Raw genomic sequence first — 57,671 nt, 5'->3', positions numbered from 1 at the left:
ACGGGACCCCGCCAGCCCGAGGCGGTTCGGCTCTACCTGACCAACGGGTGGACGCCGTTGTTCGATGTCACGCTGCCGCCGGAGCGCATCGGCATCCACGGGTTCGCGAAGTCGCTCACCTCGGAGCCACTCGACGTGCCGGAGGCGCAGCGGGTTCACGATGCTCAGCAGGCGGAGTTCCTCGCCGCCAATCCGATCTTCGTCGCCGCACTGGCGGCCGGCCTCCCGACCGGCCGGACGAGCTCGTGACCGCGCTCACGCAGCGGCCGACGGAGCCGCCGGCCCTCGCGTCCGTGCCCGCCGACGTCGATCTGCACCGGCTGGCCGAACGGAAGGTCGTGCCGCTGCGGCATCCGGTGCGCTGGGTGATCACGGCCCTCGTGCTCGTGGTGCTCCTGAACTTCATCCAGACACTGTTCACCAATCCCTCCTGGGAATGGGCCAAGGTCGGCCACTGGTTCTTCAGCCCGCCCGTCCTCAAAGGACTGCAGCTCACGCTGCTCGCCACCGCGATCAGCGCCGTCGTCAGCTTCTTCGGCGGCATCGTCGTGGCCCTCGCACGGCTCTCCGGGAACCCCGTCCTCAGCGGGGTGAGTTGGCTCTACATCTGGCTGTTCCGCTCGGTCCCGCTCATCCTCGTGCTCATCTTCCTGTTCAACCTGGGCAATCTCTATCCCGCGATCGGCATCGGCGTCCCGTTCGGGCCGCAACTGAGCGTTCCCACGTTCACGCTGTTGTCGCCGCTCGTGCTCGGCGTCATCGGGCTCAGCCTCTCGGAGATCGCCTACAGCGCAGAGGTCGTGCGATCCGGCCTGCTGGCCGTCGACCAGGGGCAGCATGAGGCCGCCAACGCGCTCGGCATTCCCCGGCGCCGCCAGTTCCTGCGGATCGTGCTGCCGCAAGCGCTCCGCTCGATCGTCCCCGCGTACGTCAATCAGATCATCGGCCTGCTGAAGGCGAGCTCGCTCCTCTACTACGTCTCGCTGCTCGACCTCTTCGGCGTTGTGCTCAATCTCGGAAGCACGTACCCGACCGACATCATCCCGTTGCTCGTCGTGGCCACGATCTGGTATCTCATCCTCACCAGCAGCATCTCCATCGTCCAGTACTACGTCGAGCGGTTCTATGCCCGCGGATCCGTGCGGGTGCTCCCGCCCACGCCCTGGCAGCGGGTGCGTGGAACCGTGGCGTCGCTCAGAGCGAAGGCGAGCGCATGACCATCGCGATCGAAGTCCACAACGCCACGAAGGCTTACGGCGACAAGCAGGTCCTCAAGGGCATCGACTTCAGCGTCGAAGCCGGAACCGTCACCGTCATCCTGGGCCCCTCCGGCTCCGGCAAGTCGACGCTCCTGCGTGCGATCAACCACCTGGAGAAACTCGATGAAGGATACGTCGCCCTGAACGGCGAGCTGATCGGCGTGCGGGTGAAAGGCGATCGGCTCAAGGAGCTGCGCGAGAAGGAGATCCTCCGCCAGCGCGCGAAGATCGGCTTCGTCTTCCAGAACTTCAACCTGTTCCCGCACCTCACCATCCTCGAGAACGTGAGCGAAGCGCCGATCTCCCACGGCGTGAAGCCGAAGGACGCACGCGATCACGCCAGCAGCCTGCTCGCCCGAGTCGGCCTCTCCGACAAGGAGGACGCGTATCCGCGCCAGCTCTCCGGCGGACAACAGCAGCGGGTCGCGATCGCTCGAGCACTCGCCCTGGAGCCGGAGGTCATCCTCTTCGACGAACCGACCTCGGCGCTCGACCCCGAACTCGTCGGCGAGGTGCTCACGGTCATCCGCACCCTCGCCGGCAGCGGCAAGACCCTCATCGTCGTGACCCACGAGATCGGCTTCGCGCGTGAAGTCGCCGACCGCGTGGTGTTCATGGACGACGGCGTCATCGTCGAAGAGGGCTCACCGGCCGAGGTGCTGTCGAACCCCAAGCACACCAGAACCCAAGACTTCCTGAGCAAAGTGCTCGCCTGAGCGCTCGTTCGGGTTGCGTGCGAGACGTCGCATGCGGCCGCTTCCTGCGGCACCTTTCATCCACTGCATCCACACAGCGAGGAACACTCATGACGACACTCACCACCACACGCCTTCGAGCGATCGGAGCGCTCGCCACCGCGGCGCTCCTGACCGCGGGGCTGGCAGCCTGCTCCAGCGGGCCGGCCGCCGCCGACGCAGCATCCGCCTCGCCCGGAACCGTGACCGTCGGCGCGTTCTCCAACGGGGCCGGCACCGAGACCGAGATCACGGTCTCCACCGTCGAGGAGATCCGCAAGACGCTGCCGAAGGCGATCCTGGACAGCGGCACACTCACGATCGGCATCGGCGCACTGCCCTCCGGCTTCCCGCCGCTCGCGTTCACCGGCGACGACAACGAGACCTTCACCGGCAGCGAGCCAGACCTCGGGCGTCTCGTCGCGGCCGTGCTGGGGCTCAAGCCGGAGGTGAAGAACTCCACGTGGGACAACCTGTTCGTGGGCATCGACACGGGCGCCACCGACGTCGGCCTCTCCAACATCACCGACACCGAGAAGCGCAAGGAGAAGTACGACTTCGCCTCCTACCGCGGAGACAACCTCGCCTTCCAGGTGAAGGCGTCGAGCACGTGGGAGTTCGATGACAACTATGAGAACCTCGCGGGGCTGAACGTCGCCACGAGCTCAGGCACGAACCAGGAGAAGATCCTGCTCGCGTGGAAGGACAAGCTCGAGGCGGAGGGCAAGACGCTCAATGTCGTGTACTTCCCCGACGCGAACTCGATCACCCTCGCCCTCAATTCCGGCAAGATCGATGCCCAGTTCAACCCGAACCCCGGCATCGCGTACCAGAACAAGCAGTCGAAGGACGGCGCGAACCCCACCCGCACGGCAGGGGTGTTCTCTGGTGCCGGAGAGACGCTCGACGGGCTGATCGCGGCCACCGTGAAGAAGGACTCCGGGCTGGCCCAGCCCATCGCGGACGCCATCAACTACCTGATCAAGAACGGCCAGTACGACCAGTTGCTCGATGCTTGGGGCTTGCAGGACGAGGCGGTCAAGGAGTCGCTCGTCAACCCGCCGGGACTGCCGCTCGACAACAGCTGACCGCGGGAGACCGAGCGCACTGCGCTCACCAGCGCACTGCGCTCACCTCCGAACACCGATGAACCCATCGGGGCATTCGCCTCCGATGGGTTCCTCGCGTTCCAGGGCCCTCCGATCCGTGTCCTGTTCACAACTCAGGAGCGATCCGGCGTGTCGGAGCCGACACACCGCCGCGGGCGCCCGACACGCCGAGCCCGTCCTGAGTTGTGAACACGAGGCGTCCGAGACCCGGCCCGCGAGGCTCAGCCCTTCAAGCCCGTCCCGGCGATCCCCTCGATGAACTGCTTCTGCGCGAGCAGGAAGACGATGAGGATCGGGATGACCGTGAGCGATGCGGCGCCGAGCTGCGTGGTCCACAACGGTTCGCCGTACGCGTCCTGGTAGCGCGTGATGCCGAGCGCCACCGTGAACTTCGCCGGAGTCGTGAGGAAGATGAGCGGTTCGAAGTACATGTTGAACGACCGCAGGAACGTGAGGATCGTGACCGCCGCGATCGCCGGACGAGCCAGCGGGAAGGCGATGCGGGTGAAGATGCCCACACGACCCAGCCCGTCGAGCCGCGCAGCTTCCTCGAGCTCCCCCGGCAGCGAGAGGAAGTACTGCCGGAAGATGAACACCGACACCACGGACGACGGCCCGAGCAGCGGCATGAGGATGAGCGGCCAGTGGGTGTCCGTGAGTCCCATCGCGTTCACCGCCGTGAAGATCGGGATGATCGTCACTTCGCTCGGCACCATCATGGACGCGAGCAGGATGACGAAGAGCGTGTTCCGGAACGGGAACCGCATCCGTGCGAACGCGTAACCCGCGAGCCCGGACACGATGAGCGATCCGACCGTCACGATGACCGCGATGTACAGCGAGTTGCCGTACTGCTGCAGGAACGGCTGGGCGGTGAAGATCTTCGCGAACCCGTCCACCGTCCAGTTCGTCGGCCAGAGCGTGGGCGGCTGGGCGAAGATCTCAGAGGTCGGTTTGAACGCGCTGAAGATCATCCACACCGTCGGATAGATGAATGGGATCGATGCGATGACGAGGATCGCGTAGAGCACACCCGTGTTGAGGCGGCTGCGGCGACGCGATGCCTGCGAATCCCGTGTGGCTGCGGGCGATCCCGGCAGCACCACCCGCACGGTGTCAACGGTCTCGACCTCGGGTTCTGGATACTCAGTTCTCATCATTGACCCACTTCTTCCGCGACATCCACTGCGCCATCGTCAGTCCGAGGATGATGATGAAGAGCACGACGCCGATGGCGCTGGCATACCCGAACTCCTGCTGCTGGAACGCGGTCTGGTAGAGGAAATACGGCAGGACGAGCGTGGAATCCGCCGGCCCGCCCTTGGTGAGCAGCTGGATCGGGGCGAAGACCTCGAGCGAACCGATGGTGGTGAGGATGCCGGCGAGCAGCACCGTCGGCGAGATCATCGGCAGGGTCACGGCGAAGAACAGCCGCACGGGCCCGGCCCCGTCCAATCGCGCGGCCTCCTTGATCTCCCCAGGCACGCCCTGCAGCGCGGCGAGGAACAGCACCATGTTCATGCCGACGCCCTTGAACACCTGGATGACGACGACGGACCCGAGGGCCGTCGACGGATCGGTCAGCCAGCCTGTGCCGTCGATGCCGAACATCGCGAGCGTCCCGTTGACCCCGCCTTCCGGAGCGAGGAGGAAGTTCCAGACGATCGACCAGGCGATGATCGACACCACGACGGGCGAGAAGAAGAACGCCCGGAACGTCGAGATGCCGCGCAGGCGATTGTTCAGGAGCAGCGCCAGGCAGAGTGCGAGGACGAGGTTGAGGACCACGATCCCGACACCGAAGAGAAAGCTCGATCGGAGCGAGTTGAAGAACCGCTGATCAGCGAAGAGCCGTGTGTAGTTGTCGATCCCGATGAAGTCGAAACCGCCCGTGAGCGGCGTCCACTCGTTGAGGCTGTACCAGATGACCGCGATGAACGGGATGACGCCGAGGGCCAGGACGCCGATGACCTGCGGAGCGACGAACGCCAGTCCGATCCAGCGGTCACCTCCATCGAGGCGCCGCCGGATCGGGCGGGTCGCCGCCCGCGTGCGGAGTGCGGACGACACGGGCGTCAGCGTCCGAGGACGGGCTGGGCGGCCTTGCAGACGGCGGCGGTCGCATCGCCGACGTCGCCACCGGTCCACACGGAGTCGAGCGAGGAGCTCACGAGGCTCGTGACCTTCGAGTAGACGGGGCTCGAGGACTTGACGATGGCGTCGGGCACGACGTCGAGGATCGCCGACTGGATCTGCGTCTCGCTGAGTTTCGGAGCAGCAGCGGAGAGTGTCGCGACGTTCATGAGCGACTCACGGGACGGCGGGAAGTAGGTCGCGAGCTTCTCGGAGTTCGCGGCGTTCGTGAAGTAGGCGAGGAAGTCGGTCGCCGCGTCCACGTGCTTGCTCTTCGCGACGACGCCGATGCCGGCCTGTCCGATGACGCCCTGCTCACCCTTGGGGCCTGAGGGCAGTGGCAGGAAGTCCCACGCGAAGCTGTCGTCGAGGGCGCCCGATGCGCTGAGCTGCGCCACGCTGAAGGCGACGTCACCGGTGGCGAACACCGGGTTCTGCGCCGCGGTCGTCACTGCGGACACCGCACCGCGAGCCGTCTGCGCCTGGAACCAGGTGAGGAAGTCGGTCATCTCGGGCTTCGTGAACGTGCAGGTCTTGCCGTCCTTCGTCCACGGCGATGCTCCCCACGACGCCCACAGGGGCGTGAGGTTGTCCCAGGTGGTCGGCGAGAACGACGGGACGACGAGACCGGTGTCCCCCGTGGAGGTCTTGACGGCCGCGGCGATGTCGGCGATCGCGTCCCACGTGTACCCGTCCGTGCCGACGAGCGCGGACACGTCCGGCTGACCGGCGGCCTGGAGGATGTCGCGGTTCACGTAGAGCGCGAACGGGCTGTTCGAGAACGGGAAGGCGTACAGATCGCCGTCCTTCTCCCACAGCGCGGTCGCGCTCGGCAGCAGGTCGTCGTAGTCGTAGCCGTCGGTGTCCTTGAACGTGTCGGTGAGGTCCGCGAGGACGCCGCTCTGGATGAACTCGGGGGCGTTCGCCTCGGGGATCCAGGCGAGGTCGGGGACGTTGCCGCCGGCGATGCGGGTCGTGAGGCCCGCGATGTAGTCCTGGTTGGTGATCGTCTCGAACGTGATCGACTTCACCTCGTCGTGCTTCGCGAGGTAGTCGTCGGCGATCGTGTCGAACAGGGCGAGGTGGTCCTCGTTCGCCGACCAGACGGCCATGGTCAGGTCGACGTCGCCGTCGGCGTCGGTCGAGTCGCCTGGCGAACTGCAGGCGACGAGGGAGGTCGCCGTGATGGCGAGGATGCTGAGGAGGGCGACTCTCCGGGTGCGCTGAGGCATGAGCAGGTACTCCTTTGTACGGGGTCGGGGTGACCTCGGCGCTTGCTGCTCACCGCTGTCGAGAATCATAGTATCGACGATTCCCGATAATGCAAGCAAATATTCTCGATACTTATCGAGACGTTGCCGCAGCGACGGAATCGCGGACCACGAGCGTCGTCGCCAACTCGGTGTGATGCGCCATCGGCTCCTCCCCTGCGAGCAGCTGCGTCGCGACCCGCACGGCCTGCTTGCCCATCTCCTCCGAGGGCTGGCGGACGCTCGTCAGCTGAGGAGCCGTCATCCGCGCGACGATCTGGTCGTCGAAACCGATCACACTGAGGTCCTCCGGCACGCGCACGTCGGAACGCCGCGCCGCCTCGAGCACGCCAGCGGCCTGGAAATCGCTCGCGGCGAAGATCGCCGTCGGCGGGACCGGGAGGCCGAGGAGCTCGAGCCCGTCTGCAAGACCGGACTCGTAGGAGAACTCGCCGTTCCGGATCAGCTCGGCGTCCACCGGGATTCCCCGCGCACCGAGCGCGGCGAGGTAGCCGTGCTGCCTCGCGAGGGACGACTGCGTGTCCGGAACGCCGGTGAGCATGCCGATCCGCACGTGACCCGCAGCGAGGAGGTGCTCCGTGGCTTCGAGGCCGCCGGCCCAGTTCGTGGCGCCGATGCTGTAGGACACGTCGTCGGGCGGCGTGTAGGGATCCACGACGATGAGCGGCATCCCGAGGAGGCGGAACCGCGCGCGCTGCGCCTCGTCGAGCGTCGGCCGCACGGCCACGACGGCCGTTCTCGCGTCGCCCACCAGGTCATCGATCCAGCGCAGATCCGTATCGTCCGGATGCACCGAGACGACGAGATCGACATCGTGCGCCTGCGCCTCCGCCGCCGCCCCGCGGAGCACGTCGAGCGTGAGGGGCGAGTTCATCGTGCGGGTGAGGAACGTGATGCGTTCGCGCGGTTCCGTCCGGCGTCGTTTCGGCGCGACGTAGCTGTGCTCCGTGAGGAGTTTCTCGACCCGCGATCGCGTGGTCGCCGCGACGTCCGGCTGACCGTTCGCGACTTTCGAGACGGTGGAGATCGAGACCCCCGCCTGCTCGGCGATATCGGAGAGGGACGCGGTCGTCCGCTTCCTTGCGCTCATGGCGTTCCTTCCTGTCCAGGTGGCTGCATCGAGTCTAGGGCTGGCCCTCAGACCTTGACGTGCCGCCGACCCGTGTGCAATTGTTCTCGGGAATTCAATCATAAGTTTGCGAAAACTATCGAGAGGCCACTGATGACCGAGCACGGCACCGAAATCCTGATCGTGGGCGGAGGCGTCGGCGGAGTGTCCGCCGCGCTTGCAGCCCTCGAACGCGGGAGGCGCGTCATCCTCACCGAGGAGACGGACTGGCTCGGTGGGCAGCTCACGACCCAGCTCGTCCCGAGCGACGAGCACATCCGCGTCGAGACCACCGGACGCAACGAGAGCTATGCGCGGTTCCGCGAACTGTTGCGCGATCACTACCGCTCCTTCACCCCGCTCACCGCTGAGGCGGCGGCGGACCCGCACCTGAACCCCGGCGCCGGCTGGGTCAGCCCGGTCTGCGTCGAACCGCGCGTGATCCTGTCGGTGATCGACTCGCTCCTCCGCCCCTTCATCTCGGCGGGGCAGCTGACGGTCCTGCTCGAGACGCGGCCCGTCTCCGTCGCCACCACCGGCGATCGCATCGATGCCGTCACCTTCCAAGCGGCGGACGGCTCCGACCTCGTCATCTCGGCGCAGATCATCCTCGATGCGACGGAACTCGGCGATCTGCTGGAGCTCGGCGGGGTCGAGCACGTCTCCGGGCGGGAATCCCGCGAGCAAACCGGGGAGCCGAGCGCCGCGGACACCGCCGACCCGCTCGACATGCAGGGGGTCACGTGGTGCTTCGCCATGGACCACCGCGAGGGCGAGGACCACACGATCGAGCGGCCTGCCCGCTACGAGCACTTCCGCGACTGGCGGCCCTCGCAACTGCACGGCGAGCGCATCCTCGGCTTCGAGCGGGCTCCCGAGCACCCCGGCGACCCCGCGAGGCGCTACGCCTTGACGCCGAACCCCGACGACGACCCGTTCGCGATCGATGTCGACCACCGCAACATGGGCGGTGCGCCTGAACTGTGGACCTACCGTCGGATCCTCGCCCGCCGGCAGTTCGAGCCGGGCTTCCTTGCGAGCGACGTCACGATCGTCAACTGGCCGATGAACGACTACATCGGCGGCCCCGTCTTCGGCGTCGCCGATGCCGCGCAGCACCGCGAGGCCGCCAAGGAGCTGAGCGCCTCGCTCCTCTACTGGCTCCAGACGGAGGCCCCTCGCCCCGATGGCGGGACCGGCTGGCCGGGACTGCGTCTCCGTCCGGACATCGCAGGCACCGACGACGGCTTCGCGAAGGTTCCGTACTACCGGGAGTCGCGGCGTCTCCTCGCCGAGCACACGATCGTCGAGCAGGAGATCTCCGTCGACGTCCTCGGCGACCGTCCCGCTGTGTCGCACGCTGATTCGATCGGCGTCGGCCATTACTTCTGGATCGACCGGCACCCGTCGACCGGCGGACACCCCGGCGGCGGCGGCCGACCCCAGCCGTTCGAGATCCCGCTCGGCGCGCTCATCCCCCGTCGCGTCGAGAACCTGCTCGCAGCGGCGAAGAACATCGGTACGACGCAGATCACGAACGGCAGCTACCGCTTGCAGCCGGTCGAGTGGTCAATCGGCGAGGCCGCTGGTGCGCTTGCGGCGTACGCGGTGACGGGCGCGACCACGCCCCGGGAGGTGCGGAACGACGCCCAGCAGCTCGCCGACTTCCAGGCCGATCTCGTGGCCCACGGTGCGCAGCTGCGGTGGGATCCGGCGCTTCGCTGGTGATGCTCCGAGCGTGAGTCTCGGAGCGTGAGTCTCGGGGCGTGAGCTTCGTGGGGCGCGAGCTTCGCGGCGTCATCCGGCGCTGCGATCGCATGAGAGAGAGGACTGTCGATGGCGACGTCTGAGGAAACACCGGGCGGAATGCTGCCCCTCATCACGAGACGAGGACTGGTGGTGGGAGGTTTCGCCGCTGCGACGCTCCTCGCCGTCTCCCCTGCCGGGCGGACGTCTTCAGCGGCGGCCGCTCCGCTCACCACGGGCGCGGCGGCCACCACGCTGGACGACGCGTTCCCCCTCGTCCCGGAACTCGCGTCGGCGCCGGATCGGACCGCCTTCGCACCGACGGAACAGGTGCTCGCCGACTACCTGGTGATCGTCGCGGCCATGGCCAACGACATCGTCACGGACGGCGGCGCGACGCACGGATGGATGTCCGGCGGGTGGTGGCGCACGCCGGCGGAACCGTTCAACGCGCGGGTGCAGGAGCACGTCGCCACGCTCGCGTGGTTCTACGCGAACGCACGCCCGTGGAATCCGTACGCCGGTGACGTGGCGCTGCTCACGAGGCTCGACGCGGCCATCGGCCACTATTTGTCTCTTCAGCACGATGACGGGTCCTGGTCCGAGTACTCGGCCGACGAGCACAGCCGGGCGGCCACCGGCTTCGGTCTCGTCTCGCTCACGGAGACGTATCAGCTCCTCGGGGCCGCGTCCGTCCTCCCGGAGCGACGAGCCGAGATCGCCGACGCGCTGCGCCTCGGAGCCGCGTGGTTCCTGGACTTCAGCGATGCGACGACCTGGGGCACGCCGACGGCCATCATCCGGTTCGCGAACCAGACGATGGCGGGCCTCGTCGGCTGCGCGCATGCGGCGGAAGCGCTCGGCGACGGTGCGCTCACAGCCTCGGTCACCGCCGGCATCGGCGTTTTCACCGCCCGCGCACAGGCGGCCGGTGGCTGGTTCTACGAGCCGACCGGGCTCGATCTGGCCTACAGCAATGAGGTGCAGCTGCCGGACATGGCTGATCTCTACCGCGTCACCGGTGACCAACGGCTCGTCGACATGGCGGACCGATGGCTCGGTATCCTTCGTCTCGTCACGGTTCGTGAGCCGGACGGGGCCGGATTCATCGGCATGGGCGCAGCATCGGCTCGTACCGACGGCAGACCTCCGATCGCCGACGCCTTCACCGATGCCAAGGACCGCACGGCCTTCACAGGCGAGTTCCTCCAGGCGGTGCCTGGTCTGGCCGCGTATCGTCCGAGCCTCGGCACGGTCGAGACGGCACGCGCCGACTGGGCCGCGTCGACCACTCCCGTGGTGGGTCGCGCGAAGCAGAACACCTCGCCGAGGCTGTGGATGCACGTGACCGCCGCCGCTCCGTTGGCGAGCTCCGCCGATCGTGCAGCCGCCATCGCAGCGCTCCCCACGATCGCGTCCTCGCGGTTCACGGATGGGCGCACCGGTGTGCTCGGGATGCAGTTCGTCTTCGTCCGGCGGCCTCGCTACTACCTCGCATCCGTGTTCGGTCAACGAGCGTCGACGAAGGTGCGCAACGGCTCGCAGCTCCTGTGGCATCCGGCCATGGGAACGGTGGCCGTCGGCTTCAACGATGCCGCTGTCGGCGACGACTTCTGGGGCACGGTGCTCGGCAGCGGTGCGGACGACGCGCGAGCCACGATGAACGCGACGTACCGGTCCGGCGGCTCGCCCGTCGCCATCGGTGCGCTCGGCGCGGTGACGGGCGACTTCACGATGACCTCGGCCGCCGCTGGGATCACCACCGTCACGAGTGTCGCGGATACGGGCTTCACCAGGTCCGTTACGGCTCCGTCGGCTGCTGTCGAGCAGGTTCCCTTGCTGCTTCGCCAGGGCGATGTGCTGCAGTGGTCTGGTGCCGGAGCCGGCGGCGGGACTGCGCCCGCGGGTCCAGTGTGGGGCCAGACCTCGGGCACGACCGCCACGGGCCTGAGCGTCACGCGCAATGGCGTCGCCATGCAGCTGAACTGGGGCGCCCCCGCTGCCGTGACGCTGACGGACACCGGCCGCACCGTCTTCGACGACGGCGACCGGCGGCAGCACGTCCTCCGTGTCCCGCACGGCGGCGCGCTCACCCTCGGGGTGGCGTTCTCCGCCTGACGGCCGCCTTGCCCTCAGTCTCCTGGCATCCGGCCGGGGACGTGAGCGAACACCGCTCGCGTCCCCGGCCGGTGCTCGATGGAGCGACATGCTCAGCCAATCGACCGAGATGCCGCCCTCGCGAGATGCCGCCCTCGCGCAGCATCCGCTACGCCTCGACGGTGACCGCCGAGATCGAACCGGATCCGTCGAATCGGACAGCCGGCCAGTAGCCCTCCGGCAGGTGCTCGCCGCACGAGTCATCGAAGTGCAGCACGACGTCTCCGCCCGGATACGCCTCGACGGTGGCGAGCACGAGGTCGGTCTCAGCCTCATCGAGTTCCGCCGGCTCCGGCTCGCCCTCACTGAACTGCGTGACGACGGCGTCCGTCGCGCGGCGATGCCACCCGGTCCGGTCGCCGAAGAACACCGCGAGCTGCGGCAACAGCTGTGCAGCTTCGGCGGCATCCGCAGAACGAAGCATGATCTCGGGTTCGGCGCCTGTCACGTACCAGTCGTGGACGAGCACCTCGCCATCGGTCAGGGTCGTCGCGCCTCGGGTGAACACACCCCACTCGGACGGGATGGTCGCGATGTCGTCGGTCACGCATCCACCGTACCGAGCGAGACGCACCCGTACCAGGATGGGCGCAGCCTCCCAGAGCGCGAGACGCCCATTGACGGTCAGTCGGACGCGGCACGCCGAACGCTGCCACCGACCGGGTAGTGACTCTGGATCGCGATGCGGTTCCAAGCGTTCATCAGGATCGCCAGCCAGGTCAGCGCGGAGCGTTCATCGGCAGTCAGGACGTCGTCGTAGAGCGCCTCCTGGGTGCGTCGAGGAAGTCCGGTGACGTCTTCCGCCAGCGCGAGACCCGCCTGTTCCTGGGGCGTGAAGTACTGGGACTCCCACCATGCCGCGACGACGGCGAGCCGGTCGGTGCTCTCACCGAGCGCAAGCGCATCGCGGGTGTGCATGCGAAGGCAGAACGCGCATCCGTTCAGTTGTGACACCCGAATCTTGACCAGCTCCACGAGTTTCGGGTCGAGCCCGGCCGTCGCGACCGCTCCCTGCACCGCCGCATCAAACTCGGTGATCTTCTCGTAGGCGGCGGGGTGCTGCTTGCCCAGGTTGACGTGCGTCATGGGTGCTCCTTCTGATGGTGAGTGATCCGTACACCAGATAGACGAGAGAGCAGTGCCCGATGTCAGGTCACCGGTGGCACGGGTTCGGCCATGATGGAGGACATGACGAATGAGACGCCGGTCGCGGGGCTCGACCGGGACCGTCTGGTCGGTTTGGCGTACAGGATGCTCGGCACGGTCGCGGATGCCGAGGACGCCGTGCAGGAAGCGTTCGTGCGGTGGCTCCGACTCGACGATGACGCCCGATCGGCGATCGTCAATCCGGTGGGATGGTTCGCGAAGACGACCAGCCGGATCTGTCTCGATGTGCTGGGGAGTGCGTCTCGGCGCCACGAGTTCTACGTCGGCCCATGGCTCCCGGAGCCGATCCCCGATGGCCGATACGTGACTGCGCTCGACGCATCTGCACTTGACCCGGCGGAACGTGCGATCGTCACGGAGTCGCTGAGCATGGCATTGCTGACGGTGATGGAGCGCATGACGCCGGCGGAGCGCGTCGCGTTCGTGCTGCGGGATGTGTTCGACTATCCGGTCGCGGACATCGCTGAGGTCCTCGACCGCTCTCCTGGGGCGGTCCGGCAACTCGCCTCCTCTGCGCGTGGGCGAGTCGCTGACCAGGTGGCTGGACGCGAGCCTGCGCACGGTCCCGAACACGCACGGCTGACGGCTGCTTTCCAACGGGCGGTATCCACCGGCGACATCGACTCGCTCGTGAAGCTCCTGCACCCCGAGGTGACGTTGCGCTCCGATGGCGGCGGTGTCGTCCGAGCAGCGCTGAACCCGATCCACGGGTCGGCGAAGGTCAGCCGGTTCCTCCTCGGCGTGCTCGTCCGTCAGGCTCCGACGACGGTGACCGTATGCGAAACGAGTTCGGGCACGGTCCTCACCTTCGACCGAGACGCCGTCGTCGGTGGCGTCCTGGAACTCGTGATGCATGAGGGTGCTGTCCACGAGGTCCTCATCCAATGGAATCCGCACAAGCTCGGGTTGTGGCGCGCGAGCTGACCCTCCCGCGCCAGGACGGTTTCCCCCGGCGGATGCCGCCGAGGGAAACGCTCTCGCTATGCCGCCGTGCCCAAACGTCGGCGACGGAGTCCCAGCAGTGCTGCGCCGGCGAGCAGAAGCCCGGCGATGGCGAGCAGTGGCGCTTCGACACCGGCTCCTGTCTCCGGAAGCGTCGCGGCCGCTGCCGTTCCAGGAACGACTGGAGGCTGCGCCGGCGCCACGGCCTGTACCTCGACGGAACCGATGTCCACGAGATCCCCGACGACGCGCGGCGCGTTTCGCTGGTCACGTTCGATCCCGGCGAGTGTCGCGAGGTTGCCCGCGTTGCGCGCGGGGCTCGTCGCTGAGGGAAGGTGCGTGAGGGTGCGTCCACCGTTGTCTGCGAGCGCACCGAGCTCGGCGTCCTGCTCGAACAAGGTCGAATCCTGGATCGACCAGGAGGCAGCGTCGAGCGACGCTTTCGGCTGCCCGATCAGGGAGAAGCCCAGGTTTCCGAGAATGTCGGAAGGGTCGGCCTCGTCGGCAGCAGCGTCCTCGTCGGCAGCAGCCTCGTCGGCGGCGGCGAGCGGAGCGATTCGCGCGTTGCTCGGAGCGCCGAACACGTCGGGCTCGGCCAGCGCTTCGGACAGCGCGGATTCCAGCGCGGATGCCTCGGACCGCAGGGAAGGCTGATTCGGGAGGCTGACGGAGAGATCGGGCACCGACGTCGACTGACCGGAGTTGACACTGATGATCGACGAATCGACGAGCAGAGGTGAGGCGACTGCGAAGACCGCGGAACCCTCAACCCCATCGGACACATTGCCAGTGATCGTCGAATGCGAGACCGACGTGGCTTCGGCGCCGAACGAGACGATCGCGCCGCCGGTGTCGCCAGAGGAGTTCCCGGAGAATGTGGATTGGGTGATGCTCACGGGCGCTGCGCCGAAAGCGAAGAGCGCTCCACCGATCAATTCGGCAGTATTGGCGGAGAATGTGGACCCGGTGATCTCGGTCGGGCCGTTGTAGCCCAGAACGATTCCACCGGCGAATGTTCCTCCGCGGTTGTTGTCGAATGTGCTGTCGGTGATGAGGACCCGACCGGCTTGGGAGAGCAGAGCCGCCGAATTGAGCACTCCCTCTTCAGTGGTCGCGTGATTCTTGATCGTCGAGTCGGCGATCAGCACGTCCGGATGAGCCGAATTGCCGAATACCACGATCCCGGGCTGGTCCCGCTGGTCACCGGTACCGTCGATCACGACATCGGACAACTGGAAACCATTCGTCCCGTCGGCATCCGCAGCGGTGAAGTCTCCGATCACACTCGCGCCTCCGGCGAGCGTCAGGCCGCTGATCCGCGCGGTCCCGGTCGATTCCGGCCGGTATGTGAACGCCGGGACGGCTTCGTCGCTCGGAGGCGCCTGAATCGTCAGCGCGTTCGTACCGGGACCCTCGATCGTGATCCCCTGCGTGGTGACGACCGGAAGCGGCGAGAGCAGCTGGATCGTGCCGGTGACGGCGAATCGAACGGTGGACACACCTCCCGCGTTCTCGACGTCCTCGAGAACGCTCCGAAGCGTTCCAGGGTCGAGGGTGTCATCGAGTGAGGTGACGACCGCGCTGCCGTCGCCGGCAAACGCGGGAGCCGCAAAGGCAACGCCCGAGCAGACAAGAGCCGCTGCCGCGGTGGTTGCGGCCCAACGAGTGGCCGTGTGTGATGTTCTCGACATTCGTGTCCCATTCAGGATGCGTGCGAAGCGGGTCTTCGCAGAGCGGGAGCGATCGGGTGGCGCGTCAGAGACGTGCGCATCGTTCACCAGGCGATCGGAAATGCCGACCTACCACCGAGGGCGACAACGTTCGCACCCCGGTTCTGCCGCTCAGCTTGCACGGCCGATTGAGGAATGTCCATCGAATCAAGTCTTCTGACCGGCTTCGGCTGCGAAGTTGAGTAATCGTCACCCATTCGGGGCCGAACAAGCTGCCAAGTGATGACGCTGGACCCCGACCGTGCGACGAGGTCGGTCGGGCCGGACGGGCGAACCAGAGGTCACGGACTGACTCTCGCCTTCAGCGGGCGCGGGGAGCATACTGGCCGGAGTGCGGCACCGCGAGCTACGTGGATCGCACGGGGGGAGGAACATCCCATGTGCACAGCGATCAGGTTCTCCGACGGAAGCGACCATATGTACTTGGCGCGTAACCTCGACTGGACGTCCGGATACGGTGAACGAGTCGTCATCACTCCCACCGGTTTTGCTACCACGTCGCCGTTCGGTGCCGTGGCCAGCATCCGCTACGCCGTCATCGGCATGGGCATCGTGGAGGAGGACACGCCCCTGTACTTCGACTGCGGCAACGAAGCCGGGCTCGCGGTCGCGGGGTTGAACTTCCCCGGATACGCGCAGTACGCGTCGGAGCCCGTCGACGGCGCGACGAACGTCGCCGCGTTCGAGTTCCCGCTCTGGGTCGCTTCGCAGTTCAGCAGCGTCGACGAGGCCGAAGCGGCGCTCAGCAATGTGGTGATCGTGGACCGGCCGATCAATGAGAAGTACCCGAGCTCACTGCTGCACTGGATCATCGGTGATGCGACGCGGGCAATCGTCGTGGAGTACACGGCTGACGGCCTGCAGGTCTTCGACGATGACGTCGACGTCCTGGCGAATCAACCAGGGTTCGCCTGGCACCACGAGAACCTGCGCAACTACCTCAACACTTCGCCCGAATTCCCCGAGGAGAGCGTGCTCGGCCGGGCGCACCTGACCCCGTTCGGCTCTGGGTCGCACATGCGCGGCATTCCCGGCGACTACTACTCGCCGTCACGGTTCGTGCGCGCTGCCTATGTCAACGCGCACTACCCCGACAAGGCAAGCGAAGCGGAGAACGTGAGCCGCGCATTCCACACCCTGCAGCAAGTGGCCATGGTGGAAGGCGCGGCGAAGATGGGCTCGGGCGACTTCGAGAAGACCATCTACACGGGGCTCTTCTCATCGCGCACGGCGAGCTACTACTGGAACGACTACGACGACCCCACGGTCCGTAGCGTGGCATTGTCCGACTACCAGTCCGACGGGACTGAGGTGGTCGTCGTTTGAAGGAACCCGCGCGGCCGGGTGGGTCTCAGCCGTGATCCTCGATCCCAGTGCGCCTCAGGCAAGCGTCGTGATGCATCCGCCGGATAGGGTTGGCGCATGGCAGTGACCGCTCGTGATGTGGCAGCACGTGCGAACACGTCTACGGCCGTCGTCAGCTACGTTCTGAACAATGGCCCCCGCCCGGTCGCGGCCGCTACACGGCTTCGAGTGCTGGAGGCGGTCAAGGAACTCGGATACCTCCCCAACGGCATCGCGAAGGCGCTCCGAACCTCCCGAACCGGTCTGGTCGGGGTGGCTTTCCCCGACGCCATGTCTCCGTACTTTTCTGCGCTTGCGAAAGACATCGAGTCAGAGCTGCAGAAGGCGGGGAAACTCACGCTCTTCTCCAACTCCGAGACGGAGAATTCCCGCGAGGAGGACGTCATTGCTGCGTTCCGATCGGTACAGGTCGACGGGATCATCTCCGTGTCGTCCGAATACATCACCGCGAGCGACGTCGACGTCGTCTACGTCTTCAACGCACCATTGGGCATTGACCCAACGGTGTCTGCAGATGACGACCTCGCCGTCCGCACCGCGTACGAACACCTCGTCTCACACGGTCATTCCGACATCGGGTTCATCGCCGGTCTTCGGGACACCGGGCCCGTCGGAGTTCGCACGGCAGCCTGGCGCGCCCTCCGCGGCGGTGACGTCGAGCCGTTCCGCAGCGCCTACTCCTTCGAATCGGCTTGGGCGCTCGCGAGCGAGTTGATGGCAGCCTCCTCCCTGCCGGGCGCCGTGATCGTCGCCACGGATGAGCAAGCCATCGGTGTGCTCGCCGCCGCACATGAGCGTGGCGTGCGAATCCCCGACGACTTGGCAGTCATCAGCATGGACGGCTCCCCCATCACCCGCTTCACCGCCCCGGCTCTCACAGTGATGGAACAGCCCACGCGACCCATGGCGCTAGCAGCAGTACAGTCACTCCTCGGCGATGCACACGCCGACGTGATCCCGGCACGCCTGGTCATTCGCCGCAGTTGCGGCTGCGCGTAGCTGGAACGAGGGGCGCCCGCTCAATCGTTGATGTGGTTTCAGTGCTGGATCTCTCGACATCTATTCGATTAGACTGCACACGCGAAGGCGGCGTCGCACTCACGCACACGCCTCATCGCGCACAACGAAGGAGTTGACCCCATGACCACCACCAGCACGCCGCACATCGACCCGCAAGGCGTTCCCATCGCGGAGACGATCCTGCTGCCGGGGGATCCGCTCCGGGCGAAGTTCATCGCCGACACATTCCTCGACGATGTGGTCTGCTTCAACGAGGTCCGCAACATGCTCGGGTACACGGGAACCTACCGCGGTCGTCCCGTATCGGTCATGGGAACCGGTATGGGCATTCCCTCGATATCGCTGTACAGCTACGAACTCATCCACTTCTTCGGAGTGAAGAACCTCATCCGAGTGGGGTCCTGCGGCGCACTTCAAGAGCACATCGAGCTCTTTGATCTCGTGATCGCTCAGGGGGCGTCGACGGACTCCAACTATCTCCAACAGTTCGGGGTCAACGGCACGTATGCTCCGCTCGCCGACTTCAACCTCGCCGTGCGAGCACAACAAGCAGCGAATGATCGAAATCAGCGAACCCACGTCGGCAACATCTTGTCCTCGGACCGCTTCTACAACGCAGATCCAGACGCGCTGGAACCATGGCGCAAGATGGGCATCCTCGCCGTCGAAATGGAATCTGCGGGCCTCTACGCCAACGCGGCTGCCGCAGGCGTCAGCGCCCTGGGGATGTTCGCCGTGAGCGACAACATCCTCACCCATGCCACCACCACTGCGCAGCAGCGCCAGTCGGCGTTCACGCAGATGATCGAGACGGCACTCGAACTCGTCTGAGGTTCCGGCCGGAGGTCGCTTCTTCGAGCCCCTCCCCGAACATCGCGGCCGCCACGAGCGAGCGTTGATGACGTGGGTGCCCGCTTGCGCTGCTCCTTGCACACCCGAGCATCCCTCACCGGTCTTGATGAAGCATCGCTGGCACCGTTGCGCGGAGAAGCCAGCCACTGGAGGTGGGCCCGAAACGTACAACATGGATGCCGCACAAATATTTTAGGGTTTTCATGTCTTGCGCCTAGACCTCAGCAGATCCTCGCGATACGGTGACGAGGTGAACGACGTGGCGAGAGCACTCGTCTTCGATGACGAGGCACTGGTTCGACTTTTGCGCCGTTCCAGTTACCCCTCCCACTGCGATCGTCTGCGCTGCCTGCATCGCGGGAATCGCAGCCGTTGGCGGCGCATCGATCACGGCAGTCATGGGCTGCTTCAACGGAAGGTGATCCACAATGAAGCGATCGGTTCCACGGTTCCTCCTCTTTTTCGGCCTGACTGCTGCCGCTGGCATCAGTCTCATCCTGATCATGCCTATGGCGACCGCTCCTCACTCCACGCTCCAGGGCTGGATACCGACAGCCATTGGAGCGTTCTTCGCGGCTAGCGCCTTCGTTGCATGGCAGGTTCGTCCCAAGCGGAATTCGGGCCAGTCGCGACCCAACGCAGAGATCGTGGCTCCGCCCTAGTGCCAGCCCCGCGCGCGTGAAACCGACGGGCACGCCGATGTCGGACATCGCGCTCCCGAAACGATCACCGTCGGAGTGCCGCGGAACGTCGGCACTGTTTCGAGACGCGATGCCCCGATAGAGTGCGAGCATGAGTGACACCGCGCGCACGACCCCCTCTCCGCCCAAGCCGGGTCGGCCCCGCAGCGCCGAAGCCCGAGAGGCTGTCTTGCACGCCGTCGACGACATGCTCGTCGAGGAGGGGTACGCGGCCATGACCATCAAGGGGATCGCCGAGCGCGCCGGCGTCGGCCGCCAGACCGTCTACCGATGGTGGTCGACGAAGGCCGAGATCCTGATGGAGGCCACAACGATCGACGCCGCCGAAGCGCTCCGGCTCGACCCCGCGGATGAGGCGCGTGATGCCCTCGATACCCGCGACGCCCTGCTCGGCTTCCTACGCCAGTGGCGGAGCTTCCTCTGCGACGCCCCTTCCGGGATCGCGTATCGTGCCCTCATCGGAGAGGCGCAGCACGACGCCTCGGTCAGGGAGCTCGTCCAGAACGCCGATGTCATCGGCATCGCGTCTCGACGGCTCCTCGACTCCGTCGCATCCGATCTCCCCGGCCTGCCGAGCCTCGACCTGGCGAGCGATCAACTGACCGGCCCGCTGCTCAGTCACGTGCTGACCCGTCCTTCTCCCCCGGACGACGACTTCCTCACGGAGCACGTCGAAACACTGCTTCGCGCCTGGGCATAACGAGGGCGCCCCACGCTCCACCTATTGCGAGACAGCGTGTCTCGCATTATGCTCCCGTATTACGAGGCGACGCGTCTCGTAATCGTGGCTCGATCGGGCCGCATCGCCGAGGAGCCCCATGACCGCATCGAACCCCACCCAGAACCGTCCACCACGGCCCGCCCGCTTCGTCGCGCTCCGCAACAAGCAGTCCCGCACCTATCTCATCGGCGGGGGCCTAGCGATGATGGGCGACAACATCGAGCACGTCATCACCTACTGGATCCTCTGGGAGACGTTCCACTCCCCCGCCCTCGTCGGTTTCCAGGTCATCAGCCACTGGCTTCCCTCATTGCTGTTCTCCGTGCAGTTCGGCGCCCTCGCCCAGCGATTCGACTGCCGTCGACTCATTCAGATCGCCCAGCTCACCTTCATCCTCGTCTCCGTGACCTGGGGCGTGCTCATCGCGACCGGCACACTCCAGATCTGGCTCGCCTGCATCCTGCTCCTCGCGCACGGATTCGCCGGCGCACTCTGGCGCCCGGCCGAGCAGATGATGCTGCACGACTTCGCCGACCGGGAAGACCTCCCCGGGACCGTTCGAATGAACGCGACCTTCCGCAGTCTCGGCGTCCTCTTCGGCCCCGTCGTCGGTTCCGCACTCCTGCTGGGTCTCGGTCCGGTCGCCGGCATCTTCACGAACGTGCTCTTCTACCTGCCGCTGAGCATCTTCCTGTTGCGCACGCCGTTCACCGGTCACGTCCGAGACGGCATGGTCGCCCGGGGCCGAATCTCCTTCCTCAACACACTGAGGGTTCTCAAGCGCCTCTGGTCGCACAAGCTCCTCGTCAGCATGATCCTGCTCGCCGGCGCGAGCGCCGTGTGCGTCGGCGGCTCGCTCCAGGCGTCGATGCCGCACTTCGCCGCGGTCCTCGGAACCGGCGACAGCGGCCTGTCCTACGGCGCACTGCTGTTCGCGAGTGGAGCAGGAGGCGTCCTCGGCGGCTTCCTGCTGGAAGCGACGGGAGCGATCAAGCCCAACGCCCGAGCCGCCTTCATCAGCACCGCAATATTCGGAGCGACCATCGTCGTCTTCGCGCTGACGCAGAACTACGTCATCGCACTCGTGGCACTGTTCCTCGGCGGCGTCGCGGACATGGCGTCCGCGTCGATCGCGCAGAGCGTCGTACAACTGGAGGCACCATCAGCAGAACGAGGGCACGTGCTCGGCGCGTACGGGATGGCCTCGAGCGGCCTCAGCACCGGCAACGGCATCACGCTCGCCGCGTTGGGAGCCGCGATCGGGATCTCCGCGACCGTCGCCTGGGGCGGAGCCGTCCTGATCCTCGCGACGATCGCTCTCGCGGTGTTCGCCAGGGTGCGCAGGGCGTGAATGCGAGTCGCAATGATGGGTACGCTCGTGAGGGCACGTTCTCGTTCACGTGCCACTCGGCGGGCGCTGTCCCGTCGCGCTCAGCTCGAAGAGTAAGGAACCACCGTGTCCGATCACGCAAGAATCGCAGGCCACACCGTGACCCGCACCGTGCACATCGAAGCCGCGCGCGCGACCGTCTGGGAGGCGCTCACCGACCCCGACGTGATGGTCAAGTGGTTCGGCGACGGTGCGGGGTTCACTGCGCTCGAGCCCGGTGCTACCGGCAGCATCGACTGGGATGACTACGGCAGCTTCCCGATCGAGATCACCGAAGTCGTTCCCGATAGCTCGTTCGGCTTCCGTTGGTCGGGAATCCCCGCCGAACAGCTCGACGAGTACTCGACGCATGTGCGATTCACTATCTCCGACGCCGGCACCGGGACGGATGTCACCGTGGTCGAATCGGGCTTCGACACGATCCCCGGCGGCACCCGCTACCGTCGCGATCGTCTTGAGCAGAACCGAGAGGGCTGGGACGTCGAACTCGACGAGCTCGCGATCCTCCTCGAGGGTGACGCTCAGTAGCTCACGTTCGCGGGGAGTCGCTCGCTGAGTTGGCCGCTCGCGGCGCTTGATGCCGTCCCGCCCACAGGGCGGGACGGCCCGAGTGCCCCGGCTACTTCCCGGTCGCGAGTTCTTCGCGAAGGAGCTCGGCACCAGCGCTGAGCGCACGCAGCTTGCCGCGCGCGACGTCACGAGGCAGCGGCGCCAGTCCGCAGTTCGTGCTCGGGATGAGCTTGTCCGCGTCGACGAAAGCGAGCGCCTTGCGCAGGGTGTCCGCGACCTCTTCGGGAGTCTCGATCGTTTCGCTGGCGACGTCGATGGCTCCGAGCATGACCTTCTTGCCCCGGATGAGCTCGACGAGGTCCAGAGGTACGTGGGAGTGGTGGCTCTCGAGCGAAATGGTGTCGATGCTTGATTGCTGCAGGAGCGGGAAGGACGTCTCGTACTGCCGCCACTCCGCCCCGAGCGTCGCCTTCCAGTCGGTGTTCGCCTTGATGCCGTAGCCGTAGCAGATGTGCACCACGGTCTCCGCGCGCAGCCCCTCGGCAGCCCGCTCAAGCGCTGCCACGCCCCAGTCCTTCACGTCGTCGAAGAACACGTTGAATGCCGGCTCGTCGAACTGGATGATGTCGACTCCCGCCGCCTCGAGTTCCCTGGCTTCCTGGTTGAGGATCGTCGCGAACTCCCAGGCCAGCTTCTCGCGGCTCTTGTAGTGGCGATCGGAGAGCGTGTCGATCATCGTCATCGGGCCGGGCAGGGCCCACTTGATCGGCCGATCGGTCTGCTGGCGAAGGAACTTCGCATCCTCGACGAACACGGGCTTCTCGCGGCTCACGGCGCCGACGACCGTCGGCACGCTGGCGTCATACCGGTCACGGATCCGGACGGTCTCCCGCTGGTCGAAGTCGACGCCGGACAGGTGCTCGATGAACGTCGTGACGAAGTGCTGGCGGCTCTGCTCGCCGTCGCTGATGATGTCGAGGCCCGCGTGGAGCTGCTCTTGGACGGTGAGGCGCAGCGCATCCTGCTTGCCTTCGATCAGAGCGTCGCCCTCCAGCTTCCACGGAGACCAGAGGGTCTCGGGCTGGGCGAGCCAGGACGGCTTCGGCAGGCTGCCGACGATCGACGTGGGAAGAAGCGTGTTCATGTTCGAGAGGTCTCCGGTGGTCATTCGACGGGGGCGGTGTAGGTGGCGGCCCACTGCTGAAGGAGGTCGCCGTGCGGCTGCATGAGGTGCTCGTCCGCGTACTTCCCCTGCTCGGTCGCGAGCCGGCTGCGCTCGTCGCGGTCGTAGGCGATCTTCGGCACCGAGTAGTCCTGCTGTTCGAGGCTCGGTTGATAGATGCTCGCGGCGGCCGAGTTCGCGTTGTAGATCTCCGGTCGGTAGATCTTCTGGAACGTCTCCATCGTGCTGATCGTGCCGATGAGTTGCAGGTTGGTGTAGTCGCCGAGCAGATCGCCGCGGAAGTAGAACGCCAGCGGTGCGACACTGCCGCGCGGCATGAAGTACCGGACTGAGAGCCCCATCTTGCCGAAGTAGTCGTCGGTGAGCGAGGAATCCTTCTGCTCGTACTCGACGCCGAGGATCGGGTGGTGATTGTCGGTGCGACGGTAGGTCCTGCTCGTCGAGACGCTGATGCAGATCACCGGTGACACCGGGAAACGCTCCCGGTAGGTGTCCGAGTCGAGGAAGTGCTGGAAGAGCTTGCCGTGCAGATCACCGAAGTCGGCGGGAACGGTGAACCCGCCCGCTGCTTCGCTGGCCGCCGGCAGCCGCACGCTGAAGTCGTAGTCTCGGACGTAGGACGAGAAGTTGTTCCCCACGATCCCCGGCGTGCGCTTTCCGGTCAGGCGGTCGAGGACCTGGATGTTCAAGACCTCGAGCAGGGGGAATTCCTGGTCCTCCCCGGCTGCGGCGAACTGCACCGCGACGGAGACGATCTCCAGTTCGACGGTGTAGCGGTCGCCGTTCGGGTTGTCCCATCTCGCGAGATCGTTGAACCGGCGGTCGATCATCGTCAGGGCGTTGCGGAGATTCTGCTGACGATCCTCGCCTCGCGCCAGGTTGGCGAAATTCGTGGTGATGCGGGAGTCGCTCGACGGCGAGTAGTCCTCGTCGAAGCGGGTGGTTGTGATGCGGAACGTGAATTCATGTGCCATGAGGGCCAATCGATGAGCTGATCGGCCGGGCTCGGCCTTGCGAAAAGGTGTGACTCCATGGTGCGCTACAAGCGCCCCCATCGAGTAATGCGCCGCGACTATGCCGTGGCATAGTCTGAGACTATGTCTAAGCGTTCGAGCGGCATCACTCTGCAGCAACTCGCCTACTACATCGAAGTCGCCGCCGAGGGTTCGATCAGCGCCGCCGCCGACCTGCTCTACGTCGCCCAGCCCACCATGTCCGCGGCGATGAAGGACCTGGAGAGCAGAGTGGGGCACGTCCTGCTCCTCCGCTCCGCCCGTGGTGTGACGCTGACCACCGACGGCGTGGAGTTCCTCGGATACGCCAGGCAGGTCGTGGAGCAGGTGGCCCTGCTCGAACAGCGCTATCTCGGTCGTCCGCCGTCACGGCGCCTGCTCGGGGTGTCGACGCAGCACTACTCCTTCGCGGTCGACGCGATGGTGCGGATGGTGAAGGCGAGCGACGCCGCCGAGTACGAGTTCTCGCTGCGGGAGACGCGCACGTGGGACATCATCGAAGACGTCCGCACATTCCGCAGCGAACTAGGGATCCTCTACCGGAACGACTTCAACCGGAACGTCATCGACAAGCTGCTCCGGGACTCAGGGCTCGCGTTCCGCCCGCTCTTCGTCGCCAAACCGCACATCTTCATCTCCCGCAAGAACCCGCTCGCTGCTCGCGAGCGCGTGACCCTCGACGATCTCGCCGAGGTACCACGGCTCACGTTCGACCAGGGTGCGAACAACTCCTTCTACTTCGCCGAGGAGATCCTCTCCACCCTCTCGAGCACGCGGGAGATCCGAGTCTCCGACCGTGCGACCATCTTCAACCTCATGATCGGGCTCGACGGCTACACCATCTCGACAGGCATCATCAGTGACGACCTCGACCCAGAGATCGTCGCCATCCCGCTCGACGTCGACGAGCGCATCGAGATCGGCTGGATCGGCCACTCCGCCATCCCGCTCACCGAGCAGGCGCAGCGCTATCTCGCGGAGCTGCGGACCGTCGTCTCGGGTTTCGGTGTGACGTTGCTCGGGTGATCGTGTGTGGGTCGGTGGCCTCGGGGCGACGGGGCGAGCCGGCACTGTCTCGCGCCTTCCTGGGCGGTGCGTGCGGTGTCGAGCGCGTTGTCACGACGCACCTCAGCCCGCGGCATCAGTGTTCAACTGCTCGGGCCGGCTGAGCGGCTCAAGCCCTTGAACCCCAGCCGCCCGGTTCAGCAGCCTCGAACGAACGACAAAGGCCAAACAAGACTCAAGAGCTCCATGCGACTCATTTCGAGGCTGCCATGCGACTCGCAACCTCGCCCACTCCGTCGAAGTACGACGAACTCAATGGCCAGCACACCCACAAGATCGGCGGCTTCCGCAGGAGCGGGATGACCCAGGGTAGTCGCGGGCAGGCGCTAGCGCTTGGCGCCAGCCTCGCAGACAACGATGACCAGCGGAAAGGAATTCGGCGCGTCGTCTACGCGCTACTCGGCGAAAAGGCCGATTACTGGCCGACCATTGCGCTGCAGCGTCTCGGTGACACGGTGAAAGATGACCTTGCGTTTCTCTCGATGCAAGGATATGCCATTCGAAATCTGGTGGCGTTGAAGTGGGTCGAGCACGGCGAACCGGAGCACCTCGGCATCCGCTTGGCGCGGGATCCCGACGTGCGCGTCCGTCGAGCGCTCGCCCGCGCGCTCGCGGATCAAGCCGATGGGACTCATGCAGAGGTGCTTGCCGTACTGGCCGACGATCTTGCCTGCAGCGACCGTACAGCCCTCAGCGGCGCAGAGACCCCCTAAACCCGACACGTCGGTGCAATAAGCTCCGAGGAATGTCTCGCCGCCATGTCGGCGCCCCTGCCACTAAGGGCAGATGAGCGACGAACCGACTGACTGGACCGAAGAAGACGACGCCATGGTGACCTACGAGTCGCTCCCCGACTGGCACCCCTCACTCTTCGTCGATGTATTTCGCACTGGTTTGGAGATGGAACAAGCGAATGCGGGCGAACTGTTGCGCGGCGCATTCGTTACCCCCGAATCGCTTGGCACCTGGGAAGACTTCTCCCGAGCCCGATCCGTCTTCTCCTCAGGTCTCAAGATCAGCACCACAGCGCTGTTCGGCATCGGGGCACCGGACGTCGCCTACGTGCGCCTCGTCGAGACCGATGCGTATCTCAACGATGACATCGACGCCGTCCCCGTAACAATGCACGTGACGCTCGTGTGGCGCCCAGAGATCGCGGTCGTGCCAATCAGTAGCTGGCGCATCCACCACCTCGGTGAGGCGATCGAGCCCACACTCGTGCCGCGCACCGCGGCTGGCTTAGATCCACGAACGCGAGCCTAGCCTGCAGCACGCTGCGACGACAACCCAAATGACAGGTGTGAAAAGTGGGAGAGGAACCGCCTCTGTGCGTCCTGCGCGCTGACGCGAAGGGCGTTCGGCGTTGCGACGACAACATCGCATACTGAGGCAAGCTCGACCGCATCGGCGTCTCCGTCCAAGGCTCCAAAGAGCCTCCCGACCACGGGACGCATCACGTCGTCGCTAACCAAACCAGGCTTTGGCAACACGCCGAGCTCCTCAAACTTGGCGGCAAGCCGGTCACGGAAAGCGTCTGAAGGAACAAGGACCAGCAGTTTGTCGATGCGCTGAGCGATAAGCGCCGCAACCATCGTGTCTATCTTCCCGGTCCCAGTCGGCATGACGACTGTCGCAGGAAGGCGCAGATGGGTGGTCCAGTAGCCCAGAAGAGAATGCACTGTCCCGAATTGGGGTCGTCGGAGTCCAGAATGACCAGGCGTCTCTTCGACCACCTGGATCCTCACGGCCAGGTTTGCCGCACCTCTACTGGAGTCGTGGGCGGCGTTGACGCAAGGATGTCCTCATGTCCCGGCAGATACAGCCGTGCGTGCCACTTCGTCCCGTTGAGGTCCTGCGTGAACGCGAAGTCATTGCTCTTAGGTGCCCCCCAGATCCGTAGGTGCAGGCTATCGAACTTCCACTGCGCGACTGGGAACGGCGTCACCTCGAGCGCTATCATGATGCTCTAGCGTCGGGAAGGGCGGCTGACGGTTGGGGTTAACGCAGCGATGGCTCGAAGAGATTGAAGCCCGTGGGTGGCGTGACGTCGACAAGTCAGTCTGCACTCGATGCCTCACGGACTACGCGCTTATCGACGGCATACGCGCATCTGGCGGCATGGAAGCCTGCGACTACTGCGGCACTCGCCCGCGCGGCCAAGATGCAAGCGGTCCTCTCTCAATCGTGCTCGATCTGATCGTCGAGGGCTTCCGGGCCGAGTATGAAGACCCTGTCAAACAGGTTCTCTGGTCGTCGGCTGATGGTGGGTATCAGATGCCACTCGATGTCACCTACGACCTACTCGCCACACATGAGGTGACTGAGGATGGGGATCTACTCGACGACATCGCGATGGCAATCGAGCAGGCCGAATGGGTCCAGCGTGACCCTTATGCGCTCGCACCGGCGGACGCGCTGAGCTATGGGTGGTCGCGGTTCCGCGATTATGTGAAGCACCGGCGTCGCTACTCGTTCCTGCTCCAAGGTGCCAGCGAATTCCAAGGTGCTGGTGAACTTACAATCAACGATGTGCCCGGCGCTGTACTTGCGTCGGTGGCAGCTGCTCGTCAGGTGCGAGTTCTCAAGGCGGGCGCGAAGTGGTGGCGGGTGCGTCCCCACTCTGCAGTCGAGGTTTATCGCAGCGCCAAAGAACTCGGAACCCCGCCCGACAACCTCGCGCGTGACAACCGGATGAGCGGAAAAGGCGTCGGCGCCTTCTATGGGGCCTCCACTCTGGTCGGAGCGCAGCGTGAGGTAGCGAGTTATGCGGACGCATCACACGTCGGCACCGTCGGAGAGTTCGAGTTGCTTTGCGACATCACCGTTGTCGACCTGCTGTCTGCTGGGTCGATTCCTTCGCTGTTCGACGCAGCCGAACGACACCGCCGGCCCGCAATCCGGTTCATGCACGACTTCGTTGAGGACGTGCGACGAGTCGCCGACCCGACCGATCGCCTGGACCTCGACTATATCGCGACGCAAATCATCTCGGAGTTCTTTCGATTCGAGCTCTCGGTCAGCGAGGGACCAGTGCGAGGAGTGATCTGGCGCTCCTCGAAGGATCCGAGCGTTGAGTGCTGCGTGATCTTCGCCACCAACGATGAAATGACCGAGCGCGGAGAAACAAGGGCATCCCACGTGCTCGCTTTGAACCCGGCCTCCGTGCGCGTACTGGGCGCGCCGCTAGCTGCCGGGCTATAGGTGCCGAGCGGCCTGCATTTGGTCCTGTGGGGAGTCCTCTGGGACCTGGTGAGCATCGGAGTCGCGTTGGGTCTGATCTGTCCAACATGTGCGCGGCTATCCGTCCAGGGTCTGCCAGATGGCGTACTCGTTTTCGGCGATGCATGCGGGACCCACATCCGTGAGATGCAGGTACCCACCGCAGCCTGAGATCTCATCGCCAACGTGGAGGGGCGGCAATCCCGGAACCGAGATCTCGGTGCCGCCTTCACCGAGTCGGCTGCCGAACGGGAACTGCAGTGGGTAGGTGATTCCACCGGAGGACGTCACCGCGAAACAGCCCGTGTCATTGAGTGTCAGGGTCCCTGAGATCACCGCATCTATGACGGCGCTCGATCGCGACCATCGCGGTCACTCCCTCAGCTTTTTGCACGCGCTCGCCCTGGAACACCCGACAACCAGTAGCGAGACCGCGACCAGGCCGACAAACGCAGCGAGCGTGTGATTCATGACAGGAGTCTCGCTCGCCACTCACCGCTCTCGTCGCGGTGACTCGGACGGGACACCGGGGAGCTCGCCGGAGTGGGCATGTGTCGCACTGGCCGACCGGCTCGCGGGCAGCGGACTTGCCCGGCATCGGAGTTCCTTTCAGATGGCCGGCCATGAGCCGAGCCGAGACAGAATGACGCCCGCAATCTGGTGCACGATTCGGTTGTCGGCGGCGCTCAGTTCTCAAGCGCCGAAGACATCGGTGACAAATACTTGGACGTGCACGTCGGTCCAAGGCTCGAAGGACGCGCGACGACTTCTCACGTTCCCAGTTCGGCTCAACAGCGTACTTCTTGATCAGCTTCGGTGGGCAACGCCCTGGACAGCACCCTGCGTAAGTCAGCGGCGCTGCGGGAGCTTACCCGACCTGGCGAATCCAGTCGCGAAGGTACAGCGCAATACGCCCCACCTCGTGCGGCTCAAGAAGGTTATTGTGTGCCACAATGTTTCGACTCTTCTCGAGTTCGTCGAAGCGGCTCACGACCCAATTGATGTCGGGGAACAAATCCTCGAAATGGCCCCAGTTGTTGCGGATGATCGACGCGAGGTCTCCGAAGTCGGTGTAGTAAATCTCGGTCGCCCCGCGGCGCATGTGCCAGCGATCCTTGCCCTCACTCTTCTGACGATTCTCCACCTTACCGCGCAGGGAGTTCGAGGCAGCGGTCTCCCACCAGTCGGCGCCCATGCGCTCCGACAGTCGCTCACTAACGACATCGCGCACGGAGTTCTCGAACACGAAGAACGCGAGATAGGCGGGGAGGGCGCGCATAGCCGAGCCACGCAGCTCCGCCGAGAAGTCCTCGAGCGGCATTACTCGCTGGAGCGCCTGAGGATCGGTAGATGCCCGCACTGCGATGCCGTCGGACTCCAGCTCATTAAGTGCGTCCTCGACCGTCAAACCTGCGAACAGCCATTCTCTAAGCGACGAGCTGGTCACATTAGCTCCGCTTTGATCGCCTGGAAGATCGCGCGATAGACGCTTACGTCGTTGGTCGGTGGCAGGTGGATATGGATGTCGTGGTGCAACTCGAATAGGCCGGCTCCCGCACCGGTGCCGCCACTGCCGCGTCGCTGTTCGCCTCCACCGCCGCCATCGAGCTCCCGTTCGGGAATGCCTGAGTCCGCAGGTCGCTCCTGTTGTTGTGATTGTTGCGAGACGGGGCCCGACCAATCGGCCTTATCCGCAAATGCCTTGAAGGTGGATGCGATTTTCTGTGCGACCGAGTCGCCAGCGCCGGTAAGCGACTTGGCGATACCCTGAATCTGCGAGTTACTGCGCTCGTAGATCTTCTCGTCCGCGAGGAAAAAGTCCGGCCAGCCCTCTCTCAGTCCGATAGCGATCGCCTTACCCTGCTGGTCGCCGCGGTACTCGTTGTACCTCGGCGTCGGAACACTGTCTGCACTCAGAAAGCCCATCTGACGCAGCACCTTGATCACACCGCGGTCGTTCGAGCCGCTGAATCCCAGCGTCGACTTCAGGAACTCGTGTGTGAACTTCGGCGGAGTTCCGGCCGTGCGGATTTTCTCAAGAATGGCAGGCACGTTCGTGATCGACATCATGTATGGGACTTCAGTTGGCACGCGACACTCCCCAGCAAATCATCTGACAGTGTCCACATTCTGGCAGGTTTCCTTCGCAGACTGTGGATTTGCGCCGTCAGCAGCGTCTCCTGTGACGCCCGCTGACCGCTCCGTCCGGCGCCACCGGCAGACCTCAAGGGGGATGCGGTCGTGTTGACCGTAGTCTCCTTGCCGTCGACAACGTAGCGCACACTGAATGGTCGACTATTTAGTGTGGCGCGACTCGCTGGCTGAGGTTGTGGTTCCCAACTTTCCTAAGCGCCTGGAACAGGGCGAGGATCGTGTGGCGCCCGATGCCCGGGTTGCCGTCGGCCCTGACCGCTAATCTCATCCCGTGGCCGAGCAAAGCACAAAGTGGTACGACCGGGCGCTTATGTCGAACGTCCTTGGTGGAATTGTCGTCGCGTTCCTGGTGTGGTTTGTACCCTGGGCCATCTCCGAGGCGACCAAGGCGAACGTACCGTTCGGGGCGTACATCGCAGTAGCAGCCGTCGCCTTATTGATCGCGTCCACGATGATTCCGCTGTGGCGCCGAGCCACGTGGGGGAACGTGCGAGCGTTCGCCAAGCGGGCCTTCGCAATTCGCCCTGTCACAGAGAAGCGACGCTTAGCTCTCGTCAGCAACGGCTACGAGCAGCACGAGGCCGAGATCGAATTGGCCCGCGAAAGCGCTCGTCAACCGCGTTGGACTGTTAGCGCAGAAGACCGACTGTTCGGCGACATGGCTCTTCATTGGTTGCACAACCATGGCTACACGGGATACGACGTACGAGCCACGCTGATCAGTCGGAGTTCAAGACGGACGGTGAAGTGTTCTTCCGGGGATCCTCCGGGAACGCGAGCCCGGGGGGGGCGTCGGCAAGCATTTCCGTGGCGCTCCGACCGAGAAGGGACGCACGCACGGCGTCACGTTTACGGTGTCGTGGCTCGACGAGCACGGCAACGACCACACGCGACAAGTCCTCATGTCACCCGAAGAAATCCGTAGGGGAACGGTCAGTGCAATTGAAGAGGCTAAGGCCATCGGCTGGAAGGAGGGCTATGCCCACGCGATGGAGTTCTACGAGAACTCGATCGCAGAGGCCGAATCACGTCGACTCCCCCCTGTCCCGAGGCCCTCGCCGCGCTGGATGGTTGCGCCCGAAAACTGTGACGAGGAAGACTTGTACGTGCTGCGCAACTCTGTCCCACGCAGCGTGGTACGTGAGGTCCGCCTCGATGCCGATCCCGAGTTCAAGATCGTCGATGCTGGCCACTGGCAGGACTTGTCCGGCACGGACACAGACGGCGCGTCCGGCAGATTTGTCGGGGTCTTCACGCCACAAGGCGAGACTCTCGCTCGCCGACGCAGACATCCCGGTCCACGTCCTTCAAGGCATTCTCTGCCAGGTGTCGCTCGAGACCACTCGCGGTTACCTGTACACCGACACCTGCCATCTGGCCGACGGCGCAGCCCGGACAAATGCCTGCCTTGGCGCCCAGACCGAGCGCCTCGAGCAGCCGCCGGCCCTAGGACATGAGCGGGCAGCGTCACGCCGGTGAAAACCTCGGCAACCGCTGTTCTGGTTCCAGTTTCCTGGCTCGTCACTACGGGCGCTTCTTCCGCCGAGCTCACCTCTCTACGACGCAGACTCGAGCCTTACAAATCTCGTCCGCACTCATGAAGATGCAATGCCGAGATTTGAGGTTTAACCAAGGCCATTATGTCGGACTAACATAATTCGAACTCGCGATCTGTGCCCCCCCCCCTGCGCCCAGTTCAGTAGCATCTAGAGAACGACAAAGGCCTGACCAGACTCACGTCTGATCAGGCCTTATCTGTCGGGCTGACAGGATTTGAACCTGCGACCCCTTGACCCCCAGTCAAGTGCGCTACCAAGCTGCGCCACAGCCCGAAGCCAACACCGCACGCGGCGAAGACAACTCGAACAGTCTAGCGTGTTCCAGACCCCTCCACGAACACACCTGACGGTCAGGACGAGGGCACGCCTGACGATCCCGTCGAGCCGACGCCAGACCCACCAACGCGGACACCACCGACCCCACCGACAGAACCACTGACAGCACCGGAAATCCGGTCCGCAGGAGCACCCGCAGCCGCCCCGCTGCAGCCTGCATCGGAGCCCGCAGCGGACCGCGAAACAGACCCCGAATCAGCCCCAGAGACGTCTCCAAAATCAGCCCCCTCAACATCCCCCACCAAAGCACCGATGTTCCGAATGAACACGATCAACCACGTGAAGATGAGCGACGCCGCGATGAGCTCGAGCGCGGTCAGGTTGTAGTACCCGATCGGCCACCACAGCACGACGGCCACCCCGACGCCCACGAGCAGCGCATCGGAGAACACGAACACAGCGCGCGGCAGGCCGTCGAGGATCCATCGCAGCCCGATGAGCAGCGCGACGAACGCCAACGCCATCCCCGTCGCGAAGGTGTTGTGGATGAGAAGGCTCACGTTTACCGGCACCACACCGATTCCGGCGAGCGCCAGCCCGATCACCACGAACGCCACCTGCACCACCCGCACGTTCCGCGTAGGGCTCGGCTCCGCCGTCCGCTCCCACCGCCGCAGGTCGGCCACGATGTACAGGCCGAGGGTCGACATCACGAACCCGGCGACGATCAACGTCAGGTTGAAGCTGTACCGCGACAGCCCCACACCGGCGCCCAGCTCACTGAAATGCAGCTTCCACCACTCGGGATCCTGCGACGTCACCATGCTCACCATCACCCCCGCGAGCACGAACACCGCCAACAGCCCCGACAGCCGTTGCGCATTGAGGTGCACAGCGGACAGGTACATCGCATATGCGGCGACGGCGGCCACCACGGCGGTGATCATGACACCCGTGAACGTGTCGACGACGAGATCCCGGAACGCCTGCTGCAGCGAGAAGAACACCGCGAGCATCACCATGCTGAGGATCGTCACCTGCAGGAGCGTGATCGCCACCGTGTCCGCGATCCGCTGCACGAGCGGCAGCTGCCGTCGCCACGCACCCGCGGCGGTACGACCCGATGCGAGATAGCCGACGACACCGCTCGCCGCCCCGCACACGGCACCGATGATCGTCGCCAACGTCCCCACGGAGAACGTGCCCCACAACGGCACCCACCGCCCGAAGAACACCACGAGCGCGATCACCGCGGCGAGCGCGAACGCCCCGACCGCCAGGTACGTGCCCTGCGACTCGACCCGCGCTGACTCCTCATCCCGCCGCGACCCTTCCGGGTACAGCGCATCGAGCAGGTCCGCCCCGAACCGTCGCACCCGGGGCGCCTTCACACCGTCATCCGATGCCGTGGGCCGGCTTCCAGCCGCCTCCCCGCCACCCGTAGATCCCACGTCCATTCCGGTCATCTCGCTCACCCTCCGACGTTAGCGCTCCACGCGACGCCCGTCGGTCGTCGGCCTGCGGCTCGCTCTGCGGCGAGCGCGGGTCCCTGCGCCGGGCGCGGGTCCCTCACACCCGCGCTCACGGCACAGCACCGCGCCCACGATCGCTTGCGTGCACGCGCTCCGCGCCCACCGCCCGCGCACAGCCCGCACCCACCCGCCCCACAGAGACCCGCCCGATACAGTGGCCCAGTGAGCCCCACCGATGACGACTCCCCCGCTTCCGCCGCGCACGACGCGGTCCTGGAGCACTTCGCGTGGATCGACGGTCACGCCGACGTCTGGTCGATGCTGCGCGACGCGACGACCTTGCGACGGATCGTCACCGCACTGGCCGAACCGTTCCGATCCTCGGAGATCGACGTGGTCGTCGGCATCGAGTCCCGCGGTTTCATCCTCGCTCCAGCCGTCGCCCTCGAACTCGGGGCCGGCTTCGCCGCGATCCGAAAAGGCGATGCACTCTTCCCCGGCGAGAAAACCACCGAATCCACAGCGCCCGACTACCGCGGCAACACCCATCCGCTCTCGGCGCTGACCGGCCAGTTCGCTCCAGACGACCGCGTCCTCCTCGTCGACGACTGGATCGAGACCGGCAGCCAAGCGCGCTCCGCACGGACCCTCATCGAGCGATGCGGGGCGACACTCGTCGGAGTCTCCGTCGTCATCGACGAGGCGAGCGAGGAGGCACGAGCCGCGCTTCCGCCCATCAGCCGCATCGTGTCGGCGACGGAGCTCTCCTAACCTCTGCCGCGCCGAGTCTCACGCAGGAGAACCGCCCGCCTACTCCCTCGAGCCACCGACGAGCTGGTCCCGCACCTTGCGGCGCAACACCTTGCCGATGAGCGACTTCGGCAGCGACTCCACCTGCACGACCTTCTTCGGCACCTTGTACGCCGTCAGCCGCGTCCGACAGAAGTCGCGGAGCGCGCCCGAATCGAACGAGGCACCGGGGCGCATCACCACGGCGGCTGCGACGTCCTCACCACCGGAGGAACGCGGTAGCCCGACGACCGCAGCGGATTCGACATCGGGATGCGTCAGCAACGTCTCCTCCACCTCGGACGGGCTCACGTTGAAGCCGCCCGTGATGATGAGTTCCTTCACCCGATCGATGACGCTCACGAAGCCGTCCTTCGACACCGTCACGATGTCGCCTGTCCGCAGCCACCCGTCGGCGAGCAGCGTCTCCGCCGTCTCATCGGGCCGTCCCCAGTAGCCCTGGAACACCTGCGGCCCGCGGATGAGCAGCTCGCCCGGCTCACCGAGCGGCAGATCCTTCGACGGATCCTCCGGATCGACGACCCGGATCTCCGTGCTCGGGAACGGCACCCCGACGGCGCCTGGACGACGCGTCGGCCCCACGGGGTTCCCGAGCGCGACGGGCGAGGACTCGGTCATCCCGTAACCCTCGACGAGGAGCCCGCCGGTTGCCTCCTCCCACCGCTGCACGGTCGCGACCGGCAGGCTCATCGCACCGGAGATCGCGAACCGGATCGATGTCAGGTCCACACCCTTGCGAGTCGTCGCACGCGCCAGCTGGTCGTAGATCGGCGGGACGGCCGGCAGGAACGTCGGCGGCGACTTCTTGGCGGCCGCGAGCACGAGGTCCACATCGAACTTCGGGAATAGCACGAGCTTCGCGCCGATGCTCATCGCGAACGTCAGGCACAGCGTCATCCCGTACGCGTGGAAGAGCGGCAGCACGCCGTACACCGTCTCCTCGCCGTCGTGGAGGCCCGGCAGCCACGCGCGCCCCTGCGCGGCATTCGCGCGCAGGTTGCGGTGCGTGAGGATGGCACCCTTCGGAGCACCCGTCGTCCCGCTCGTGTACTGGAGGAGGGCGATGTCGTCGATCGACGGCCGCACGACCCGCTTCGACAGCTTCCGCCCGCCGATGAGCCGATCCCACGGGAAGACGTTGCGCGACTTCGGCTTGGCCGTCATGGCCGCACGAGATTCGCGCGCCTGCTTGAGCGGCAGCTTGAGGGCGAGACGCTTGCCGAACGGCAGCGCCTCCGTGATGTCGACCGAGATGATGCGGCCGAGCATCACGTCCGCCGGGAAGTCCGCGACCGTGTCGTAGACCTTGTCCCACACGATGGCGACGTGCGCACCATGGTCCTCGAACTGATGCCGCAGCTCACGAGCCGTGTAGAGCGGGTTGTGCTCGATCACGATGGCGCCGAGTCGCAGCGCCGCATAGAACGCGACGACGTGCTGCGGGCAGTTCGGGAGGACGAGGGCGATGCGGTCGCCGGGCTTCACGCCGAGCTTGCGCAGCCCTTCCGCCGCATGGGAGACCTGCTCGCCGAGCTCGGCGTAGGTGGTCTCCGCTCCGAAGAACTCGAGGGCGACCTTGTGGCCGTAGTGCTTCACCGAGGCGTCGAGCATGTCGACGAGAGACTGCGTCTGCTCATCGATCTCCGCCGGCACCCCCTTCGCGTAGGAGCTCAGCCATGGTCGGTCTGCGTACTGGTTCACTCGGGTCCCTCCGAAGTATCCGCGTCGGACCCCTCAACCCTATGGCCCCGCCCTCCACCGAAGCTGAGATACCCGACACCTGCCGTCTGGTATGCCCTCGGTCAGCGCGCTCACGACGTATAACCGACGTCGATGCCAACATCGCCACACGACGAACGACCCGCCCCGTGGAATCCACGGGACGGGTCGTCGTCATCGGCAACAGCGAGCGGCGAGCAGCAGCGAGCGCCACCGCTGCGCACACTCTCTATCAGTGCTTCGCAGCATCTCCCGAAACGGCAGAACCACCGGCAGCGCCAGCGCCAGCGGAAGCCCTCTCCGAAGCCCGGTGCAGGTTCTCACCGAGGTTGCCGCCGGCGACGCCGGCGAGGAGTGCCGAGAGGTCGAGGCCGGTGAGGTCCTTGACGACCTTCGGCACCTCGCTCATGACCTGGCCGACGGTCTTCGTGACCGCGGAAGCGCCCTCGGTGCTGATGACCGTGAGGTTCGCGATGTTGCCGAGCGGCTCGGCGACGGCACGCGTGATCTCGGGCAGACGCGCGATGATCTCGGACGCCAGACCGGCCTCGCCGTACTTCTTGAGCGCTTCGGCCTTGGCATCGGTCGCCTCTGCCTCGGCGAGACCCTCGGCGGAGGTCGCAGCAGCCCGCGCCTCACCCTGAGCACGGATACCCTCGGCGAGCGCGATCTGCTTGTCACGCTCTGCGGAACCGGCCAGACGGACGGACTCGGCGGCGGCCTGAGCGTCCTGGACGGCTGCGACCTTGTTGGCCTCGGCGATCTTCGTGCGCTTGTACGCCTCGGCCTCGGTCGCGGCGTTCGCCGCGTCACGCTCTGCCTGTGCGCGCTGGACGGTCGCGTACGCGTCGGCTTCGGCGGGCTTCCGCACCTCGATGTCGAGCCGCTCCTGCTCCACCTTGACCTTCTCGGCGAGCGCCTCGCGCTCCTGCAGGGCGACGAGCTTGTCCTGCTCGGCGGTCGCGAGCTGACCGGACGCCTCTGCCTGCGCGTTGGCGCGGTCGGTCTCGGCCTTGATCGTGGCCTGCTTGAGGCTCAGCGCCTTCTGGCGCTCGGCGATCTGCTCGGCTGCGTCGATGCGGGCGAACTCACTCGCACGAGCCGTCTCCGCTTCCTTCACCTCCGCGTTCTGACGAGCGAACGCGGCCTCCGCACGACCGAGGTCGGCGAGGTAGTTCGTGCCAGGCGTGGAGATGTCGGAGATGTTCAAGAGGTCGACCTGCAGACCCTGCTCGGCGAGGTCGGTCTTGGTCGCTTCGACCACGGCCTCGGAGAGCGCGTTGCGGTTGGAGATGATCTCCTTGATGGGCATGTTGCCGATGATCGACCGCAGCGAGCCTTCGAGGGACTGCTGGATGATCTGCGTGAGGGATGCCTGCTGGGAGAGGAACCGCTGGGCTGCACGGCGCACGCCCTCCGGGGTGCCGGACACCTTGAAGTTGACGCTCGCCTGGATGGCGACCTTGATGAAGTTGGTGTCGACGCCCTCGACGACGATGCCGATCTGACGCTGCTCGAGCGAGATCGGGAAGCCCTGCTGGAGGATGGGCCAGATGAAGACGCGGCCGCCGATGACGACGCGCTGGCCGCCGTCGGGTTCACCGATGCGTGAGCCGGCCCCCCGACCGACGATCACGAGTGCCTGGTTCGGTGGGACGCGCTTGATGCGTCCCGCCACGAATGCGACGATCGCAAGTGCCACGATGACGAGCGCGATCACCGCGATCACGGTGATGTTGGTGGTGATGAAGTCCATCGACTAGTTGCCTTCCCCTGGGGTCTGTTCGGTGGATCGAGCCGATGCCGGCTCGACTTTGACTCGTGATCCCTGCAATTCGACGACACGGATGCGGGTTCCGGTCTCGATGCGCTCGTCGGCGAACGCAAGCCTCGTCTCGATCTCGTGCGGGCCGTCGAGGGAGACCTCGCCGGATGCCTGCGAGATGGGAGACCGGGCGATGCCGTACAGGCCGAGCGGTGAGCTGGGCGTGCCGTCCTCGGACCGGCGGAAGCCGCGGATCATGAGCTGGACGCCCACGAGCACGAGCGCTCCGATGATGATCGAGATGACGTAGGCCGACCACGTGGGCAGGCCGTTGGCGATGACGATGGCACCGACCGCACCGAAGACGGTGAAGGCGCTGCCGAGGGCTGTGGCCGAGATGGCGCCGTCGAGGAAGTCGAAGATCTCACCGAACACGAGGGAGATCAGGACGATCACGAGTCCAACAGCGCCGACGATGATGAACAGGGTCATGCGTCAACCCTAACGAAGGTGTTGAGCGTGTGCCCGATATACGACGAATTGTGGAAAGCGGACAGCTGAATTCGGCTCAGCTGGGACGCGAACGGCCCTCACCGGCATTCACGACACACGGAACTCAGCTCGCGGCCTGCGCCCCGTCGAGCTCGTCGAACCGTTCGAGCAGCCACCCGGCGCCGCGCACGGACGCCCCGAGAGCCTCCACGCGCTCGCGCAGCCCACGATCGGACGTCACGACCACCACTGCGCCCGCAAGCCCGTCGACGATGTCCACGATCGCGTCGTCGCCGCTCCCCGCCGCATCGACCGTCCGCACGCTCGCGCGAGCCGATGCAGCGCCGCCCGCCACGGCATCGGACGAGCCGACGACGTGGTGACCTGCGCCGCCCCGAGCCCCACGCGCCTGCCCTTCGAGCACGGCGACGTACGACGGCCACCAGCGGTGGTAGTCGAGGTCGAGGGACGAGGCGTCAACGCCCGCCTGCGCCAGTCGTTCGAGGCGATCGAGCGTCTTGCCCGCCGCGCCCGCCCGATCCTTCCACCAGCCGTCAGGCCGCGATCCGACCACGTTCGCGACATCGACGACGACCGTCACGCTCCGTTCGAGCTGGCTGCGGAGGCCCGGCCATGAATCGGCGAACCCCGGGTGCAGCGGCAGCGCATCGACCTCGTCGACCGCCACCCACTCGAGTGCGATGCTCTCCGGATCCGAGACGACGGCGTCGAACGGCTCGACGGCTTCGGCGATGACGGTCGTGTACGACCAGAATCCGAGGTCGAGCAGCGAATCGAAGCGCAGCTCGATCGAGGCGTTCGGCACACCGGCTTCTTCGCCGGCCTCGCGGATCGCTCCGTCGACGGCACTCTCGCCCTCGTGGCGCGCACCCCCGGGAATCCCCCAGGTGCCACCGAAATGGCTCCAATTGGCGCGATGCTGCAGCAGGACGCCGCGAGCGGGATCGTGGACGAGCAGCCCCGCGGCACCGAAACGGCCCCAAAACTTCCGGCCGTCCGGGCTCTCGACCCACGCGTCGCCGGAGTCCCGGACCGGGTATCCCTGCGCGTGCGAGTCACTCATGGATTCCACATTGCCACGAATCTCGGCTGAGCGTGTCCTGTGTGACCCAGCATCTCGCACACGGCTTCCCCCATAGCATGATATATTTCACAGGTTTCCGAACTTCGGATCTACAATCAATCCACGCGGCGACCCCGCAATCACCCAGACCCAGTGAAGGACACCCATATGGATGCGCGCCAACGCAAGACCCGAGCACGGCTCGCCACCACGATCCTCGAACTCGCCACCACCCGCCGCGCGAGCGACATCTCGGTGTCCGAGATCGCCGAACGGGCCGGCATCAACCGCTCCACCTTCTACCAGCACGCCGCAACACCCGCAGACCTGCTCGAGTCGGTCCTGGTGGAAGAACTCGACGCGCTCGACATCGCGCCGCTCGGTGACGTCTCACCCGAGCAGGCCGCCCTCGCGATCACCGAGGTCACGATCGCCACGATCCACCACATCGAACAGCGCGCGGACGTCTATCGTGTCGGCCTCAGTGAAGAGTCCTCCGGCGCCAGCCTCCAGCCGATGCTCAACCGCCGCTTCGCCGTGGCCATCCTCGACATGTTCACTCAGGGTGTCATCACCATCCCCGAGGACGAGGACCTCAGTCCTGCGGCCCGCGCGCTCTTCCCCGCCACCGCTTCCGCCTTCATCGCCGCCGGCGCCGTCGCCGCCATCCGCGTCTGGCTCGAGACCCCGGCCCCGAGGGACGTCACCGTCTTCCTCGAGGTCTACCGCCGGCTCATGCCCAGCTGGTGGCCCACCCCGTGCCCCGTCACCGTGAGCGAGCTCGTGGCCAGCATCGCGAACGGCGACTAGCGACGAGCACCGGACAAGAACCACAGCACCGACACGAAACGGCTGATGCCGCGCCCCTTGGGACGCGGCATCAGCCGTTTCGCGTTGTGGAGATGTCGAGCGCTAGCGCTGACGCTTCTCGCGCACACGCATGTTGAGGACGATCGGGGTGCCCTCGAAGCCGTAGATCTCCCGGAGACGACGCTGGACGTACCGGCGGTAGCCGGGGTCGAGGAAGCCCGTGGTGAAGAGCACGAATGTCGGCGGACGGCTCGCGGCCTGCGTTCCGAAGAGGATGCGCGGCTGCTTGCCACCGCGCAACGGGTGCGGGTGCGCTGCGGTGAGTTCGGCGAGGAACGCGTTGAACTTGCCGGTGGGGATGCGCATGTCCCACGACTCGAGGGCGACTTCGAGCGCCGGGACGAGACGTTCGAGGTGACGACCGGTGCGAGCCGAGATGTTGACGCGGGGCGCCCACGCGACGTGCGAGAGGTCCTGTTCGATCTCGCGCTCGAGGTACTTGCGACGCTCGTCGTCCAGCTGGTCCCACTTGTTGAACGCCAGTACGAGTGCACGGCCGCTCTCGAGGACGAGGTCGATGATGCGCACGTCCTGCTCGCTGATGACCTGGGTCACGTCGATGAGGACGACGGCGACTTCGGCCTTCTCCAGCGCGGTGCTCGTGCGGAGCGACGCGTAGAAGTCGGCGCCCTGGGCGAGGTGGACACGACGACGGATGCCGGCGGTGTCGACGAAGCGCCAGATCTTGCCTCCGAGCTCGATCTGCTCGTCGACCGGGTCGCGAGTGGTGCCCGCGAGGTCGTTGACGACGACGCGCTCTTCACCGGCGGCCTTGTTGAGGAGGCTGGACTTGCCGACGTTCGGGCGGCCGAGGATCGCGACGCGGCGCGGTCCGCCGAACTCGTCCTTCGCCACGGCGGAGACGGCCGGGAGCACCTTGAGGACGGCGTCGAGGAGGTCGGCGACGCCACGACCGTGGATGGCCGAGACGGGGTGCGGCTCGCCGAGGCCGAGGGCCCAGAGGGCTGCGGCTTCCGGCTCGTGGCGCGCGTCGTCGACCTTGTTGGCGACGAGGAAGACGGGCTTGCCCGATTTGCGGAGGAGCTTGACGACCTGCTCGTCGGTCGCCGTGGCGCCCACGATCGCGTCGACGACGAAGATGACGACGTCGCAGAGGTCGATGGCGACTTCGGCCTGGGCTGCGACGGATGCGTCGATGCCGCGGGCGTCGGGCTCCCAACCGCCGGTGTCGACGATCGTGAAGCGCCGATCGTTCCACTCGGCCTTGTAGTTGACGCGGTCGCGCGTGACACCGGGGGTGTCCTCGACGACGGCTTCACGACGGCCGAGGATACGGTTGACGAGCGCGGACTTGCCCACGTTCGGGCGGCCGACGATCGCAACCACCGGCAGGGCCGGGAGGTAGCGGATCTCGTCGGGGTCGAGCGTGGACTCCTCGAGGACGGCGAGGTCGTCGTCTTCGAGGTCGTAGTCGGACAACCCGGACCGGAGCGATGCGGCGCGCGCGCTGGCCAGCTCCTCGTCGAGGTCGGAGAGCCGGTCCGCGAGGTCGTCTGGACCCGCCTCGTACGTCTCTTCGTCGTTAGCCATGGGTGTTCCTTGCTGTGAGGGATTCGATCACGCGGATGACCGCGTCGACCGTCTCGTCGAAGTTGATGTGGGTGGAGTCGACCGTGGTCACTCCATCTGCTGCGTTCATGAAGTCGACGACTGCGGAGTCGGCCCGATCACGTCGCTGCAACTGTTCCGCGACGTCGCCGGCGGGCTGACTCACGAGTTCGGCGGAACGTCTGGCCATTCTAGCCTCTTCGGATGCGGTCAGCAGGATCCGAGCCTGGGCGTCGGGTGCGACGACGGTGGTGATGTCTCGTCCTTCGACCACGATGCCAGGCACCGAGTTGCCGGCGATGATCCTCCGGAAGAGGGTGTTGACCCTGATTCGGACCTCCGGAACCCGCGCGATGGCGGACACGACGGCGGTCACGTGCGGCTCACGGATCTCGTCGGTCACGTCACGGTCGCCGAGCGAGACGCGCGTGACGTCGGGGTCGAGGCTGATGTCGTACGCCTCGTCGAATCCGTCGAGGAGGCCGACGACGGAGTCCGCGTGCTCCACGTCGATGCCGCGGCCGAGCGCGTGGAGCGCGAGCGCCCGGTAGGTGGCCCCCGTGTCGAGGTAGCGGTAGCCGAGGCGACGTGCCACGGCTTTGCTCACGCTCGACTTGCCGCTTCCGGCGGGTCCGTCGATCGCGACGACCGTCGGGGTCGCCTCGTGGTTGTCAGTGTCCGTCATGCTGCTCATACCTCCGCGATGCGCCAGCCGCGCGTTTCCAGGTCGGTGATCGTCCTGTGCTTGACCTCGGGTGTCACCGAGATCTCCGCCAGACCGATGTTGGCGCCGGGCGAGTGCTCCAGGCGCAGGTCTTCAATGTTGACGCCCAGCTCGCCGAGCTCCGTGAAGAGGAGGCCGAGCTGGCCGGGGCGGTCGTCGAGGAGGACGACGATGCTCGCGAACCGCTGGTTCTGACCGTGCTTGCCGGGCAAGCGGGCGACGCCGACGTTGCCTTCAGCGATCGCGTCGGCGATGCGACGTCGCGAACCGGGCTGATCGGGGTCGCGGAGCGCGTCGATGACTTCGCCGAGGTCTTCGGCGAGCCCTTCGAGCACGGGCAGGACCTCCGCGTGGTTCGCGCTGAAGATCTGCACCCACAGCTCCGGCGAGCTGGATGCGATGCGCACGGTGTCGCGGAGACCCTGTCCTGCGAGGTTGATGGCGTTGTCGGATGCTCCGGACAACTGCTTCGCGAGGAGGCTCGCGACCATCTGCGGCGTGTGCGAGACGAGCGCGACGGAGCGGTCGTGCTCCTCAGGCGTCATCTCGATCGGGATCGTGCCGAGGTCGAGTGCGAGGCCCTCCACGAGCGCGAGCGCCCACGGCGGGGTCTCTGCGTCGCGGCAGATCACCCAGGGACGGCCGAGGAAGAGGTCGGCTCGTGCCGAGATCGCTCCCCCGCGCTCTCGCCCGGCGAGCGGGTGCGAGCCGATGTAGCGGGTCAGGTCGACGCCGCGGCCCTTGAGCGCACGGAACGGTTCGAGCTTGACGCTCGCCACATCGGTCACGACCGCGTTCGGGAAGCGCGCCAGCTCCGCCTCGATGACGTCCGCCGTGACGTCCGGCGGCACGCAGATGACGATGACGGACGGCTCGTCGTCCGGACGGGCAGGGCGGCCCGCACCGTAATCGACCGCGAGGCGCTGCTGGCTCGGCGAGGCGTCGGAGAGGATGACGTCGACGCCCTTCGCACGCATGGCCAGGCCGATGCTCGCGCCGAGCAGCCCGACGCCGACGATGCGCACCGACCCCTGCACCCGCGCCGGCGGCACGGACACGTCGGTCATTCGGTCGGCTCCGCCCCGTCCACGGCCTCGGTGGCCGTTCCGTCGGCCGCGCGGGCCTCCGGTGCGTGCTTGCGGGCGATCGTCAGGATCTCGCCGAGTTCCGCCTTCGTGAGCTCGCGCACCTGGCCCGAGCCGAGCGTACCGAGGTGCAGCGGGCCGAACTGGCGGCGGACGAGGTCGACCACGGGGTGGCCGACGGCGTCGAGCATGCGGCGCACGATGCGGTTGCGACCGGAGTGCAGCGTGAGCTCGACGAGGCTGAATCCGTCCTCGGTGCCGAGCAGGCGGGCCTTGTCTGCCGCGATGGGGCCGTCTTCGAGCTCGATGCCCGCGGTCAGCTGCGCGAGCACCTGTGGCGTGACCCGACCGGTGACCTTCGCGATGTAGGTCTTCGAGACGCCGAACGACGGGTGCGCGAGCACGTGCGCGAGGTCGCCGTCGTTCGTCAGGATGAGCAGTCCGCTCGTCTCGGCGTCGAGGCGGCCCACGTTGAAGAGGCGTTCCTCGTACTGGTCGGTGAAGCGGCGCAGGTCGGGGCGACCGCGGTCGTCCTTGAGCGAGCTGTAGATGCCGACCGGCTTGTTGAGCATGAGGTAGCGCTTCGAGGCGTCGAGCTGCACAGCCGTGCCGTCGACCGCGACGAGGTCGTTCTCCGGGTCGATCCGGCGGCCGAGCTCGGTCACGACGTCGCCGTTCACCTGCACCCGCCCGTCCTGGATGAGCTGCTCGGAGACGCGGCGCGAAGCCACGCCGGCGCCGGCGAGCACCTTCTGCAGGCGGACGCCCTCAGGTTCTGCGCCGAATGAATCAGTGGAGGTCACTGTCGAATCCTTCCTGGCCGTCGTCGAGCAGCGGAGAGATCTGCGGGAGCTCGTCGATGGCGTTGATGCCGAGTTGGGTGAGCAGGAGATCGGTGGTGCCGTAGTTGATGGCACCCGTCTCGCTGTCGGTGAACATTTCCGTGACGAGTCCACGTCCGAGGAGCGTGCGCACCACGGAGTCGACGTTCACGGCACGGATGGAGGCGATCGCGCCACGGCTGATCGGCTGTTTGTAGGCGATCACGGCGAGCGTCTCGAGGGCGGCCTGCGAGAGCTTCGTCGGGTTCTGCGTGATCACGTAGTCGGTGATGAGCGGGTCGTACTGGGCGCGCACGTAGAAGCGCCAGCCGCCGCCGACCTCCCGCAGCTCGAAGCCGCGCCGGACGGTTCCGTCGACGCCGTCGTAGTCGGCGACGAGCTCGGCGATGGCCGCGCGGATGGCGCGGACCGGCTGGTGGAGGGCCGTCGCGAGGTTCACGAGGCTCTGCGGCTCGTCGGCGACCATGAGGAGCGCTTCGAGGGCGCGGGCCGTGTCGTACTCGGGGCCCGGCTCCGGTTCGGCGGGCTGCGCGATGAGGTTCTCGTCGGACGCGGTCTCGTCGGACGCAGTCTGATCGATGACCGACTCGGCCGGCACGCCGTCGTCGGTCGTCGCCTGGTCGGTCGTCGCCTGGTCGGTCGTGATGTCAGCCATCGTAATCAGCTCCCAGGCTCGCCAGGCTCTCATCGGTCCAGTGCTCCGCGGTCCAGCGGAGGGTCAGCTCGCCGAGCGGTTCGAGCTGGTCGAAGGAGATCGCGGCGTGGCGGTAGAGCTCCAGCACCGCGATGAAGCGGGCGATCACCACACCCTTGAGCTCAGCGCCCGCGACGAGTTCTCGGAAGGTGTGCGATCCGCCGGACCGCAGGACGGCTACGACGTGCGCGGCCTGCTCCCGGATGCTCACGAGCGGCGCGTGCAGGTGGTCGAGCCCCACCGACGGCAGTTCCCTCGGGGTGAGGGCGAGGGTCGCGAGCGCCGCGAAATCGCCGGCGGTGAGCGTCCAGACGAGTTCCGGCGTCTGCTGCCGGTACTTCTCCTCCAGGCGGACGGCGCGGATGTGCCGGGCCGACTCCTCATCGAATTGCGCGGCGAACCACGCGGACGCCTGCTTGAACGCGCGGTACTGCAGGAGGCGCGCGAAGAGGAGGTCGCGGGCTTCGAGGAGGGCGACGTCCTCGGCGTCCACGAGCTCACCCTGGGGCAGGAGTCCTGCGACCTTGAGGTCGAGGAGCGTCGCAGCGACCACGAGGAACTCGCTCGCCTGGTCCAGTTCGTCGTCCGCGTCGAGGCCCTTGAGGTAGGAGATGAACTCGTCCGTCACCCGGCTGAGCGACACCTCGGTGATGTCGAGCTCGTGTTTGCCGATGAGCGAGAGCAACAGGTCGAAGGGTCCTTCGAAGCCGTCGATCGCCACCGAGAACTTCTGCGCGGCCGGCTCGGCGTCGGTCGGTGCAGCCGCGCCCTGCGCGGTGGCCTCGATCGTTCCGGGCGTCCTACGCGATTGAACCACGGGCGATGAGCTCCCTCGCCAACTGGCGGTACGCCTTGGCGGCCGCGTGCTCCGGCGCGAACTCGGTGATCGGCGTGCCGGCGACGCTCGCATCGGGGAACTTCACCGTGCGACCGATGACGGTCTCGAGCACCTTGTCGCCGAACGCGTCGACGACGCGCTCCAAGACCTCACGCGAGTGCAGCGTGCGCGAGTCGTACATCGTGGCCAGGATGCCGTCGAGTTCGATGGCGGGGTTCAGGCGGTCGCGGACCTTGTCGATCGTCTCGATGAGGAGGGCGACGCCGCGGAGCGCGAAGAACTCGCACTCGAGCGGGATGAGCACGCCGTGGCTCGCGGTGAGCGCGTTGACCGTGAGGAGGCCGAGCGACGGCTGGCAGTCGATGAGGATGACGTCGTAGTCGGACGACACCTTGCGGAGGACGCGGGCGAGGATCGTCTCGCGGGCGACCTCGTTGACGAGGTGGACCTCCGCCGCGGAGAGGTCGATGTTGGCCGGGAGCACGTCGAGGCCCTCGATGGCCGTGTGCTGGATGACGTCCGCCGGGTCCTTGACGGTGCCGAGCAGGAGGTCGTAGACCGTGTTCGCCTCGTGCGTGTTGATGCCGAGACCGGCGGACAGGGCGCCCTGCGGGTCGAAGTCGACGACGAGTACACGACGTCCGTACTCGGCGAGCGCCGCGGACAGGCTGATGGTCGTCGTCGTCTTGCCGACGCCGCCCTTCTGGTTGCAGAGGGAGACGATGCGCGCCGGGCCGTGCTGCTTGAGCGGTGCCGGGTCGGGGAAGACGGTGCGCGGCCTGCCGGTCGGACCGTTCGGGTTCTCTGCAGCAGGTACGCCGACCGCGCTCTTGTGCTTCGTACCGGCCACGGGTGATGCCTCCCACTTGCTGTCGTTCGAAGGAAGAGTCTACCGGGCGGTGCGTCCCTCCCGTGGTGCCGCGCTGTCGTCGGCCCATCTGGCCCGTGGATGCGCCTGGGTGTAGACGTCGCGGAGCGAGTCGACGGTCACGAGCGTGTAGATCTGCGTGGTCGAGACGGAGGAGTGTCCGAGGAGTTCCTGGACGACGCGGACGTCCGCTCCCCCCTGCAGGAGGTGCGTCGCGAAGGAGTGCCGGAAGGTGTGCGGTGAGATGTGGCCTTCGAGTCCTGCACGCTCAGCGGCCCGTTGGATGACGAGCCACGCGCCCTGACGGGACAGGCGTGCGCCGCGTTGGCCGAGGAAGAGCGCCGGCGTCGCGCGTCCGAGGGCCGAGTACACGGGCCGGACGCGAACCAGGTAGCGGTCCAGGGCGTCGCGCGCGAAGCTGCCGAGCGGGACGATCCGCTGCTTCCCGCCTTTGCCGAGGAGACGGACGATGTCGGCCTCGACCACGTCGTCCACGTTGAGCCCGACCGCCTCGGAGACGCGTGCGCCCGTCGCGTAGAGCACCTCGAGGAGCGCCTTGTCGCGGATCGCGAGCGGATCGTCGCCGTCCGTCGTCGCCAGGATCGCTTGCATCTGGTCGATCGTGATCGCCTTCGGCAGTCTGCTCGGCAGTTTCGGCGGTTTCACCTCGTGCGCGACATCGACGTCCACCTGCCCCTCCTCGAGGAGGAAGCGATGGAATCCGCGCACCGAACTGAGGATGCGGGCGAGGGACGACGCCCGCATCTCGGAGCCGTCCGCCGTCGACAGCGCACGGGAGAACCCGCTCACGTGCGCCGTCGTGACCTCGCCCGGCTCCAACACGCCCTGCGTCTCGAGCCATGCGCAGTACTGCTCCAGGTCGCGCCGGTAGGCGGCCTGGGTGTTCTCCGACAGTCCTCGCTCGATCGCGATGTGCCGCAGGTAGCTCGCGAGGGACGTGTCGAGGCTCATGGCCGGCTACGGAGCGTCAGGATCCGTCGGCCGGAGCGTCGACCAGTCGCGTGCTTTCGCACTCGAGGCGGCGAGCACACCGAGCATGAGGATCGAGTTGTGGAAGCGACCATCGAGCACCGCGTCGACGGCGTCCGCGAGCGGCACCCATTCGATGCGGATGTCCGCCTCCTCCTCCGAGCGCGCGAACGCGTCCGGAGTCGCCTGCAGACCCCGTGCGAGGTAGATCGTGATCGACTCGTTGCTGCCGCCTGGCGTCGTGAAGAACTCGGTCAGCAGGTGCAGCTCGGACGCTTCGAGGTCGGCTTCCTCGGCGAGTTCGCGCCGCGCCGCGACCGCTGGGTCCTCCCCCGCGATGTCGAGCAGGCCCGCCGGGAGCTCCCAATCGCGTTCGCCGATGGGGTGCCGGTACTGCTGGATGAGCAGCACACGGTCCTCGTCGTCGAGCGCGAGCACTGCGACGGCCCCCGTGTGGTCCACGAACTCGCGGACCACGTCGGCGTCGCCGTAGCGGAAGGACTCACGACGGATGTCCCACACCGCGCCGTCGAACGCCACCTCGGAGGAGGTGACGTCGACGGCGAGCGGCTCGTCGCGGAGCTGATCAGCCATTGGCGACGTCGAACAGGAGGCTGGCCTGCTGACGCTCGAGCGCCGCACCGACGAGACCCGCGAAGAGCGGGTGCGGGCGGTTCGGGCGCGAACGCAGCTCGGGGTGCGCCTGCGTGGCCACGTAGAACGGGTGCACCTCGCGCGGCAGCTCGACGTACTCGACGAGGTTGCCGTCCGGCGAGAGGCCGGAGAACTGGAGGCCGGCGTCCGCGATCTGCTGTCGGTAGACGTTGTTGACCTCGTAGCGGTGACGGTGTCGCTCGGAGACCTCGGTCGAGCCGTAGACCTCGGCGACGATCGACCCCTCGTCGAGCTTCGCGGGGTACAGGCCGAGGCGCATCGTGCCGCCCAGGTCGCCGCCGGCGATGATCTCGACCTGCTCGGCCATCGTCGCGATGACCGGGAACTCGGTGTCCGGATCGAACTCCGACGAGCTCGCGCCTTCGAGGCCGGCCTTGTTGCGCGCGTACTCGATGACCATGCACTGCAGGCCGAGGCACAGGCCGAGCACGGGGATGCCGTTCTCACGGGCGAACTTGAGCGCGCCCAGCTTGCCTTCGATGCCGCGGATGCCGAAGCCCCCGGGCACGCAGATGCCGTCGACGCCGGCGAGCGCCGCGATGGCGCCGTCGACCGTCTCGCACTCGTCGGAGGGGATCCACTTCACGGAGACTTTGGTCTCGTGAGCGAACCCGCCGGCCTTGAGGGCTTCGGTGACGGAGAGGTAGGCGTCGGGCAGGTCGATGTATTTGCCGACGAGCCCGATCGTGACCTCGTGCTTGGGTGCGTGCACCGTCTCGAGGAGCTCGGCCCACCCGGTCCAGTCCACGGTCTTCACCGTGAGGCCGAGGTGGTCGACGATGTACGAGTCGAGGCCCTGGTCGTGCAGCATCGTCGGGATGTCGTAGATGCTGGGCACGTCGATGGCGTTCACGACGGCTGCTTCGTCCACGTCGCACATGAGCGCGATCTTGCGCTTGTTGCTCTCGGTGACGGGGCGGTCGCTGCGGAGCACGAGTGCGTCCGGCTGGATGCCGATCGAGCGGAGCGCTGCGACGGAGTGCTGCGTCGGCTTCGTCTTCTGCTCGCCGGAGGCGCCCATGTACGGCACGAGTGAGACGTGCACGAAGAACACGTTGTTTCGGCCCAGCTCGTGACGGATCTGGCGCGCGGATTCGATGAACGGCTGGGACTCGATGTCGCCGACCGTTCCACCGATCTCGGTGATGATCACATCGGGCTGCGGCGTCTCGGTCGCCTGCAGGCGCATCCGGCGCTTGATCTCGTCCGTGATGTGCGGGATGACCTGGACGGTGTCGCCCAGGTACTCGCCGCGACGTTCCTTGGCGATGACGGTCGAGTAGATCTGACCGGTCGTCACGTTGGCCGCCTGGCTCAGCTCGATGTCGAGGAAGCGCTCGTAGTGACCGATGTCGAGGTCGGTCTCCGCGCCGTCGTCGGTCACGAAGACCTCGCCGTGTTGGAACGGGTTCATCGTTCCGGGATCCACGTTCAGATAGGGATCCAGTTTCTGCATCACCACCCGGAGTCCCCGTGCGGTCAGCAGGTTGCCCAGACTGGCTGCTGTCAGGCCCTTGCCCAACGAAGAAACGACACCACCGGTCACAAAGATGTGCTTGGTCGTGCCGTTCGAAATACCGATATTGAAGCCCGCTTCAGAATTGTCCACCACGGGCTTCGATCCTATCACGTGAATGTCGGGGGCGTCCCCGACCGAGGTCGTCATGGGGCGGTCACCGGCGCGTCGACGATGCCGTCGAGGCAGTCCGGGAGGCCGATTTCGGGCTCGCCTGCGTTGCCGATCTCGCGGCCGTTCCGCCGGTCTCCGCGGCGAGTTCGAGCAGTTCACGGGCGTGAGCCAGACCGCTGTCGGACTCGGCGAGTCCGGAGAGCAGGCGCGCCATCTCGGCTTCGCGGTCCGCGCCGGTGAGCTGACGGACGCTGCTCGCCGTCACGGAGCCGTCACCGGACTTCACGACGCTCAGGTGGTTGTTCGCGAAGGCCGCGACCTGCGCGAGGTGAGTGACGACGATGACCTGCGACTGCTGGGCGAGCGCGGCAAGGCGGCGACCGATCTCGATCGCGGCGGCACCGCCGACGCCTGCGTCGACCTCGTCGAAGACGAACGTCGGGACGGGGTCTGAACCGGCGATGACGACCTCGAGCGCGAGCATCACGCGCGACAGCTCGCCGCCGGATGCGCCCTTGCCGAGCGGTCGCGGTTCGGCGCCGTTGTGCGGTTTCAGGAGGAAGGCGATCTGGTCGCGGCCGTGCACGGTGTAGTCCTCGCGCTGCGAGACCTCGACCACGAGCTCGGCGTCGGCCATGGCGAGCGAGCGGAGCTCGATGGTCGCTGCGGCGGAGAGCTGGCCGGCCGCGGCCGTGCGGACTCGGGTGAGCTCGGTCGCGGCCTCGTCCACCGCCCGGGCCTCGCGTTCCACGTCGGCTTCGAGCTGGGCGATGCGGTCCGAGTCGCCGTCGAGTTCGAGGAGTCGGGAGCTGCCGGTCTCGAGGAGCCTCAGGACGTCGTCGAGACCCGGCCCGTACTTGCGGGTGAGCGTGCCGAGCTGCGCGCGGCGTTCCTGCACGACCTCGAGCTCCCGGGCGCCGTCCTCGTCGAGGCCGGCGAGGTAGGTCGAGAGGTCCGCAGCGATCTCGGCTGCCAGGTAGCTCGCGTTGGCGACGTTCTCCGCGATGGTCGCGAGCGATGCGTCGTGGACGGCTGCGCGGTCGAGCTGGCGACGCGCCTGTTCGAGCAGCCCGACGACATCGGTCTCCTCGCCGAGTTCCGCGGACACGAGCTCGCGGGCCCCCGCAGCGGAGAGCCGGAGCTCTTCGAGGTTCGTGAGACGGTCGGCCCGCTCGGCGAGCTCGTCCTCCTCCCCCGGTTGAGGGTCGGCGGCTTCGATCTCGGCGAGCGCCGCACGCAGCTGCTCGGCCTCGAGGAGACGTGCGTCGCGTTCCTGGGTGAGGGTCTCGAGCTCCGCGCGGTCGGCGAGGAGCTGTTCATAGCGTCCCTGGTACGCCTCCAGGACGTCGATGAGCGCTTCTCCGGCGAAGCGGTCGAGCGCGTCGCGCTGGGCCGGAGCCGAGCGGAGACGGATCTGATCGGACTGCCCGTGCACGACGACGAGTTGTTCGCCGAGCTCGCTCAGGATGCCGACGGGCGCGGTGCGTCCGCCGACGATCGCCCGTCCGCGGCCCTCCGCCGTGACGATGCGGCCGAGCAGGAGTTCCGCGATCTGTCCGGCCTCGTCGAGATCGCCCGCGACGTCGAGGTCTCCCCCGGCTTCACGCACTCGCTCCGCCACTGGGCCCTCGCCCGCGATCAGCCATCGGCCCTGCACGACCGTCTGCTTCTGGCCGGCCCGGACGACACCGCTGTCCGAACGGGCGCCGAGCAGGAGCCCGAGCGCCGTCACGACCATCGTCTTGCCTGCGCCCGTCTCGCCCGTCACTGCCGTGAAGCCGGGGCCGAGCGGGAGCGTCGCCTCGGCGATCACACCGAGGTCGGTGATCTCGATCTCTTCGATCACGCTGGGTACCTCTCACTCACGTTGGGATGCCCGCCCCGGGAGGTGTCCCGGTCCGAGCGCTGTTCGCGTTCAGTGTGCTGTGGTCTCACCGTCGTCTCACTCCCGCCCGACAGGACCTCTCCATCCGGCGACGGGCAGCTGGAACTTGTTGACGAGGCGATCCGTGAAGGGGCTCTCGTGGAGTCGTGCAAGGCGGACGGGGATCGGCGACCGACGCACGACCACGCGTGCGCCCGGCTGCAGATCGCGGGTTCGACGGCCGTCGCACCAGAGCACGCCGATGCCGTCGGTGCGTTCGAGCACTTCCACGGCGAGCGACGATTCCGGACCGACGACGAGCGGTTTCGCGAACAGGGCGTGCGCGCTGAGCGGAACGAGCGTGATCGCTTCGACCGACGGCCAGACGACGGGTCCTCCGGCGGAGAAATTGTAGGCGGTGGAACCGGTCGGGGTCGCGATGACGACGCCGTCGCAGCCGAACGACGAGAGCGGCCTCTGGTCCACTTCGATGACGACCTCGAGCATCCGCTCGCGGCTGCCCTTCTCCACGGTGGCCTCGTTGAGCGCCCACGTCTCGTAGACGACCTCCGCGCCGATCTTCACCCGCACGGAGAGCGTCATGCGCTCTTCCACGAAGTAGTCTCGGCGGACCGCGCGTTCCACGGTTTCGGCGAGGTCGTCGCGTTCGCTCTCCGCGAGGAAGCCGATGTGACCGAGGTTCACGCCGAGGAGCGGCGCGGACGACCCGCGAGTCACCTCCGCCGCGCGCAGGATCGTCCCGTCGCCGCCGACGACGATCGTGAGCTCCAGGTCGCCGAGCGGCACGTCCTCGCCGAGGACGGGCACGATCTCGAGGCCGGGGTCGACCGCGATGAGGTCGGCCCGTTCGAGCGCGCTCAGCACGGGCATGACGCCCTGCTCCAGGAGCAGGCGGCAGACGAGGATCGATGCGTCGCGCGAGTCCTCGCGGCCGGTGTGGGCGACGACGAGGATGTGCCGCACGGGCGCCTCTGGTCCGTTCGAATCCGACATGCGTCTATGCTCCAGCCATCGTGGTGATCTGCTGCAACCATTCTGTCGGATTGGTTCCGCGGGACGCCGTCATCCACACGACGAATTCACGGTTTCCGTGCGTGCCGACGATGGGCGAGGGGATGACGCCGGCGGTCCCGATGCCGAGGTCCCAGCCGGCCCACAGCACGCCCGCGACGGCGTCGGCGCGCAGGGCGTCGTCGTGGACGACTCCCTCGCGGATGCCCGTCCGCCCCACTTCGAACTGCGGCTTGACGAGCAGCACGAAGTCGGCGCCGTCGGCTGCGATCGACACGAGCGCAGGCAGCACATGCGTCAGAGAGATGAAGGAGAGGTCAGCGACGACGACGGACGGTGCGGCATCGACGCCAGAAGCTTCCCGGACCGATTCCGGTGTCCCGAAGCGGATGTTGAAGCCCTCGACCACGGCGACGCGAGCGTCGTTCCGCAGTTCGTCGACGAGCTGTTCGTGGCCGACGTCGAGGGCGATGACCGTGGACGCGCCGCGCTCCAGGAGGACCTGGGTGAAACCTCCGGTCGAGGCGCCTGCGTCGAGCGCGGTCACACCCTCGACCGAGACGGGGAACGCATCGAGCGCTCCGAGGAGTTTGTGGGCGCCACGACTCACGTAGTGGTCGGCGCCGGCGACGACGATGGCGGCGTCGTCTCGGACCTTGGCCGAGGCCTTGACGACGGGTTTGCCGTCGACCGTCACGAGGCCGTCGCCGATGAGGGTCGCAGCGTGGGTGCGCGAGCGCGCGATGCCGCGCGCGGCGAGGGCTGCGTCGAGTCGGAGGAGCTCCATGCGTTACGCCGAGAACCTCGGCGAGTCGCTGCCCTCGAGCTGCGTGCGCAGTTCGTCGTACAGCTGGCCGTACGCTTCCGCCCGGTGTTCGAGCGGCTGGTCGTCGATCACGCGGACGCGCGACAGGAGTCCGTCGTGGTCGCTGGCTCCAGTGTCGTCGACGTCCGCGCCGTCGACGCGCGAAGCGTCGTCGTCAACCTGCTCGCCCCACTCGTCGCTCATGCCTCCACCCTACCGGCCGCCCCCGACTCTCAGCCCGCGAGGTGTCACATATGGCTGGTTCGGCCGTGCGTGGACCCGCCATATGTGACACCTCGCGAGCTGAAGAGGGCCGGGGTTACTCCGCGTAGAGGATCTCGGGAACGTTCAAGCCGTAGATCGGACGGCCGGACGCCCAGATGGCAGCGCAACCGGCACGCAGCAGGTCGATCTTCACCGAACCCTCCCGCTCGATGACGACGTCATTGCCGCTGACGCGCACCGTCGACTCGCCGACCGTCGCCGCCTTACCGTCACGCGACATCGTGGTCACGGGGTACGGCTCGTGCAGCTGGCGCAGGTCCTCGACGATGAACGTGGGACGCGAGTGCTGGTCCGCCGCGAGGGCGTGCTTCGCGCGGTCGATGCCGGTCAGGACGAGCACGGAGGCGATGCCGGCCCGGTTCGCACCGAGGATGTCGGTGTCGAGGCGGTCGCCGATGAAGAGCGGTGACCGCGCTTCGAAGCGGGCCTTGGCCTCCTCGAAGATGGGCGTCTCGGGCTTGCCGGCCACCGTCGCCAGTCGCCCGACAGTCGTGTGCACGGCGGACACGAGCGTGCCGTTGCCCGGTGCGATGCCGCGTGCCTGCGGGATCGTCCAGTCGGTGTTCGTCGCGACCCATGGGATCTCGGGTCCGTCTCCCTGCAACGCGAACGCGGCCTCGGCGAGCTGGGACCAGCCCACCTCAGGGGCGAAGCCCTGCACGACGGCCGCGGGCTTGTCGTCCGCGGATCGGGTGACGACGAAGCCGCCCTTCTCGATCTCGTCGACGAGGCCTGCACCGCCGACCACGAGGATCGTCGCACCCTCCGGCACCAGACCGGCGAGGAGCCGCACGGCGGCCTGCGGACTCGTGACGACCTCATCGGGTGCCACGCGGAGCCCGAGGTCGGTCAAGTGTCCGGCCACCGATGCGTCCGTGCGCGAAGCGTTGTTCGTGATGTACCCGACGCGGATGGACTCGGCCACACGGTTGAGGGATTCCACCGCGTGCGGGATCGCGTTCGGACCGGCGTACACGACGCCGTCCAGGTCCGCGAGGACGACGTCGACTCCATCGAGCGGGGTCACAGGCTTACGCTTCCTCGTCAGCAGCGGGCTCACCGGCGCTCCGTTCAGTATCGTCGGCGGATGCGGGCTCGTTCTCGTGCGCAGCGTCTGCAGTATCGGGAGTCACCTCGTCTGCAACCGCAGTGTCGTCGGCGGTGTTCCCGGCGTCTTCCTGCTCGTCCACAGCGATCTCGACGTCTTCGAGCTCGGCGACCAGTTCGTCCTCGTCTTCTGGCAGGAACTCCTCGATGACGACCATCGTCTCGCCCTCATCATCCGCATCGGACTGCTCGAGTGCTTCGATCGCGACGTTCGCGCGCTCACGCCACACAGCGGCCTCGCCGTCACGGCCGAGGACCTCGAGCGTCTCCGCGTACGCGTCGAAGAGCGAGGGGCTCCACGAGTACACGACGTCCGGGTTCAGCTGCGGCAGCTGCAGTTCATCCAGGGCCTCCTGGTTCTGACCGAGGTCGAGGCGGGCGCCCGACATCGCGATCGCCAGTGCGACGCGAACCGGTGCGTCGAGCTTCGTCCGGTCGATGGATCGGCCGAGCTCCAGTGCACGCTCGGGACGACCGACACCACGTTCGCTGTCGACCATCAAAGCGATCTGGCTGTCCGATCCGGAGATCCGACGGTAGGTGCGCAGCTCGCGCAACGCGAGCGCGTAGTCGCCCGTCTGGTACGCGGTGATCGCGAGGGTCTCACGCACGATGGCGATGCGACCTGCACGACGCGCAGCGGACGTCGCATGGCGGTGGGCGAGTTCAGGATCCTCGTCGATGAGCTTCGCCGCCATCACGAGGTGGCGGGCGACGCCCTCGGCGTTCTCCTTGCTGAGCGTCTTGAGCTCGTTGCGCGCACCCTTGTCGAGGTCGGATGGCTCGACGCCCTCCGGGATGTCAGGGTCGTCGTGACGCGGACGGACCGACTTCAGCTCGCGGGCGATCCGCTCTTCCTCGGTCAGCTCCTCTTCACGACGGAAGGCGTCGCGGTCACCGCGAGCCGGCGCTCCGTCACGCGTCCACAGCTTCTTCGGGGCACCGTCACGGCGTGCCACTCCCCCGCGCTCGGACGAGTGCTGGAACGGACGTCCGCCTTCACTCGGGCGACCACCCGTCGGGCGGTCCCCACGGGGCCGGTCGTTCCAGGGCTTGTCGGAACGAGGAGCGCTCGAGCGAGGAGCGTCGGAACGCGGGCGATCAGTGCGCGGCGCTCCGGACCGAGGTGCGTCGGAGCGCGGCCGATCGTTCCACGGCTTGTCGGAACGAGGAGCGCTCGAGCGAGGAGCGTCAGAACGCGGGCGATCAGTGCGCGGCGCTCCGGAACGAGGTGCGTCGGAGCGCGGCCGGTCGTTCCACGGCTTATCGGAACGAGGAGCGCTCGAGCGAGGAGCGTCAGAACGCGGGCGATCAGTGCGCGGCGCTCCGGATCGCGGCCGATCGTTCCACGGCTTGTCGGAACGCGGACGGTCCGAGCGCGGAGCATCGGAGCGGGCCCTGTCGTTCCAGGGCTTGTCGGAACGCGGACGCCCGCTGCCTGAGCCGGCGTTTCCTGAGGCAGCGCCGCGGCTGTCGTTCCGTGGAGTGCGGTTCTGATCCCGTTTCGGGGTCTCGTCTGCTGGCTTGTCTGTCACAATGCTCTCCACGCTACTCGATCGTCGTCAGGGCGGACCGTCCGGTCCATCCGTCGATCCGACGGATGTGTAGCCCTGCGGCTCCTGCTGTTGAATTCTGTATCCCATCCTGCCATCCGAACCTGGGTTTGGTCCGCAACGGAGGGTGTGGTTGTTGTCCGGCTCTGTTTCGCAGGCGCGGTCCTGGCATGAACCAGGGAACATGTGCGCCAAAAAGTGCCCAGTTAACGCGAAATGGCCACCCAAGAATCTTGGGTGGCCATCTCAACGAAGAAGTTCGGCGGTGTCCTACTCTCCCACAGGGTCCCCCCTGCAGTACCATCGGCGCAAAGAGTCTTAGCTTCCGGGTTCGGAATGTAACCGGGCGTTTCCCTCTCGCTATGGCCGCCGAAACACTATTGATGTATCAAAGTGAACGAGCAACCAACACGCTGTGTCCAACGACACAGGAATGTTGTTTGCGGGTTCTCGACCGTACATCGAGAACCACTCAGTGGACGCGTAGCATCTCCGATTCAAACGAAGAATGTGT

The 57,671-nt window shown here is 66.6% G+C and carries 52 protein-coding genes, 1 tRNA gene and 1 rRNA gene (1 of these 54 running past the window's edge); 19 read left to right on the top strand and 35 right to left on the bottom strand.

Annotated features, from left to right (window positions below):
* The 4 genes from ACQ3HB_RS15230 to ACQ3HB_RS15215 form a co-directional block, all read left to right on the top strand.
* A protein-coding gene (locus ACQ3HB_RS15230; RefSeq protein WP_430921054.1) for a GNAT family N-acetyltransferase crosses the window boundary here: on the top strand, positions 1-249 show its 3' portion. Its footprint begins 369 nt before the window's first position; the window shows 249 of its 618 coding nt (coding positions 370-618); its start codon lies beyond the left edge, outside the window; the stop codon is at positions 247-249.
* Positions 246-1,217: an amino acid ABC transporter permease gene (locus ACQ3HB_RS15225; protein WP_430921052.1), complete on the top strand. Its 972-nt coding sequence runs from the start codon at positions 246-248 to the stop codon at positions 1,215-1,217. Before ACQ3HB_RS15230 ends, ACQ3HB_RS15225 begins: the two co-directional genes overlap by 4 nt.
* Entirely contained in the window at positions 1,214-1,975 is a 762-nt protein-coding gene (locus tag ACQ3HB_RS15220; protein ID WP_430921050.1) for an amino acid ABC transporter ATP-binding protein, read from the top strand. Before ACQ3HB_RS15225 ends, ACQ3HB_RS15220 begins: the two co-directional genes overlap by 4 nt.
* An 89-nt stretch (positions 1,976-2,064) precedes the next feature.
* A complete protein-coding gene (locus tag ACQ3HB_RS15215; protein ID WP_430921048.1) occupies positions 2,065-3,081 on the top strand; it encodes an ABC transporter substrate-binding protein in 1,017 nt (338 codons plus the stop codon).
* A 242-nt stretch (positions 3,082-3,323) separates the two neighbouring features.
* Here the strand turns inward: ACQ3HB_RS15215 and ACQ3HB_RS15210 are convergent, their stop codons facing one another.
* The 4 genes from ACQ3HB_RS15210 to ACQ3HB_RS15195 all read right to left on the bottom strand — a co-directional run bounded on the left by ACQ3HB_RS15210 (position 3,324) and on the right by ACQ3HB_RS15195 (position 7,596).
* On the bottom strand, positions 3,324-4,262 hold the full coding sequence (locus ACQ3HB_RS15210; protein WP_430921046.1) for a carbohydrate ABC transporter permease: 939 nt from the start codon (positions 4,260-4,262) through the stop codon (positions 3,324-3,326).
* Entirely contained in the window at positions 4,249-5,172 is a 924-nt protein-coding gene (locus tag ACQ3HB_RS15205; protein ID WP_430921044.1) for a carbohydrate ABC transporter permease, read from the bottom strand. Before ACQ3HB_RS15205 ends, ACQ3HB_RS15210 begins: the two co-directional genes overlap by 14 nt.
* Before the next feature lie 5 nt (positions 5,173-5,177).
* The gene (locus tag ACQ3HB_RS15200) at positions 5,178-6,467 is read right to left on the bottom strand and encodes an ABC transporter substrate-binding protein (protein ID WP_430921043.1); all 1,290 of its coding nucleotides are present in this window, start codon (positions 6,465-6,467) and stop codon (positions 5,178-5,180) included.
* A 112-nt stretch (positions 6,468-6,579) separates the two neighbouring features.
* Positions 6,580-7,596 (bottom strand): LacI family DNA-binding transcriptional regulator, encoded by a 1,017-nt coding sequence (locus ACQ3HB_RS15195; RefSeq protein WP_430921041.1) that lies wholly within the window; start codon positions 7,594-7,596, stop codon positions 6,580-6,582.
* A gap of 132 nt (positions 7,597-7,728) precedes the next feature.
* Between ACQ3HB_RS15195 and ACQ3HB_RS15190 the strand changes: the two genes are divergently transcribed.
* Entirely contained in the window at positions 7,729-9,342 is a 1,614-nt protein-coding gene (locus tag ACQ3HB_RS15190; protein WP_430921040.1) for an FAD-dependent oxidoreductase, read from the top strand.
* A 108-nt stretch (positions 9,343-9,450) separates the two neighbouring features.
* A complete protein-coding gene (locus ACQ3HB_RS15185; RefSeq protein ID WP_430921039.1) occupies positions 9,451-11,478 on the top strand; it encodes a hypothetical protein in 2,028 nt (675 codons plus the stop codon).
* A gap of 148 nt (positions 11,479-11,626) precedes the next feature.
* Here ACQ3HB_RS15185 and ACQ3HB_RS15180 read toward each other — a convergent pair whose 3' ends face one another.
* Both ACQ3HB_RS15180 and ACQ3HB_RS15175 read right to left on the bottom strand, forming a co-directional pair.
* Positions 11,627-12,064, bottom strand: coding sequence for a hypothetical protein (locus ACQ3HB_RS15180; RefSeq protein ID WP_430921037.1), 438 nt, complete (start codon positions 12,062-12,064; stop codon positions 11,627-11,629).
* A gap of 77 nt (positions 12,065-12,141) precedes the next feature.
* The gene (locus ACQ3HB_RS15175) at positions 12,142-12,603 is read right to left on the bottom strand and encodes a carboxymuconolactone decarboxylase family protein (protein WP_430921035.1); all 462 of its coding nucleotides are present in this window, start codon (positions 12,601-12,603) and stop codon (positions 12,142-12,144) included.
* Between the two features lie 102 nt (positions 12,604-12,705).
* Between ACQ3HB_RS15175 and ACQ3HB_RS15170 the strand changes: the two genes are divergently transcribed.
* Positions 12,706-13,608, top strand: coding sequence for a sigma-70 family RNA polymerase sigma factor (locus tag ACQ3HB_RS15170; protein ID WP_430921034.1), 903 nt, complete (start codon positions 12,706-12,708; stop codon positions 13,606-13,608).
* A 56-nt stretch (positions 13,609-13,664) separates the two neighbouring features.
* On the opposite strand, the gene ACQ3HB_RS15165 is transcribed toward ACQ3HB_RS15170, so the two are convergent.
* Positions 13,665-15,317 (bottom strand): choice-of-anchor Q domain-containing protein, encoded by a 1,653-nt coding sequence (locus tag ACQ3HB_RS15165; RefSeq protein ID WP_430921032.1) that lies wholly within the window; start codon positions 15,315-15,317, stop codon positions 13,665-13,667.
* Between the two features lie 261 nt (positions 15,318-15,578).
* On the opposite strand from ACQ3HB_RS15165, the gene bsh reads away from it, so the two are divergent.
* The 6 genes from bsh to ACQ3HB_RS15135 all read left to right on the top strand — a co-directional run bounded on the left by bsh (position 15,579) and on the right by ACQ3HB_RS15135 (position 21,933).
* Entirely contained in the window at positions 15,579-16,682 is a 1,104-nt protein-coding gene (gene bsh, locus ACQ3HB_RS15160; protein ID WP_430921031.1) for a choloylglycine hydrolase, read from the top strand.
* A gap of 96 nt (positions 16,683-16,778) precedes the next feature.
* The gene (locus ACQ3HB_RS15155) at positions 16,779-17,720 is read left to right on the top strand and encodes a LacI family DNA-binding transcriptional regulator (RefSeq protein WP_430921029.1); all 942 of its coding nucleotides are present in this window, start codon (positions 16,779-16,781) and stop codon (positions 17,718-17,720) included.
* 141 nt (positions 17,721-17,861) lie between these two features.
* Entirely contained in the window at positions 17,862-18,572 is a 711-nt protein-coding gene (deoD, locus tag ACQ3HB_RS15150) for a purine-nucleoside phosphorylase (RefSeq protein WP_430921028.1), read from the top strand.
* 813 nt (positions 18,573-19,385) lie between these two features.
* A complete protein-coding gene (locus tag ACQ3HB_RS15145) occupies positions 19,386-19,994 on the top strand; it encodes a TetR/AcrR family transcriptional regulator (protein ID WP_430921027.1) in 609 nt (202 codons plus the stop codon).
* A gap of 118 nt (positions 19,995-20,112) precedes the next feature.
* A complete protein-coding gene (locus tag ACQ3HB_RS15140; RefSeq protein WP_430921026.1) occupies positions 20,113-21,366 on the top strand; it encodes an MFS transporter in 1,254 nt (417 codons plus the stop codon).
* 105 nt (positions 21,367-21,471) lie between these two features.
* Positions 21,472-21,933 carry an SRPBCC domain-containing protein gene (locus ACQ3HB_RS15135; protein WP_430921024.1) on the top strand — a complete coding sequence of 154 codons (462 nt, stop codon included), beginning with the start codon at positions 21,472-21,474 and terminating at the stop codon, positions 21,931-21,933.
* A 91-nt stretch (positions 21,934-22,024) separates the two neighbouring features.
* Here the strand turns inward: ACQ3HB_RS15135 and ACQ3HB_RS15130 are convergent, their stop codons facing one another.
* Positions 22,025-23,059, bottom strand: coding sequence for a methionine synthase (locus ACQ3HB_RS15130; protein WP_430921193.1), 1,035 nt, complete (start codon positions 23,057-23,059; stop codon positions 22,025-22,027).
* 20 nt (positions 23,060-23,079) lie between these two features.
* Complete coding sequence (locus ACQ3HB_RS15125) at positions 23,080-24,072, bottom strand: DUF1852 domain-containing protein (protein ID WP_430921022.1); 993 nt, start codon at positions 24,070-24,072, stop codon at positions 23,080-23,082.
* 123 nt (positions 24,073-24,195) lie between these two features.
* Between ACQ3HB_RS15125 and ACQ3HB_RS15120 the strand changes: the two genes are divergently transcribed.
* From ACQ3HB_RS15120 to ACQ3HB_RS15110, 3 genes are all read left to right on the top strand, one after another.
* A complete protein-coding gene (locus ACQ3HB_RS15120) occupies positions 24,196-25,137 on the top strand; it encodes a LysR family transcriptional regulator (protein ID WP_430921021.1) in 942 nt (313 codons plus the stop codon).
* Positions 25,138-25,385: 248 nt separating this feature from the next.
* Positions 25,386-25,889, top strand: coding sequence for a hypothetical protein (locus ACQ3HB_RS15115; RefSeq protein WP_430921020.1), 504 nt, complete (start codon positions 25,386-25,388; stop codon positions 25,887-25,889).
* 73 nt (positions 25,890-25,962) lie between these two features.
* On the top strand, positions 25,963-26,439 hold the full coding sequence (locus tag ACQ3HB_RS15110) for a hypothetical protein (protein WP_430921018.1): 477 nt from the start codon (positions 25,963-25,965) through the stop codon (positions 26,437-26,439).
* On the opposite strand, the gene ACQ3HB_RS15105 is transcribed toward ACQ3HB_RS15110, so the two are convergent.
* Positions 26,436-26,798: a DEAD/DEAH box helicase family protein gene (locus tag ACQ3HB_RS15105; protein ID WP_430921017.1), complete on the bottom strand. Its 363-nt coding sequence runs from the start codon at positions 26,796-26,798 to the stop codon at positions 26,436-26,438. The genes ACQ3HB_RS15110 and ACQ3HB_RS15105 overlap by 4 nt on opposite strands.
* 496 nt (positions 26,799-27,294) lie before the next feature.
* Between ACQ3HB_RS15105 and ACQ3HB_RS15100 the strand changes: the two genes are divergently transcribed.
* The gene (locus tag ACQ3HB_RS15100; RefSeq protein WP_430921016.1) at positions 27,295-28,377 is read left to right on the top strand and encodes a HEPN-associated N-terminal domain-containing protein; all 1,083 of its coding nucleotides are present in this window, start codon (positions 27,295-27,297) and stop codon (positions 28,375-28,377) included.
* 886 nt (positions 28,378-29,263) lie between these two features.
* On the opposite strand, the gene ACQ3HB_RS15095 is transcribed toward ACQ3HB_RS15100, so the two are convergent.
* From ACQ3HB_RS15095 to ACQ3HB_RS15080, 4 genes are all read right to left on the bottom strand, one after another.
* Entirely contained in the window at positions 29,264-29,842 is a 579-nt protein-coding gene (locus ACQ3HB_RS15095) for a Swt1 family HEPN domain-containing protein (protein ID WP_430921015.1), read from the bottom strand.
* Positions 29,839-30,486: a DUF5343 domain-containing protein gene (locus ACQ3HB_RS15090; protein ID WP_430921014.1), complete on the bottom strand. Its 648-nt coding sequence runs from the start codon at positions 30,484-30,486 to the stop codon at positions 29,839-29,841. The genes ACQ3HB_RS15095 and ACQ3HB_RS15090 overlap by 4 nt, the downstream gene beginning before the upstream one ends.
* A gap of 1,821 nt (positions 30,487-32,307) precedes the next feature.
* A tRNA-Pro gene (locus ACQ3HB_RS15085) sits at positions 32,308-32,381 on the bottom strand.
* Positions 32,382-32,458: 77 nt separating this feature from the next.
* A complete protein-coding gene (locus ACQ3HB_RS15080) occupies positions 32,459-33,859 on the bottom strand; it encodes a hypothetical protein (RefSeq protein WP_430921013.1) in 1,401 nt (466 codons plus the stop codon).
* A 219-nt stretch (positions 33,860-34,078) separates the two neighbouring features.
* On the opposite strand from ACQ3HB_RS15080, the gene ACQ3HB_RS15075 reads away from it, so the two are divergent.
* Entirely contained in the window at positions 34,079-34,627 is a 549-nt protein-coding gene (locus ACQ3HB_RS15075) for a phosphoribosyltransferase family protein (RefSeq protein WP_430921011.1), read from the top strand.
* A gap of 39 nt (positions 34,628-34,666) precedes the next feature.
* Here the strand turns inward: ACQ3HB_RS15075 and ACQ3HB_RS15070 are convergent, their stop codons facing one another.
* From ACQ3HB_RS15070 to ACQ3HB_RS15055, 4 genes are all read right to left on the bottom strand, one after another.
* Positions 34,667-36,367: a long-chain-fatty-acid--CoA ligase gene (locus tag ACQ3HB_RS15070; RefSeq protein ID WP_430921010.1), complete on the bottom strand. Its 1,701-nt coding sequence runs from the start codon at positions 36,365-36,367 to the stop codon at positions 34,667-34,669.
* Between the two features lie 250 nt (positions 36,368-36,617).
* Positions 36,618-38,141 carry a flotillin family protein gene (locus ACQ3HB_RS15065; protein WP_430921009.1) on the bottom strand — a complete coding sequence of 508 codons (1,524 nt, stop codon included), beginning with the start codon at positions 38,139-38,141 and terminating at the stop codon, positions 36,618-36,620.
* Between the two features lie 3 nt (positions 38,142-38,144).
* Complete coding sequence (locus tag ACQ3HB_RS15060) at positions 38,145-38,642, bottom strand: NfeD family protein (protein WP_430921008.1); 498 nt, start codon at positions 38,640-38,642, stop codon at positions 38,145-38,147.
* Between the two features lie 124 nt (positions 38,643-38,766).
* Positions 38,767-39,726 carry an NUDIX domain-containing protein gene (locus ACQ3HB_RS15055; RefSeq protein WP_430921007.1) on the bottom strand — a complete coding sequence of 320 codons (960 nt, stop codon included), beginning with the start codon at positions 39,724-39,726 and terminating at the stop codon, positions 38,767-38,769.
* Positions 39,727-39,894: 168 nt separating this feature from the next.
* Between ACQ3HB_RS15055 and ACQ3HB_RS15050 the strand changes: the two genes are divergently transcribed.
* Positions 39,895-40,536, top strand: coding sequence for a TetR/AcrR family transcriptional regulator (locus ACQ3HB_RS15050; protein WP_430921006.1), 642 nt, complete (start codon positions 39,895-39,897; stop codon positions 40,534-40,536).
* A 102-nt stretch (positions 40,537-40,638) separates the two neighbouring features.
* On the opposite strand, the gene der is transcribed toward ACQ3HB_RS15050, so the two are convergent.
* The 17 genes from der to rrf form a co-directional block, all read right to left on the bottom strand.
* On the bottom strand, positions 40,639-42,147 hold the full coding sequence (der, locus tag ACQ3HB_RS15045) for a ribosome biogenesis GTPase Der (RefSeq protein WP_430921005.1): 1,509 nt from the start codon (positions 42,145-42,147) through the stop codon (positions 40,639-40,641).
* Positions 42,140-42,850 (bottom strand): (d)CMP kinase, encoded by a 711-nt coding sequence (gene cmk, locus ACQ3HB_RS15040; RefSeq protein WP_430921004.1) that lies wholly within the window; start codon positions 42,848-42,850, stop codon positions 42,140-42,142. Before cmk ends, der begins: the two co-directional genes overlap by 8 nt.
* A 5-nt stretch (positions 42,851-42,855) precedes the next feature.
* Positions 42,856-43,956, bottom strand: coding sequence for a prephenate dehydrogenase (locus tag ACQ3HB_RS15035; RefSeq protein WP_430921003.1), 1,101 nt, complete (start codon positions 43,954-43,956; stop codon positions 42,856-42,858).
* Positions 43,953-44,777, bottom strand: a complete 825-nt coding sequence (locus ACQ3HB_RS15030; RefSeq protein WP_430921001.1) for a pseudouridine synthase — start codon at positions 44,775-44,777, stop codon at positions 43,953-43,955. The genes ACQ3HB_RS15035 and ACQ3HB_RS15030 overlap by 4 nt, the downstream gene beginning before the upstream one ends.
* A complete protein-coding gene (gene scpB / locus ACQ3HB_RS15025) occupies positions 44,764-45,471 on the bottom strand; it encodes an SMC-Scp complex subunit ScpB (protein WP_430921000.1) in 708 nt (235 codons plus the stop codon). Before scpB ends, ACQ3HB_RS15030 begins: the two co-directional genes overlap by 14 nt.
* Positions 45,464-46,327 carry a segregation and condensation protein A gene (locus tag ACQ3HB_RS15020; RefSeq protein ID WP_430920998.1) on the bottom strand — a complete coding sequence of 288 codons (864 nt, stop codon included), beginning with the start codon at positions 46,325-46,327 and terminating at the stop codon, positions 45,464-45,466. The genes scpB and ACQ3HB_RS15020 overlap by 8 nt, the downstream gene beginning before the upstream one ends.
* Positions 46,311-47,198, bottom strand: a complete 888-nt coding sequence (locus tag ACQ3HB_RS15015) for a ParA family protein (protein ID WP_430920996.1) — start codon at positions 47,196-47,198, stop codon at positions 46,311-46,313. The genes ACQ3HB_RS15020 and ACQ3HB_RS15015 overlap by 17 nt, the downstream gene beginning before the upstream one ends.
* Positions 47,199-47,237: 39 nt before the next feature.
* Positions 47,238-48,188, bottom strand: coding sequence for a site-specific tyrosine recombinase XerD (gene xerD, locus ACQ3HB_RS15010; RefSeq protein ID WP_430920994.1), 951 nt, complete (start codon positions 48,186-48,188; stop codon positions 47,238-47,240).
* Positions 48,189-48,194: 6 nt separating this feature from the next.
* The gene (locus tag ACQ3HB_RS15005; RefSeq protein ID WP_430920992.1) at positions 48,195-48,800 is read right to left on the bottom strand and encodes an NUDIX domain-containing protein; all 606 of its coding nucleotides are present in this window, start codon (positions 48,798-48,800) and stop codon (positions 48,195-48,197) included.
* On the bottom strand, positions 48,793-50,511 hold the full coding sequence (locus ACQ3HB_RS15000) for a CTP synthase (RefSeq protein ID WP_430921192.1): 1,719 nt from the start codon (positions 50,509-50,511) through the stop codon (positions 48,793-48,795). The genes ACQ3HB_RS15005 and ACQ3HB_RS15000 overlap by 8 nt, the downstream gene beginning before the upstream one ends.
* 43 nt (positions 50,512-50,554) lie before the next feature.
* The gene (recN, locus tag ACQ3HB_RS14995) at positions 50,555-52,357 is read right to left on the bottom strand and encodes a DNA repair protein RecN (protein WP_430920990.1); all 1,803 of its coding nucleotides are present in this window, start codon (positions 52,355-52,357) and stop codon (positions 50,555-50,557) included.
* 96 nt (positions 52,358-52,453) lie between these two features.
* Positions 52,454-53,389 carry an NAD kinase gene (locus ACQ3HB_RS14990; RefSeq protein ID WP_430920989.1) on the bottom strand — a complete coding sequence of 312 codons (936 nt, stop codon included), beginning with the start codon at positions 53,387-53,389 and terminating at the stop codon, positions 52,454-52,456.
* Positions 53,390-53,393: 4 nt separating this feature from the next.
* Positions 53,394-54,194 carry a TlyA family RNA methyltransferase gene (locus tag ACQ3HB_RS14985; protein ID WP_430920987.1) on the bottom strand — a complete coding sequence of 267 codons (801 nt, stop codon included), beginning with the start codon at positions 54,192-54,194 and terminating at the stop codon, positions 53,394-53,396.
* Positions 54,195-54,197: 3 nt separating this feature from the next.
* Complete coding sequence (locus ACQ3HB_RS14980; protein WP_430920985.1) at positions 54,198-54,416, bottom strand: hypothetical protein; 219 nt, start codon at positions 54,414-54,416, stop codon at positions 54,198-54,200.
* A 115-nt stretch (positions 54,417-54,531) separates the two neighbouring features.
* A complete protein-coding gene (locus ACQ3HB_RS14975) occupies positions 54,532-55,524 on the bottom strand; it encodes an HAD-IIA family hydrolase (RefSeq protein WP_430920983.1) in 993 nt (330 codons plus the stop codon).
* A 4-nt stretch (positions 55,525-55,528) separates the two neighbouring features.
* Positions 55,529-56,563, bottom strand: coding sequence for a hypothetical protein (locus ACQ3HB_RS14970; protein WP_430920981.1), 1,035 nt, complete (start codon positions 56,561-56,563; stop codon positions 55,529-55,531).
* 851 nt (positions 56,564-57,414) lie between these two features.
* A 5S ribosomal RNA gene (gene rrf / locus ACQ3HB_RS14965) occupies positions 57,415-57,531 on the bottom strand.
* Between the last annotated feature and the right edge of the window lie 140 nt (positions 57,532-57,671).

The organism is Plantibacter lichenum (assembly GCF_050587525.1).
Lineage (GTDB): Bacteria > Actinomycetota > Actinomycetes > Actinomycetales > Microbacteriaceae > Plantibacter.
This window is presented reverse-complemented; position numbering and strand designations above follow the sequence as displayed.

Coding starts and splice junctions, on each gene's coding strand:
- ACQ3HB_RS15220 (WP_430921050.1), top strand. CDS start 1,214: ATGACCATCGCGATCGAAGTCCACAACGCCACGAAGGCTTACGGCGAC.
- ACQ3HB_RS15215 (WP_430921048.1), top strand. CDS start 2,065: ATGACGACACTCACCACCACACGCCTTCGAGCGATCGGAGCGCTCGCC.
- ACQ3HB_RS15210 (WP_430921046.1), bottom strand. CDS start 4,262: ATGATGAGAACTGAGTATCCAGAACCCGAGGTCGAGACCGTTGACACC.
- ACQ3HB_RS15200 (WP_430921043.1), bottom strand. CDS start 6,467: ATGCCTCAGCGCACCCGGAGAGTCGCCCTCCTCAGCATCCTCGCCATC.
- ACQ3HB_RS15195 (WP_430921041.1), bottom strand. CDS start 7,596: ATGAGCGCAAGGAAGCGGACGACCGCGTCCCTCTCCGATATCGCCGAG.
- ACQ3HB_RS15190 (WP_430921040.1), top strand. CDS start 7,729: ATGACCGAGCACGGCACCGAAATCCTGATCGTGGGCGGAGGCGTCGGC.
- ACQ3HB_RS15185 (WP_430921039.1), top strand. CDS start 9,451: ATGGCGACGTCTGAGGAAACACCGGGCGGAATGCTGCCCCTCATCACG.
- ACQ3HB_RS15175 (WP_430921035.1), bottom strand. CDS start 12,603: ATGACGCACGTCAACCTGGGCAAGCAGCACCCCGCCGCCTACGAGAAG.
- ACQ3HB_RS15170 (WP_430921034.1), top strand. CDS start 12,706: ATGACGAATGAGACGCCGGTCGCGGGGCTCGACCGGGACCGTCTGGTC.
- ACQ3HB_RS15165 (WP_430921032.1), bottom strand. CDS start 15,317: ATGTCGAGAACATCACACACGGCCACTCGTTGGGCCGCAACCACCGCG.
- bsh (WP_430921031.1), top strand. CDS start 15,579: ATGACGCTGGACCCCGACCGTGCGACGAGGTCGGTCGGGCCGGACGGG.
- ACQ3HB_RS15155 (WP_430921029.1), top strand. CDS start 16,779: ATGGCAGTGACCGCTCGTGATGTGGCAGCACGTGCGAACACGTCTACG.
- deoD (WP_430921028.1), top strand. CDS start 17,862: ATGACCACCACCAGCACGCCGCACATCGACCCGCAAGGCGTTCCCATC.
- ACQ3HB_RS15145 (WP_430921027.1), top strand. CDS start 19,386: ATGAGTGACACCGCGCGCACGACCCCCTCTCCGCCCAAGCCGGGTCGG.
- ACQ3HB_RS15140 (WP_430921026.1), top strand. CDS start 20,113: ATGACCGCATCGAACCCCACCCAGAACCGTCCACCACGGCCCGCCCGC.
- ACQ3HB_RS15130 (WP_430921193.1), bottom strand. CDS start 23,059: ATGAACACGCTTCTTCCCACGTCGATCGTCGGCAGCCTGCCGAAGCCG.
- ACQ3HB_RS15125 (WP_430921022.1), bottom strand. CDS start 24,072: ATGGCACATGAATTCACGTTCCGCATCACAACCACCCGCTTCGACGAG.
- ACQ3HB_RS15120 (WP_430921021.1), top strand. CDS start 24,196: ATGTCTAAGCGTTCGAGCGGCATCACTCTGCAGCAACTCGCCTACTAC.
- ACQ3HB_RS15115 (WP_430921020.1), top strand. CDS start 25,386: ATGCGACTCGCAACCTCGCCCACTCCGTCGAAGTACGACGAACTCAAT.
- ACQ3HB_RS15110 (WP_430921018.1), top strand. CDS start 25,963: ATGAGCGACGAACCGACTGACTGGACCGAAGAAGACGACGCCATGGTG.
- ACQ3HB_RS15105 (WP_430921017.1), bottom strand. CDS start 26,798: ATGCCGACTGGGACCGGGAAGATAGACACGATGGTTGCGGCGCTTATC.
- ACQ3HB_RS15100 (WP_430921016.1), top strand. CDS start 27,295: ATGGAAGCCTGCGACTACTGCGGCACTCGCCCGCGCGGCCAAGATGCA.
- ACQ3HB_RS15065 (WP_430921009.1), bottom strand. CDS start 38,141: ATGGACTTCATCACCACCAACATCACCGTGATCGCGGTGATCGCGCTC.
- ACQ3HB_RS15060 (WP_430921008.1), bottom strand. CDS start 38,642: ATGACCCTGTTCATCATCGTCGGCGCTGTTGGACTCGTGATCGTCCTG.
- ACQ3HB_RS15055 (WP_430921007.1), bottom strand. CDS start 39,726: ATGAGTGACTCGCACGCGCAGGGATACCCGGTCCGGGACTCCGGCGAC.
- ACQ3HB_RS15050 (WP_430921006.1), top strand. CDS start 39,895: ATGGATGCGCGCCAACGCAAGACCCGAGCACGGCTCGCCACCACGATC.
- der (WP_430921005.1), bottom strand. CDS start 42,147: ATGGCTAACGACGAAGAGACGTACGAGGCGGGTCCAGACGACCTCGCG.
- cmk (WP_430921004.1), bottom strand. CDS start 42,850: ATGACGGACACTGACAACCACGAGGCGACCCCGACGGTCGTCGCGATC.
- ACQ3HB_RS15035 (WP_430921003.1), bottom strand. CDS start 43,956: ATGACCGACGTGTCCGTGCCGCCGGCGCGGGTGCAGGGGTCGGTGCGC.
- scpB (WP_430921000.1), bottom strand. CDS start 45,471: ATGGCTGACATCACGACCGACCAGGCGACGACCGACCAGGCGACGACC.
- xerD (WP_430920994.1), bottom strand. CDS start 48,188: ATGAGCCTCGACACGTCCCTCGCGAGCTACCTGCGGCACATCGCGATC.
- ACQ3HB_RS15005 (WP_430920992.1), bottom strand. CDS start 48,800: ATGGCTGATCAGCTCCGCGACGAGCCGCTCGCCGTCGACGTCACCTCC.
- ACQ3HB_RS14990 (WP_430920989.1), bottom strand. CDS start 53,389: ATGTCGGATTCGAACGGACCAGAGGCGCCCGTGCGGCACATCCTCGTC.
- ACQ3HB_RS14985 (WP_430920987.1), bottom strand. CDS start 54,194: ATGGAGCTCCTCCGACTCGACGCAGCCCTCGCCGCGCGCGGCATCGCG.
- ACQ3HB_RS14980 (WP_430920985.1), bottom strand. CDS start 54,416: ATGAGCGACGAGTGGGGCGAGCAGGTTGACGACGACGCTTCGCGCGTC.